This window comes from Streptomyces sp. NBC_01306, assembly GCF_026340465.1.
Classification (GTDB): domain Bacteria; phylum Actinomycetota; class Actinomycetes; order Streptomycetales; family Streptomycetaceae; genus Streptomyces.
On sequence record NZ_JAPEPC010000001.1, the window covers coordinates 2860543 to 2916679 of the forward strand.

Sequence of the window (56137 nt, forward strand, 5' to 3'; positions counted from 1 at the left end):
GGGAGGCGGTGCGCGGGTTCCGGGCGTCGATCTCCCGGTCGATGATGCGGTTGCAGGCCATCGCGAAGGTACGCATGCCGACCATCGCGACGGTCACCAGGAGCAGCCGCCCCCAGTGGATGTTGCCGTCCAGCCGGTACATCGCGGTCAGTGCGGCGATGTACGCGAAGGGCAGCGCGAAGACCGAGTGCTCGATCATCACCAGGCGGAGGAACGCCTTGGTCCTGCCGGGTTGCGGCAGCGCGGCGGCGGATGCGCTCACAGGCCGTACTCCTTCCAGCGCTTCGTCACCCGGTCGGCGACAGCAGGGTCGGACCGCACCATCTCAGGCCAGCCGCCGTCCCGGGTGTAGCCCTCCTCGGGCCACTTCCTGGTCGCGTCGATACCGGCCTTGCCACCCCAGAACTGCTGGTAGGAGGCGTGGTCGAGGTGGTCGACCGGGCCTTCGGCGACGGTCAGGTCACGTGCGTAGTCCGTGTTGCCGAGGGCCCGCCAGGACACCTCGTGCAGATCGTGCACATCGCAGTCCGCGTCCACCACGACGATCAGTTTGGTGAGCGACATCATGTGCGCGCCCCAGACGGCGTGCATCACCTTCTGGGCGTGCTTCGGGTACTTCTTGTCGATCGAGACGATCGCGCAGTTGTGGAAGCCGCCCGACTCGGGCAGGTGGTAGTCCACGATGTCCGGAATGATGATCTTGAGCAGCGGCAGGAAGAAGCGTTCCGTCGCCCTCCCCAGCGGGCCGTCCTCGGTCGGCGGGCGGCCGACGACGATCGACTGGAGCAGCGGACGCCGGCGCATCGTGACGCAGTCGATCGTCAGTGCGGGGAACGGTTCCTGCGGGGTGTAGAAGCCGGTGTGGTCGCCGAAGGGGCCCTCGGGCAGCATCTCGCCGGGCTCCAGCCAGCCCTCCAGGACGACTTCGGCCTGGGCGGGGACCTGGAGCGGGACCGTCCTGCAGTCGACCATCTCGATCCGCTTGCCCTGTACGAAGCCGGCGAAGAGGTACTCGTCGATGTCCTCGGGGAGCGGGGCCGTCGAGGCGTACGTCACGGCGGGCGGCGCGCCGAAGGCGATGGCGACGGGCAGCCGCTCGCCCTTCCTGGCGGCGACCGCGTAGTGGTTGCGGCTGTCCTTGTGGATCTGCCAGTGCATCCCGATGGTGCGCTTGTCGTGACGCTGGAGCCGGTAGAGCCCGAGGTTGCGGATGCCGGTCTCGGGGTGCTTGGTGTGCGTGAGCCCGAGGTTGAAGAAGGAGCCGCCGTCCTCGGGCCAGGTGAAGAGCGCCGGGAGCCGGTCGAGGTCCACGTCGTCGCCGGTGAGGACCACTTCCTGGACGGGGGCTGCCTCCGGCTTCACCTTCTTCGGCGGTACGTGGACCATCGTGCCCAGCTTGCCGAAGGCTTCCCGTACGCCGACGAAGCCCTGCGGCAGCTCGGGCTTGAGCAGGCCGCCGATCCGGTCGCTGATCTCGTCGTACGAGCTGAGGCCGAGGGCCTTGAGCAGCCGCCGGTCGGTGCCGAAGACGTTCATCGCCAGGGGCATCGACGCGCCCTTGACGTTCTCGAAGAGCAGCGCCGGGCCGCCCGCCTTGTTGACGCGGTCGACGATCTCCCCGACCTCCAGATGGGGGTCGACCTCGACCTTGATGCGCTTGAGGTCGCCGTCGCGCTCCAGCGCCCTGAGCAGCGAGCGAAGATCGTCGTAAGCCATGCGGTCCAGTCTGTCATCCCCAGCGGTGAAGCCGGAGCCCGCCATGTGCCGGGCGGGACGGGGGCCGGCCGGTGCGCGGCGGCGAGCCGCGCGGCGGCCGGTGTCCGACCGCTACCCTGTGGCCGTCATCGGGGCGTTGCGGACGTCTCGCAGCAATTCCCGGGGGGAACGTTCGCCCATGCTCAGGTATCTGCCCTTCCTGCTGGTCCTGGCGCTCTGGATCTACGCGTTCATCGACTGCCTGAACACGCCCGAGGAGGAGGTCCGCGGTCTGCCCAAGGTCGTGTGGGTCATCGTCATCCTGCTCTTCGGCGAGGTGCTCGTCGGGCCCGTCGCATGGATCGCGGTGGGCCGGACACGGCGCGGGGCGGGCGGCGGGCGGGCCGTCTGGACGGCGCCGGACGACAATCCGGAGTTCCTCAACAGCCTGCGCGAGGGGAACAAGAAGGACAGCGCGAAGGACGAATCGGTGCTCAAGGACTGGGAGGCGGACCTGCGCCGCCGCGAGAACGAGCTGCGCCGCCGCGAGAGCGGCGAGGACGCGACCTGACAGCAGGGCCGGACGGACGGGGCTGACGGACGGGGCTGACGGAGATGGACAGGCGCATGGACATGGATATGGATACGGGCATCGGTCAGGCTGTTCCGGACCGCGCTCTGGCGCGGCGGTGGCTGGCCACGGCGGTCGCCGAGGCGCGGGCCGGGCTCGCGGAGGGCGGCATCCCGATCGGGGCCGCGCTGTACGGGGCGGACGGCACGCTGCTGGGCCGCGGGCACAACCGGCGGGTCCAGGACGGCGATCCGTCGACGCACGCCGAGACGTCCGCCTTCCGCGCCGCGGGGCGGCAGCGGTCGTACCGGGGCACGACCATGGTCACCACGCTCTCGCCCTGCTGGTACTGCAGCGGCCTGGTCCGGCAGTTCGGGATCTCCCGGCTGGTGGTCGGCGAGGCCGCCACCTTCCACGGCGGCCACGACTGGCTGGCGGAGCACGGGGTACGCGTCGTCGTGCTCGACGACGCCGAATGCACCGCGCTGATGCGGGACTTCATCACACGCAGCCCGGAGCTGTGGAACGAGGACATCGGCGCGGAGTGAGGGGCGCCGTCCGCTTCCCGGCGCCCGAAAGCCTATGCCCCTGCCAACCCACCCTCGGTAAGCTGATGTTGACGCAGTGACATCTGCGCACACCGGCGTGGGAGGTGCTGTGGAAAGGGAGTTGTACGCACGGGGCGGTCTCCTCCACGGTCTCGCACCGCGGCTCATCGGTCTGCCGCCGCACGGTTTCCAGCAGACGCCCGTCGAGGCGTTCGGGGGCCGCCGGGACGACCTGCCGGTGACCGTCCTCACCGGTGGGCGCGGCATGGGCAAGACCGTCGTGCTCAAACAGCTCCGCACCAACTACCGCGGCCGTACCCCCGTCGCACTCATCGACTGCGAGCACCCGGACTTCGCGGCGCTCCCGTCAGGGCACCGGCGCGCGCCCTTCTGGTCACCGGCCACCGAGGCGCTCTCCGTCCTCGGCGAGCAGCTGGGTCCGGCCGTGCGGGGCGCCGGAGCCATAGAGTTCCCCCGGCTGGCCGCCGGTCTGATGGCCATCGCCTCCACCGGGTGGGACCCGAACAACAGCCAGCAGGTGCACGACGAGGCGCTGCGGCTCGGCCTGCTCGTGGAGTCGGGGGCGCGGCTCAAGAGCCTGGGCAAAGGCTGGCTCGTCAAGCTCACGGCGAAGTTCGCCGCACTGTGGACGGGCGCGCCGCCCGGCCTCGACGTCATCGTGGAGACCACCGTCGAGTCCCTGCTCGAAGACCTCTTCGACCGGGGCCAGCGCGCCGCGGCCAACTGGTACGGGGACTACCCGGGCGCCGGCGGCCACGCCAAGCGCGGGCTGAGTCTGCTGGCCCTGCAGTTCCACCGGGAGCGCGACAGCGACGCCCGCGCGCTCGCCGAGCGGCATCTCGTGGGGGCGCTCCGCGCCGATCTGCGGGCCGCCTACCAGGGGATGGGGCGGCTGCGCCGGGTCGGCAGGCCGCTGGTGCTGCTCGACAACGTGCAGGCGCCGCTGGGCCGCAGGCTCCTGGAGCCGGTGCTGCGCGACCGTGCGGCGGGCCGTCTTGACCAGGTCGTCTTCATCGCCACGCTGCGCGGTGACGACCATCCGGCGCTGCACTCGGCCGAGCGGTGCCTGCTGCCCGAGGTCACCCACTCCACGCCCTGGACGCGGGGCACCGAGGTCGCGTCCGGCGCGCTCACCGTGGGGCTGACGGAGCTGGGCCCGGAGCATGTGAGCCAGCTGCTCGACCGCGAGGACCCGGGGATGCGGACCCCGCCGCTGCTGGCCCGCTCCATCCACCGGCTGACCGGCGGGCGCCCGCTCGGAGTGGCGCTGCTGACGAAGGCCGCCGGGCAGGCGGCCGCCCAGCTGACCGGACCCACCGTGCCGGTCGACGGCGGCCCCGAGAACCTCACCCCGGGCGAGCTGCTCTCGCTGCCCGTCGCGCTGCGCGAGGACGAACCGGGCCGCCCGACCGCCACCGAGCTGCTCCAGCAGCTGGTGCCCCCGGCCAGGCTCGACCGGCTCGCCGTGCTGGCCGCAGCGCACAGCACGGCGGACGCCGAAGTGCTCGCCGCCGCCCGGCTCGACCACGACGGCGGCCGGGCCGGCGTCCTGCCGATGCGCGATCTGCTGGCCGACGAGTGCTGGCCGGCCGCGCCCGACCACTTCGTCGGCGACCCGTTCCTGCGCACCCTGCTGCTGCACCGGCTGCGCCACCCCACCGGGGAGGCCGCGTCGGCCTCGGAGCTCTGGCGCGAGGTCCAGGAGACGATGCGCGACCACTGCGCGGAGCTGGCCCCGCGCCGCCTCCACCACGAGCTGGCGCTCGGCACCACCGAGAACGCCGTCGCGCATCTGCGGGACACCTTCCGGGCGGCCGACGCCGCCGCCTGGCTCGACGAGCTGCGCTTCATCGCGTCGGCGCCGCACTTCGCGGAGTACGACGTACGGCGCGCGGTGGCGCTGGGACGGACCGACTCCGCCCAGCAGCCGCCGGCCGGCACCGACCGCGTGTTCCATCTGCGTATCCGCCGACTCCTCTACTGCGTATGGCAGTTGACCGACCTGCTGGCGCTGCCCGACGAAGGGCTCACCGAGAAGATGGGCGACGAGCTGGCCCAGCTGTCGGCGCTGCATCCGACCGGCAACGAAGTGCTCTGGCACGCCTCCAGGACCTGGCCGTCGGCCGTCCGGGAGTGGCGGAGCCCGGACCGTACCGCTAGCGACCCAGGGGGCATCACGCCGTGAGCAACAGGTTCCGCGAGTTCTTCTGGTACACGGGTCTGCGCCGCATCCTCACCTCGGCGGTGGTCCTGGTCCTGCTCGCCGGTGCGGGCATCGCCGCGTACGCCCTCTACACCCCGGACCTGCACTGCGCGAAGGGCGTCGACCGCCCCGAGAAGGGGGCGGAGTGCATAGGGGTCAACGGCGACGGTTACGACTTCGGGCGGCCCGCGCTGCACGAGGTGGCGCAGGCCATCGCCCGCGAGAACCGGACGCTCAAGAAGGGCCAGTACGCGACGGTGGCGCTGCTGCTGCCGCTGACCTCCACGGACAGCGACATGGCGAACAAGGTGCTGCACGAGGCGCAGGGCGCGTTCGTGGAGCAGTACCGCGCCAACCACGACGACAACGACCAGGTGCCGAAGATCCGGCTGGTCCTCGCGAACACCGGTATCGGCAGCGACCAGTGGCCCACGACGGTGCGCAAGCTCAAGGGCATGACGGGCGCCCCGGACAATCTGCGCGCCGTCTCCGGCGTGGCGACCAGCAGCGATGCCACCCGCAACGCGGTCAAGGAGCTGACCACCAGCCACATCCCGGTGATCGGCACCACCATCACGGCCGACGACATCTCCAACGGCCCCAACGGCATTCCCTTCCCGGGGCTCGCCCGGGTCTCGCCGACCAACAAGGACGAGGCCGACGCGCTGAAGAACTTCGCGGACATCGACCCGAAGAAGACACTCCTGGTGCGCGACACGCACCCCGGCGACCACTACACGGAGACGCTGCGGGCCGCCTTCAACGGAATGCTGGCGGGCGCCCCGTACGAGGACCGGGTGTACACCTCGCCGCCCGACCAGTCCGAGGACGGCTCGACCGCCAACACCTTCGCGCAGATCACCGACGCGATCTGCTCGGCCCGCAATGTGAACACGATCCTCTTCGCCGGCCGCCACACCCAGCTGCGGCAGTTCGTGAACGCCCTGGGCAACCGGATATGCGTACGGACGAAGTTCACCATCCTCACCGGCGACGAGGGTTCGTACCTCGGCTACGACACCAAGCTCAACAAGAAGGCGCTGAAGCCCAAGAAGGGCGCGGAGCCGGTCATCGTCCAGTACGCCGCGCTCGCGCACCCCGGCGCCTGGTCGAAGGCCACCGACCCGGGCATGCCGGCGACCGGCGGCAGCCCGGCCGACTACACGGCCTTCACCAACGCGGTGGCGACGGCTTCGGGCAAGGGCGTCGGGCCGATCGGCCCCATCGACAACGCCTCACTGGCCGACGGCCAGGCGATCATCGCGTACGACGGGATGGCGACCGCGGTGACCGGGATCCGCAGGGCCAGGGCGAGCAGCAGCGTCCTGCCGGACATCGAGGACGTCGGCGCGGTCTGGTCGAAGCTGCAAGGGCCGCTGCGGGTGAACGGCGCGAGCGGCTGGATCTGCCTGGACAACTACGGGAACCCGTACGACAAGGCCGTGGCCATAGTGCAGTTGACGCAGACGGGGACCCAGGAGTTCGTGAAGCTCGCCTGGCCCGCGAAGACGAAGAAGCCACCGGCTCAGGAGTGCCTGCCGCCGCGCGGCCGGTAGGCGGCCCGCAGTTCCTCGCGTCGCTCGGCGCTCCCGGCGGGCCCGGCCGGTCCGCCCGGCCCGCCCGGCCGCAGGGGGTGGCCCTCCAGGGCCTCGTGCAGCAGCTCGAAGTGCTCGTGCCAGCAGGCCAGCGCGTCCGGCCGCCGGTCGTCGGGGCCGGTGAACTCGTGGGTGAAGCGCACCACGGTCGCCTCGGCCCCGACGGATTCCAGATGGAAGCGGATACGGCCGTGTCCGGCGAAGGTGTACTCGGCGACCCGCTCGCCGTCCCAGGCGGTGACGGTCCCGGCGGCCACCACCGGCACATCGGATCCGCGCAGCGTGACCCGGCCGCCGAGCCGCGACTCGAAGACATCGGCGGTGGCGAGCCACTGCCGCAGGCCCACCGGGGTGGCCACCGCACCCCACACCCGGGCCACCGCGTACGGCAGGAAGAGGGCGAACCGCAGGATGTGGGTGTCCCCGTGACTGGTGCTGGTGCCCTGTGCGATCGCCTCGGTCATGGTTCAAGCCTCGCCCCAAGAGGCGTGTTCCACACCGGAAGAGGGCCGGTTCACCGACGCGTGTCGGGAACCGGCCCTCTGCCGGCTGTCGGACTGGGTGGCTGTCGGACTGGTGGCTGTCGGACTGGTGGCTGTCAGACTCCGGCGTAGGAGTGCATGCCGTTGATGAAGATGTTCACGCCGTAGTAGTTCCAGATCCAGCAGGCGAAGGCGAAGAGCGCCAGATAGGCGGCCTTGCGGCCCTTCCAGCCTGCGGTGGCGCGGGCGTGCAGGTAGCAGGCGTAGACGACCCAGGTGATGAACGACCAGGTCTCCTTGGGGTCCCAGCCCCAGTAGGTGCCCCAGGCGTCGCCGGCCCAGATGGCGCCCGCGATGATCGTGAACGTCCAGAGCGGGAAGACCGCGGCGTTGATGCGGTACGCGAACTTGTCGAGCGACGCGGCGGACGGCAGCCGCGAGAGCACCGAATCGGCGAAGGCGCCCGGCTGCTCACCCCGCGCGAGCTTGGCCTCGTAGCGGTCCCGGAAGAGGTAGAGCGCGGTGCCGACGAAACCCATGTAGAACATGGCGCCGCAGATGATCGCGGTCGAGACGTGGATCCACAGCCAGTACGAGTGCAGCGCCGGGACGAGCTGGTCGCTCTTGGTGTAGAGCACCGTGGTGGCCACACCGAGGTCGAGCAGGACCGTGGTGACCAGGGCGAGCCCCAGCCAGCGGACGTTCTTCTTGGTGACGAGCAGGATCAGGTACGCCGCGACCGCCACCGAGGAGAAGGTGATCGAGAACTCGTACATGTTGCCCCACGGCGCCCGCTGCACCGACATGGCGCGGGCCACCACACCGCCCGCCTCCACGAGGAACCCGAGGACGGTCAGCGAGATCGCCATCCGCCCGTACAGGTCGCCCTTCTCGGTGCCGCCGGCGGCGCCGGGTCCGTCGGGGACATCGCGGGAGCCGGCCGCGGACCGGGTGACGATCTTCGGCCGGTCCAGTACGGCGGTGCCACCGCCCTGCTTCTTGACCTGCACGGCGGGGGCTGCGGCCGTGGTCGTCGTCAGCGCGGCGGCCGTACGGCCCACCTTGCTGCGGGCGCCGAACGTCCACTCCGCGATGTGCGCGAAGAACGCCAGCGTGTAGACGGCCATCGACGAATAGATGAGCACGTTGCTGATGTTCGCCAGGTGCTCGTTGGTTGCGGCGGCGAGATTCACTTCTCGGCCCCTTCGGGAGTCTCTGCGGATGCAGCGGAATCAGGCGCCGACGGCGCCACTGAATGGAGCGTTGCGGCCAGGTCGGCCAGCTCCTCGGGGAGCTTCGCGGATTCACTCCGGCCGAGCCCGGCCATCTCCACGACGGTCACGCCGTCCTCTCCCCGTACGGCGCGGACCCAGACACGGCGGCGCTGGATGAACAGCGATCCGGCGAGGCCCGCGATGGCCGCCAGTGCGCCGGCGAGCGCGTAGTCGGTGCCGGGCTGCTGCGAGATCTTGAAGCTGGCCCACTGCTTGACACCGAGGAACTGGATCGAGCCCTCGCCGTGCGGCAGCTTCATCGTCTCGCCGGGCAGCAGGAGCTTGGCGAGCTTGTTGCCCTTGCTGTCCTTGTACTGCGTCATGTGCTTCGAGTTGAGCTGGTACACGCTCTGCGGCAGCCCGGAGTCGACCCCGAGGTCACCGTGGAAGCCGGAGACGGCCATCACGGGGAAGTCGAGCCCCGGGAAGGTGGAGAACATCGAGCCCTTGCCCTTGCCGGCGTAGGTCGGCACGAACATCGTCTGGAAGCCGAGCTGCTCCTTCTTGCCCGCCGCGTTGCGGTAGCCGTCCATCACCTTGATGGCGCCGGTCGACGTGGCGTTGGAGTCGAGCGGCAGCAGCGGCACCGCGTCGCGGTAGATCTCCTTGCCCTTGGCGTCCTTGACCGCGACGATCGGCGCGTAGCCGTGCGAGACCAGGTAGACCTTCGAGCCCTCGATCTCCAGGGGCGTGTTGACCTTGATGACGCCCTTCTTGTCCTTGCCGTTCGCGCCGTCGGAGTACGTCACCTGGGCTTCGTACTTGCGGGGCGTGCCGCGGTTGGGCCCGTTCTTCTCGTACGTGCCGACGAACTTGTCCAGCGTGAAGCTGAACGGCTTCAGATTGTCGGGGTCGAAGAGCGTGCCGGCCGTGAAGTCGTCGTACTGGGTGAGGGTGTTGGAGAAGCCGTCGCCGTCGACGACGAGCTTGCCGCCCTGGGACTTCCACAGCTGACCGCTGGCGAAGGAGACCAGGAGCACGATCAGCGCGATGTGGAAGAGCAGGTTCCCGGTCTCGCGCAGGAAGCCCTTCTCGGACGCGACGGCATCACCGGTGATGTGCGCGCGGAACCGGCGCTTCTTCATCATCGCGAGCGCGGCGTCGCGGACGGCCTCGGGCTCGGACTCCGTACGCCAGGTCGTGTACGCGGGCAGCCGGGTCAGCCGCTTGGGCGCGGCCGGCGGGCGGCCGCGCAGCTGTCCGACGAACTGCCAGGTGCGGGGCACGATGCAGCCGATGAGGGAGATGAACAGCAGGATGTAGATCGCCGAGAACCAGACCGAGCTGTAGACGTGGAAGAGTCCCAGCTTGTCGTAGATCGGCGCGAGCACATCGTGCTTGGCCTTGAAGTCGGTGACCTTCAGGGCGTCGATGCTCGTCTGCGGGATCAGTGAGCCGGGGATCGCACCCAGCGACAGCAGAAGCAGCAGGAGCAGCGCGACCCGCATCGAGGTCAGCTGCCGCCAGAACCAGCGGATCCATCCGATGACACCCATGGCGGGGAGGCTGGAGACCGGTTCTTCCCTGGGCGCCGTGGAGAGCTGCGACCCGGCTGCGCCGAGGTCGTTCTCGCTCTCCGCGGTGTCGCTCCCGGCGGAGTCCGCGGCCTCTTCCGGAGGGGCGCCTTCCGGGTTCTCGGCCTCCGGGTTCGTGGCGTCCGTCGTTTCAGTCGTCTTGCTCATGTGGAACTCAGATCCCCACCGTGTAGCCGGATGACCAGACCTGCATCTCCTGGATGATGCGGTCCCAGGCGCCGGTGACGAGCAGCAGTCCGGTCACGATCATCATGATCCCGCCGATGCGCATGACCCAGGCGTAGTGCTTCTTGACCCAGCCGAAGGCGCCGAGCGCCTTGCGGAAGGCCACTGCCGCGAGCACGAACGGCACTCCGAGACCGAGGCAGTAGGCCACGGTCAGTATGGCGCCGCGGCCGGCGGTGCCCTGCTGCGAGGCGAGCAGCTCCACGGAGGACAGCGTCGGTCCGAGGCACGGCGTCCAGCCGATGCCGAAGAGCGCACCGAGCAGCGGGGCCCCGGCCAGACCGGTCACCGGCCGCTTGTGCAGCCGGAATTCACGCTGGGTGAGCCAGGGCATCATGCCCATGAAGAAGATCCCGAGCAGGATCATCAGCCCGCCCAGCACCTTGCTGAGGATGTCCTGGTACGCGAGGAGCTTGCTCCCGAAGAAACCGAAGAGCGCACCGCCCGAGACGAAGACGGCGGTGAAGCCGACCACGAACAGCGCGGCGCCAGCCGCCATCCGGCCGCGTCTGGCCTGCGCGAGATCGGATCCGCTGACCCCGGTGACGTAACTCAGATATCCGGGGACCAGTGGCAGGACGCACGGTGAGAAGAAGGAGATCAGCCCGCCCAGTACGGCGATGGGCAGGGCGACCAGGAGGGCGCCGTTGGTGACGGTCCCGCTGATCCCGGATTCGGCGGCGACGGTGACGAGCGCGCTCACCGGATCACTTCTCCGTGAGCAGCGGGTCGATCATCTTGCGCAGCGTGTCCTCCTCGACCCCGCCCGCCTTCCGGGCCGCGATCTTCCCGTTGCGGTCGACGACGACCGTGGAGGGAATGGACTGCGGGTTCAGGCTGCCGGCCGGGAAGCGGAGCAGCAGCTTGCCGCTCGGGTCGTAGAGGCTCGGGTACGGGACGTCGTAGTTCTTCTCGAACGCCTTGGCCGGACCGGTGGAGGTGTCACGGGTGTTGATCCCGACGAACTCGACGCCCTTGGACTTGAGGTCCCTGGAGACCTTCGCCAGGTTCCCGGCCTCGGCGCGGCACGGCGGGCACCAGGAGCCCCAGACGTTGAACACCACGATCTTGCCCTTGTAGGCGCCGGCCACATCGAGTGTCTTGCCGTCGACGGTCTTGCCGGACAGTTCGGGCGCGGTCTGGCGCCCGCTTTTCGCCGCGGTGACAATGCCACTGCTGCTGGTGACGTAGCGGGAGCCCTGGGAACTGCTCACCTTGGCGCCGGATCCGCACGCCGACAGAGCGAGCGCGGAGACCGCGACCACTGCGCCCAGCTGGGCGGCGCGGCGGACGTCGGTGCGGCGGCGGAGAGGGCGCGTAAGAGCCATGTGAAAAGTTTCGCATGGCCGCTTCCCGGATCTCGGGCACCCCCCTCACTGCCCGGAAAGCCCGATGTCAAGCAGCCTTAAGGAAACTGTTCCAACCGCCCTCGGGCCGCTGTCCGACTTCGAGGGTACGCAGCTTGTCGAGCACAGCGGGGTCCTGTACATCGAGCCAGTCACAGAACTGCCGGAAGGAGACGAGCCGTACGTCGGGACGGCCCGCGATCTTCTTCATTGCTTCCTCGACGGCGTCCATGTAGAGGCCGCCGTTCCACTCCTCGAAGTGGTTGCCGATGTACATGGGCGCGCGGTTCGATTCGTACGCCCGCTTGAATCCGGCGAAATAGGAGTCGGCGGCCTGCTTGCGCCAGTACGGATACTGCGACGTCATGCCCTTTGTCGAATTCTTGGACTGGTTGGCCAGCATGTTGTAGTCCATCGAGAGCACCTCGAAGGTGTGCCCGGGGAACGGGATCTGCTGGAGCGGGAGGTCCCAGAGTCCGCCGCGCTTGACCGGCCATGTCTGCATTCCGCCGGGCGAACTGGCGTCGTAGCGCCAGCCGAGCTTCTTCGCCGTGGGCAGCAGATTGTCCTGGCCGAGCAGGCACGGGGTGCGGCTGCCGACGAGTTCCTTCCGGTAGTCGAAAGGCAGCGGGGGCTCGTCGTGCCAGCCGGTGTTCGTACGCCATTCGGTGACGAACGAGACGGCCTGGTCGATCTCGCTCTGCCACTGCTCGGGCGTCCAGTTCCCGACCGAACCCGAAGTGGTGCCGCAGAAATGCCCGTTGAAGTGCGTCCCGATCTCGTGGCCGTCGAGCCAGGCCTGCCGCGTGTACTTCATGGTCGCCTTGATGTGGTCATCGTTGAGATAACCGATGGCGGAGGCGCCGACCGGGTTGTTCGGCGGGTGGTAGAGCGATTTCTTCGACTCGGGGAGCAGATACAGCCCGGAGAGGAAGAACGTCATCCCGGCCTGGTGTTCTTTCGCGAGTTTCAGGAATCGCGGGAAAAGGCCGTTGCCGACCTCTCCCGCGCCGTCCCAGGAGAAAATCACGAACTGCGGCGGGGTCTGCCCCGGCTCCAGCGGGACCGGCTTGTCCGGCTGATTCGGCTGGAGGCCGGTGTCGGCGGTCGACCCGTCCCCGATCAGCCGGACCGGACTCTTCTGCGGGCCGGATCCCGCACCCTGGCTTCCCTTTTGCGCACTTCCGACTGTGGACTTTCCGCCGGCACCGCAGCCCGCCAGGCCGGCCGCGGCCGCAGCCCCGGCTCCCAGCCCCAGCAGGCCCCTCCTGCTCATGTTGCTCATCGCGTCACCCATCTGTTGCGTCGTCCGGCGGCCCATACAAGCGGGCAACCGGTCAGATGATGGGATTAACGTGATGGTTCCGACCAACCGGTACTATTTTTCACCCTATGCGCCGAACGCTTTTGCCTTTCCTTTGGCGGGCTTTGCACCAGCCAGGAGATGGGACGGCACCAGGTCCCTCGCCGGTTCCGTGTAACCGACGGAGACGATCCGGTCACCCTGGTACGTGAAGGTCGTCAGCGAGGCGAGCGTGCACTGCCGCTTGCGCGGGTCGTGCCACAGGCGCCGCCGCTCGACGAAGCTCCGTACGGTCCAGATCGGCAGCTGGTGGCTGATACAGACCGCCTCGTGCCCGCGCGCGGCGTCCCGCGCCGAGTTCAGGGCGCCCATCATCCGGACGACCTGGTCCACGTACGGCTCGCCCCAAGACGGCCGGAACGGGTTGGTGAGGTACTTCCAGTTCGCGGGCCGGCTCAGTGCGCCGTCCCCGACGCCGAACGTCTTGCCCTCGAAGATGTTCTCGGCCTCGATGAGCCGTGCGTCGGTGGCGAGGTCGAGGCCGTGCGAGGTGGCGACCGGGGCCGCGGTCTCCTGCGCGCGCTCCAGCGGGGAGGCCACGACATGGGTGATGTCGCGGCCCGCGAGGTGCTCGGCGACCCGGTCGGCCATCTCCCGGCCCAGCTCGGAGAGGTGGTAGCCGGGGCGGCGCCCGTACAGCACGCCGTCGGGGTTGTGCACCTCACCGTGGCGCATCAGATGCACGACGGTGATCTCGTTGCTTCTGTCGCTGCTGCTGTCGCTCATGCGGACACCTCTGCGGCGGCTCGGGCGGCGGCGGGCAGTGCGGCGGCGATGCGCTCGACCGCCCGCTCGTCGTGCGTGGTCGAAACGAACCAGGACTCGAAGGCCGACGGCGGGAGATAGACACCCTGCTCCAGCATCGAGTGGAAGAAGGGGGTGAAGCGGAAGGCTTCCTGCGCCTTGGCGTCCTCGTAGTCGCGGACGGGGCTGTCGCTGAAGAAGACGGAGAACATGTTGCTCGCCGTCTGGATCGTGTGCGCGACGCCTTCCTTGCTGAGCGCCGCGGTGACCAGGCCCTGGATCTCCAGGGAGACCGCGTCGACCTTCTCGTACGCGGCGTCGTCGAGCAGTCGCAGCTGGGCGAGCCCGGCGGCGGTGGCGACCGGGTTCCCGGAGAGCGTGCCCGCCTGGTAGACGGGGCCGACGGGCGCCAGATACCCCATGACGTCCGCACGTCCGCCGAACGCGGCGGCCGGGAAGCCACCGCCCATGACCTTGCCGAAGGTCATCAGGTCGGGGCGGACCCCGTCGACGCCGTACCAGCCGGCCTTCGAGGTACGGAAACCGGTCATCACCTCGTCGGAGATGTACAGCGCGCCGTCGGCGGAGCAGAGCTCCTTGAGCCCGGCGTTGAACCCGTCGACGGGCGGCACCACACCCATGTTCCCCGCGGACGCCTCAGTGATCACGCAGGCGATCTCACCGGGGTGGGCGGCGAAGGCCTGGCGTACGGCTTCGAGGTCGTTGTACGGCAGGACGATGGTGTCGCCGGTCTGCGCGCCGGTCACCCCCGGGGTGTCGGGGAGCCCGAGGGTCGCGACACCCGATCCGGCGGCGGCCAGCAGCGCGTCCACATGTCCGTGGTAGCAGCCGGCGAACTTCACCACCTTGGCCCGGCCGGTGAACCCGCGGGCGAGCCGGATGGCCGACATGGTCGCCTCGGTGCCCGATGACACCAGGCGCACCTGCTCGACGGGCTCGATTCGGGCGACGATCTCCTCGGCGAGTGCGACCTCGCCCTCCCCCGGCGTACCGAAGGAGGTGCCGCGCGCGACGGCGGCCTGCACGGCGGCGACGACCTCGGGGTGCGAGTGCCCGAGGATCATCGGACCCCACGAGCACACGAGGTCGACGTACTCACGGCCGTCGGCATCGGTCAGGTAGGGACCGGTACCGGACACCATGAACCGGGGCGTACCGCCCACGGCACGGAAGGCGCGTACCGGGGAGTTCACCCCGCCGGGGGTCACAAGGGACGCACGGTCGAAGAGCGTCTGCGAAACTGGGGCTTCGTATTCGTACGGATAGCTCACACAAGCCATGGTGTCAGAGGCGCAGACGGTATTGCGGACAGGTGTTTCACCGCACATCCGTGGGGGAGGTCTCTGACACGATGATCGGGTTGCGCGGCGGGGGCCGCGAGTGGTCGGGTGGAGATATGCATCGCGGTGGCGGACTGGGTGAGGGGACCGATGACCTCGGTCCCGAGCCTGCCCGAAGGGGAAAGCACCGACGAGAGGCAGAGGCGCGGGCGAAGGCACGGAGTACGGGAAGCAGGAGTGGTGGGCTTGTGGGCGTGACCTACAAGTACTTCGGCGCGCCCGACGGGGCGACGGCGGCCCGGGTGCCGGTCACCATGCGCCCCGAGCAGTTGGGCGGCGACGAGCTCGGCATGGGCGGCATGTTCACGAAGATAAAGCCGGAGACGATGGCCGCCATGGTCCTCACCGGCATCCAGGGCATACCGCTGGGCAAGGTGCCCCCACTGGAACTGGTCGTGCTGCACCCCGACTACGCGGTCGTGAAGCTCCCGATGACGGTCGTGGACCCGCTGCGCGGGGTCGGCGAGGAATCGGTAGGAGCCGCGGCCTTCATCTGGTCGACGGTCCCGGACCGCGGCGGCCCCCGGGACGCGTTCAACGCGTACCAACTGCTGCACGAATGGCAGGACTTCTCCCACCGGCTGCACGACGCGGGGCATCAGGCCTACTGCCTGGTGTGGCCGTGAGCGGGGCCGGTCCCGTACCCGGTCGCCGGTGTGCCGTGCCGGACGGACCTGCCGGACGGACGTGTCAGGTGGAGCGGCGCACGGGGGGATCGGACCAGCCGAGCGGATAGAGCACGGCGTCCTTGCCCTGGACCGCGGGCTCACCGCCCGCGTCGCTGAAGGCCGTCAGGGCCTTCACCAGGGCCGACCTCTCTTCCGGCGCGAGCTTCTCCACCACCGTCGCGATCTCCCGGCGGCGGCGGGCGGTGACCTCCTCGACCAGTCGGCGCCCCTCGGCGGTGAGGCGCAGCAGTGTGGCCCGTCGGTCGTCCGGGTCGGCCTGCCGGTCGGCGAGGCCGGCCGAGATGAGGCGGTCGAGCATGCGCATCGCTGTCGACGGGTTCACATCGAGCAGCTCGGCGAGCACCACGAGTTTCGCCGTGTCGTACGTCGACAGCACGACGAGCAGCCGGAACTGAGGCAGCGTGACCCGGTCCTCCACCTCGGCCAGCGACCTGGCCGACACGGCCACCAGCAGACGGGACGCCGTCAGCACCGCGTGGGTCACCGCGTCGACGTCGTCGGCGCCGGTCCTCGGGGCAGCGCCGGGGCCGGTGCCCGGGTCTGCGTCGGTGCCGGAGTCAGTGGGGTGCGGTTGCTCGCTCATGGTTCTTTGTACCGCGCCCCGGTGCGGGTTCCGGCTGCCGGTGCCCCCGCCCCGGCCGGATTCAGGACGTGGCTGCCCCGGCCACCGGGTGCAGCGCCCGCAGTACGCTCTGGTGGGTGATCCAGCCGACCGGGGCGCCCCGGTCCGCGTCGAGTACGGGCAGTCCGGTGCCCGGTGCCGAGACCAGTGCGTGCAGCGCGGCCGACAGCGGCATGTCGGAGCGGAGCCGCGGCGGCAGTTCGGCGAGGTCCCCGGCCGTCGCCGGTGCTCCGGCCCGGCCGTCCGGGGTCTCGGCCAGGGCCTCCGCCACAGCGCGGGCGGTGACCGTCCCGACATACCGGTCGTCGGCGTCGAGCACCGGGAGGCTGCCGTGCTCGGAGTGGGAGAGCAGCAGCGCGGCTGCCGACAACGTGGTCCCGGCGGGCAGCGGATACGGGAGTTCTTCCATGACCTCGTCGACCCGCCGGCTGCCCAGCGGGGCGCCGGGGGCCGCGGCGTCGAGGTCGATGCCCCGGCGCCGGAGTTTCAGGGTGTAGACGGTGTCCTGGCTGAGCAGTTTGCTGACCAGGGTGGCGGTGACCACAGCCAGCATCAGCGGCAGGATGATCGAGTACTCACCCGTCAGCTCGAAGAGAATCACCACCGCGGTGATCGGCGCCCGCGCCGATCCGGCGAACACCGCGCCCATCCCGACCAGCGCGTACGCCCCGACCGCCCCCGCCGTGCCGGGCAGCAGCTGCTGCATGCCGATCCCGTACGCGGAGCCGAGCATCGCGCCGATGAACAGACTCGGCGCGAACACCCCGCCGGAGCCGCCGATCCCGATGGTCAGACTGGTGGCGATGATCTTGCCGACCAGGAGCAGCAGCAGGAACCCGGCGGCGTACCGGCCCTCGGCGGCGTTCTCCAGAACCGGGTAGCCGACCCCGTACATCTCCGGAAGCGCCAGCAGGACGACGCCCAGCAGGAGTCCGCCGGCCGCGGGCCGCAGCCACTCCGGGCCGCGCCACGCCCAGTCGCAGGCGTCCTCGATCCAGTAGAGGGCGCGGGTGAAGCCGATGCCCGCGCATCCGGCCGCGATGCCGAGCAGAGCGAACAGGCCGTACTGGGCGACGTGTTCGACATGGAACGACGGCAGGTTCAGAAACGCGGCGTTCCCGAACGCGGCCCGGCCGATGACGCTCGCGGCCACGCTGGAGAGGACGACAGCGCCGAACGATTCGATGGCGAAGTCCCGCAGAATGAGCTCCATCGCGAAGAACACCCCGGCCAGCGGGGCATTGAAGGTCGCAGCGATACCGCCGGCCGCACCGCAGGCCACCAGCAGCCGCATCCGGCCCTCGGTGACCTTGGCCAGCCGGCCCAGCGTGGAGCCGAGCGCCGAGCCGATCTGCACGATCGGGCCCTCACGCCCCACCGATCCGCCGGACCCGATGGTCAGCGCCGAGGCGAGCGACTTGACGACCGCCACATTCGCGTTGATACGGCCGCCGCGCCGGGCGACCGCGAGCATCACCTCGGGCACCCCGTGGCCGCGGGCCTCTTTGGCGAACCGGTCCACCAGCGGCCCGTACAGCAGCCCGCCGACGACCGGCGCGAGCAGCACGAAGAACGGCCCGAGCCAGGACACGTGCGGGTTCGCGGCGTGCCCGGCGCCCGCGTAGTCCGCGTGTCCGGAGAAGAGCTGGGTGAACGTCTTGATCAGCCAGCGGAAGACTATGGACCCGAGCCCCGCGCCGATGCCGGTCAGCGCGGCGAGCACGGCGAGCTTCCCGTGCTCCTCGCGCACCCTTGCTGCCTGTGCGACGCCTCTGCTCAACATGTTTGCATTATGCAAAAATATACTGCGAGAAGCTACGCATGTGACTCTTTGCACTGGGCAAATGAATGGGGAGGGGCAGTACGGACGGGGCCACCGGGCCCTACTCCCCTACTTCCCCGCCAGCCGCGCCACATCCGCCTCCGTGTAGAGGCGGAACCCTCCCTGGGAGCGGGCCGACGGCCTGACCGTAGAGTTGCCCTGCCCGCGCGAGACCCGTGTGTCCGTGTGTCCTCAAGGCGCCGGGGTGCCGCCCGGCATCTCGTATCTCCCGCATCTCCCGGATCCCTGACCTGCCCGCCTGCCGCACGCCTCGATCCGGGTGGTGCCCGAGCACGACAGGTTCCCTCCCCCTTGCGCTCATCAGTTCTGCCCGACTCCGTCCGGGGACCGCGCCCGGTCTCCGGCGCCCGCCCTCCCTGGCTGAACCCTCGGGTCTTCCGTACGGAGGTGCTGGCCGGCCTGGTGGTCGGTCTTGCGCTGATCCCCGAGGCGATCTCCTTCTCCGTCATCGCCGGTGTCGACCCCAAGGTGGGCCTCTTCGCCGCGTGCACGATGGCCATGGTGATCGCCTTCGTCGGCGGCCGCCCCGCGATGATCTCCGCATCGACCGGCTCGGTGGCTCTTGTCGTCGCCCCGGTAGCCCGGGAGCACGGACTCGCGTACCTCCTGGCGACGGTGATTCTGGCCGGTGCGTTCCAGATCGTCCTCGGCGCCGTGGGCGTGGCGAAGCTGATGCGGTTCGTGCCGCGTTCGGTGATGGTCGGCTTCGTCAACGCCCTGGGCATCCTGCTGTTCACCGCCCAGATACCGAACCTGACCGGTGTGCCCTGGCCGGTCTATCCGCTGACCTGCGCGGGCCTGCTCCTGATGGTGTTCTTCCCGAGGCTGACGAAGGTGGTCCCGGCGCCGCTGGTCTCCATCGCGATCCTCACCGTCATCACCGTTGCCGCCGGCATCGCGGTCCCCACCGTCGGCGACAAGGGCAGGCTCCCCTCGTCGCTGCCGGTGCCGGGCCTGCCGGACGTACCGTTCGACCTCCACACCCTGACCGTCATCGCTCCGTACGCGCTGGCGATGGCCCTGGTCGGGCTGATGGAGTCCCTGATGACGGCGAAGCTGGTGGACGAGATCACCGACACGCGCTCCGACAAGACCCGGGAATCCATCGGACAGGGCATCGCGAACATCGTCACCGGCTTCTTCGGCGGTATGGGCGGCTGCGCGATGATCGGCCAGACGATGATCAACGTCAAGAACGGGGCCCGGACCCGGCTGTCCACCTTCCTGGCCGGGTTCTTCCTGCTCATTCTGTGCATCGTGCTGGGCCCGGTCGTCTCCAGGATCCCCATGGCGGCGCTGGTCGCCGTCATGGTCCTCGTCTCGGTCGGCACCTTCGACTGGCACTCCATCAGACCGGCCACGCTCAGGCGGATGCCGGCCGGCGAGACCGTCGTCATGGTGATCACCGTGATCATCACCGTGGCGACGAGCAACCTGTCCATCGGGGTGGTCGTCGGAAGCGTCATCGCCATGGTGATCTTCGCCCGCCGCGTCGCCCGACTCGCCGGGGTCACCTCCGTCATGGACCCGGATGCCGGCCGGATCACGTACACGGTGACCGGCGCGCTCTTCTTCGCCTCGTCGAACGAGCTGGCAACCCGGTTCGACTACGCCGCCGACCCGGACAGGATCGTCATCGACCTGACGGCCGCCCATATCTGGGACGCGTCGTCGGTCGCCGCACTCGACGCCGTCACCACGAAATACGAGCAGCGCGGCAAGGCCGTCGAGATCGTCGGCCTCAACCGTCCCAGCGCCGAGATCCACGGGAGACTCACCGGCGAACTCACCGGCGGTCACTGACCACGACACCGGCCGGGCAGTCGGCCGTGCAGTCCGGCCAGTCGGGCAGGCAGTCCAGGCAGCCGGCCGGGCAGTCCGGCGGGACGTCTTCACATGCCGGGCACCGGCAGCGGACCCCCAGGACTGCGCCGTGCGGCTGATGTACGGCCCCCGGTCGACCGCGTACACCCGGCCCCCGCGGAATCCGGCCCGAGGATCGGCGGATGGCCAGGCATCTTCGGACGACGGATCCGGCAAGCGATCCGGCAGTGACAGGTTCAGCGGTGACAGGTTCAGGGGTGACCGATCCGGCGGCAGCGGCTCCGGCGGCCGTACGGGCAGGTGGGCGCCGTGGCCGGGAGCAGTGACGGCGGAGCCGACCGCGACCGCGCCCCGCGGCCGGCCGTACCGGCGACCGGGGCCAGCCCCTGGCAGCAGAAGCCGCGGAAGGAGCCGGGACCTGATGCCCGGCGCACCGGCGGGCTGCTCGGCCGGGTGCGGGTGCTGGCCGGCACGGCGCCGCCCGGACCCTTCCGCCCCGCGTTCTGGCGCAGTCCGCTCCGCGGCCCGTGGCTGACGGCGGTCCTCGGCCTGGTCCTGCTGTTCGGCATCACGGTCGTGTTCGTCACCGGACTGCTGTCGTACGCCGCCTACAACCCGGATCTGGGGGCGCTCAACGACAAGACGCCCGGCAAGGGGCTGCTGGGCTTCTACCTGTTCACCTGGCCCACCCACCCCTACTGGCTCTACCGCCTCACCCAGGGCGTCCACGTCACCCTCGGGATCGTCCTCATCCCGGTGGTACTCGCCAAACTCTGGTCGGTCGTCCCGAAGCTCTTCACCTGGCCGCCCGCGCTCAGCCCCGCCCACGCGCTGGAGCGCCTCTCGCTGATTCTGCTGGTCGGCGGAGTCCTCTTCGAACTCGTCACCGGTGTACTCAACATCCAGCTCGACTACATCTTTCCCGGGTCCTTCTACACCCTGCACTTCTACGGCGCCTGGGTGTTCATGGCCGCTTTCGCCGCCCATGCGGTGCTACGGCTGGGGCGGATGTGGCGGGCGGTGCGCTCCCGTACTCTGCGCTCGGTCCTGGCCACCGACGCGGCGCACACCGAACCGGAGCGGCCCGATCCGTACGGTCTGGTCGCCCCCGCGCCCGCCCGGCCGACCATGAGCAGGCGGGGCGCGCTCGGACTGGTCGGCGCCGGATCGCTGGCCCTGCTCGTGGTGACCGCAGGGCAGAGCATCGGAGGCTCCCTGCGGCGCACCGCACTGCTCGCCCCGCACAACCGCGACCCCCGGCCGGGCCCGAACGGCTTCCAGATCAACAAGAGCGCCGGCGCCGTCGGCATCAGGGCGTCCGACATCGGCCCCGGCTGGCGCCTGGAGATCCGCGGGGCCCGGCAACTCACCTTCACCCGAGCGCAGTTGCTCGCCATGGACCAGCACACGGCCCAGCTGCCGATCGCCTGCGTGGAGGGCTGGTCCACCGACGACCAGAGCTGGTCGGGGCTACGCCTCTCCGACCTCGCCGCACTCGCCGGGGCCCCGCACGCCACCAGCGTCCTCGTCGAATCCGTGCAGCGCCAGGGCGCCTTCCGCAAGGTGCTCCTGGCGGGCAACCAGATCAGCAACCCGCTCTCGCTGCTCGCCCTGCACGTCAACGGAGCCCCGCTCTCCACCGACCACGGCTACCCCGCCCGCATCATCGTTCCCGCCAACCCCGGCGTGAACAACACCAAATGGGTCCGCCGCCTCACCTTCCGGACGTGACCATGAGCCTCTTCTCGCGCCGCTACGGCGCCCACCCCGTCCATCTGCTCGTCATGGCCTGCTGCTTCACCGTCGCCGGGTACGCGGCGGTGCAGCTCCTCATGGGCCGTACCGTCGCCGTCGCCGTCTGGTTCATCGGTGCCGCGCTCCTGCACGACCTGGTCCTGGTGCCCCTCTACAGCGCCGCGGACCTCACCGCCCAGGCCGCGCTCCCGCCGCACAAGGGCCGCCCGGGCCATACGGACAGCAAGGGCCGCCAGGGATGTACGGACAGCGAGGGCCACAGGGGCCGTACGGGCCGTTCGGCGGGGCGCCGTGGGCTCAACCACCTGCGCACCCCGGTGGTCCTGTCGCTGCTCCTGCTGCTGGTCTGGTTCCCGCTGATCCTGCGCAGGTCCGCCCCGTACCACCAGGACACCGGGCTCTCGGACAGCGTCTACCTCGACCGGTGGCTGCTGATCACCGCGGGGCTGTTCGTGGCCTCCGCGCTCACCGCCCTGGTCAACACGGCCCGCCGGCGCCACCGTGCCCGGCTGACGGCTGACGGCTGACGGCTGACGGCTGACGGCTAACGGCTCCAGTGCGGATCGCGGCCGGTGAGAGCGAGCACCTGGTCGAACGCGGAGGCCCCGGCCGCGACCGGCACCGGCTCACCGAAGACGCCCCCGGCGCGGGCCATCGGAGCCATGTCCGCGAGCGCGGGCGAGAGCTCACCGACCACGGCCGGCTCGGGCACGAAGTCCTGACCGGTGGCGCGGGCCAGGTCCCAGGCGTGCACGGTCAGGTCACCGAGCACCATGTGGCCGACCGTCCTGGCCGGCAGATTCATGGCGCCCGCCGTGCCCTCCTCCGCACCGGGCGCGGCCCATGCCGTGACCAGAGCCGCGGTCTCCTCGCCGAACCTGCGCCGCCAGTCGCCCACCACGTACTCCGGCTCGGAACTGAAGTCCACGTCCTTGCGGGCGGCCAGCGCCTGGAAGTTGACCAGGACGTGGATGAGGTGGTTGACCAGCGCGCGTACGTCGTATTCGGCGCACGGCGTACGGTCCGCGAGCTGGGCGTCCCCGATGCCCCGGACCACGGGGAGCGCCTGCGCGGCGGCAGCTGCGAGCAGATCGCTGATCGTCGGCGCCTCCGGAGCCTTCGGAACCCCGGAGGCACGGGTTCCGTCCACCTTCGCGTTCACATTCTCGTTCGCGTTCATGGCTCCGACGTTAGGTGTGGCCGAGTGGAGGCGTCTTGAAGAAACGCGACATACGATCACTCGCATGTCAGGCCCACCGCCCGGACCGGCGCAAGGCCCCCGGCGCGATACCAGGGGCATCGTCGACGCCCCCGAGCTCTTCACCCGTGTCCGGTTCCGCCGCCGCGCACCGGCGCCCGCGCTCCGGCCGTATCTGGAGCATTACTGGCTGATCGACTGGGATCTGGCCGACCCGTATGTCTCCCATGTCGTGCCGCACCCCTCGGTGAACATCGTCTTCCAGCACTTCGGCGACTCGCTCGCGTTCGGCGAGGTCGCGGGTGTCGGGCTCGGTCTGTTCACCCAGGAGCTGGCCGGGGTGGGTGCGGTGTGCGGCATCCAGTTCCGGCCCGGCGGGTTCCGTCCCTTCGTACCGGGCCGTGCGGTGGCGGAGTGGACCGGACGCCGCGTCCCGCTGACCGAGGTACTCCCTGATTCCGGCGGCCGGCCTGCGGACATCCTCACACCGCCCGCCGAGGACGCCCGGGTGGCCGCGCTGGACCGCTTCCTGCTGTCGCTGGCTCCCGTGCCGGACCCGCAGGCGACCCGGGCGATGGCCCTGGTGGACCGGGTGCGTACGGACCGTACGATGCGCCGGGTCGAGCAACTGGCCGCCGGGGAAGGCGTATCGGCGCGGTCCCTGCAACGGCTCTTCGCCTCGTACGTCGGCGTGAGCCCCAAGTGGGTGATCCTGCGCTACCGCATCCACGAGGCCCTGGAGCGCGCGGAGACGGACGCGGCGGTCGACTGGGCGGCGCTCGCCGGCGAACTGGGCTACAGCGACCAGGCGCACCTCACACGCGACTTCACCGCGACGATCGGCGTCCCCCCGGCTGCGTACGGCGCCTCGCCCCGGCCGTAGCCGACGACCGGCCACCGCTGCGGGGAGGCGACCGCCGCTCATGGGACTCAGGCCGGTTGTCAGTGCCGCGACCTACAGTCGGAGACATGCGAGACGGAGTGCGGATCGAGCCGTGGTCGGAGGACGACCTGACGCTGCTGCGGCGGATGAACGCGCCGGAGCTGCTGGACCACCTGGGCGGTCCGGAGACGGAGGACCAAGTGCTCGTGCGGCACGAGCGGTACGTCGGCATGAGCGCGGGGACGGACGGCACGGGCACGATGTTCCGGGTGGTGGCCACGGGTACGGGCGAAGCCGTGGGCACCGTCGGGTACTGGGAGAGCAGCCGGGAGGGGGAGCTGATCTACGAGTCCGGGTGGGGCGTACTGAAAGGACACCAGGGGCGGGGCATAGCCACCGCGGCAGTCCGGGCGGTGCTGGAGCGGGCCGGGCAGGAGCGGAAGCACCGCTTCCTCCATGCGTTCCCGTCCGTCGACAACCCTCCGTCGAACGCGGTGTGCAGGAAGTCGGGCTTCTCGCTGCTGGGCGATTGCGACTTCGAGTACCCACCGGGGCGGTCAATGCGCTGCAACGACTGGCGCGTGGAGCTCACGTTCTGAGGTGACCGGTGACGCGGTGACCGGGGTGGCGGCCGGGGCGGAGCCCCCGGGAGCAGGCGCTCCCGGGAACCGGCCATCGGCGGCCCCGGACCTCAAGGGCGGTACCACCTCACGGGCAGCACCAGGGGGATCGTCCGGGGTAGTGCCCGATCAGCTGCTGAGGAGTTCGTTGCCCGCCTTCAGGGCGTCGCCCCCGGCCTTCGCCGCTCCCTTCACGGCGTGCACCTTCTTGCCGACGTTGTTCCCGACGACACTCTTGGCGATGGGCTTGGCCTGCTCGCCGACAGCGGCCGTGGTCTGGGCAGTATCGCTGAGCGTGCCCCCGAGGCTGCTGGCCTGGGCGGCGGGAGCGAAGGCGGCGAGGAGGGCGGATCCGGCGGCGGCGGTGGTGAGAATTCGACGTACGTTCATGGTCGGGGTAACGCACGGAGGCGCCCGAAGGCACGCCCCCGTCAGCGGATCGACCCCGGCTGGCCGCCGATCCCACTCGCACGGGGAGTTCACAGGGGCTGCCGAATGGTGGGCGCCGGGCGGCAGCCATTCGGCAGCCCCGGCATATTTCCGGCACATTTAACTGCGTGACACAGATTCTGTGGCACGCTTAGCATTACGGACCACACGTACCGGACACGCACACCCGGCATACGCGCCGGACACCCGGGCGGCCCGCCCCCGGACCCACCGAAAGGACCCTCACATGACCGTCCTCGTCACCGGAAGCCGTGGCAAAGTCGGCTCCGCCCTCATCCCGCTGCTGCACGGCAAGGGAGTGGACGTGCGGGCCGCGTCGGCCGCCCCCGGGCGCCTCTCCCTCCCCGACGGCGTGGCAGCCGTGCGGTGCGACCTCCACGACCCCGCCACCTTCCCGGCCGCGCTCGACGGGGCCGACGCGGTCTTCCTGTACGCGGAGCCCTCGCAGATCGGCGCGTTCGTCCAGCAGGCCGAGACCGCGGGCGTCCAGCACATCGTGCTGCTCTCCTCCAGCTCCGTGCTGGGCCCGGAGGCATCCGAAAGCGCGATCGCCGCCACCCATCTCGCCGTCGAACAGGCGCTGGCCGCCTCGCCCATCGAGACGACCTTCCTGCGGCCCGGCGCGTTCGCGGGCAACGCCCTCCAGTGGAAGTGGGCCCTGCGGTCCGCGGGCACCATCGACCTTCCCTGCCCCGGCAGTTACTCCGACCCGATCCACGAACGGGACATCGCCGAGTCCGCGTACGCCGCACTCACCGAACCCGCGCTGCGCGGCCAGGCGTACCACCTGACGGGTCCGCAGTCGCTCACCTTCACCGAGCAGCTCGCGGCCCTCGAAGCCGCGACCGGCCGCGCCATCCCGTTCCGGCGCGTCGCCCCCGATGCGTGGAAGGAGTCGGTCAGCCCCTATCTGCCCGCCGCAGCCGCGGACAGCCTGCTGCACTACTGGGCCACGTCCGACGGCGTCCCCACCACCGTCACCGACCAGGTGGAGATACTCACCGGCCACCCGGCACGCACCTTCGCCACCTGGGCCGCCGAGAACGCGGCAGCGTTCACCGCAGCACCCAGCACAGCCGCCGGACCCACAGCCACCGGACCCGCAACCGCCTGACCCCGCCGGCTCTCCCCCGACACAGCGGAAATCTCTGGCCCGGCCCCCCGGCCCGATGACATCCTGACAGCGTGAACGGACCGGAGATCCACCTCGAAGTCGCCCCTGAACTGCGCCTCTTCCTCCCGTCGGAACGCCGCCAGGGACGTACGGACCTGGTCACCGACGGCTCGTCCACGCTCGGCCACGTCGTCGAGTCGGCCGGCATCCCGCTCACCGAGGCCGGCCGGCTGGCCGTGGACGGCCGGACCGTACCGTCCTCGCACATCCCACGCGCGGGGGAGACCGTCGAGGTGTACGCGGTGGAGCGCCCCCAGCAGGTGCCGGGCGCCCCGCTCCGCTTCCTGCTCGACGTCCATCTCGGCACGCTGGCACGGCGGTTGCGGCTGCTCGGCGTGGACACCGCGTACTTCAGTGAGGACATCGGCGACCCCGCCCTCGCCACATACTCGGCGCAGCACCGGCGCGTCCTGCTGTCCCGGGACCGTGGCCTGCTGCGCCGGCGCGAGCTCTGGGCCGGGGCGTACGTCTACAGCGACCAGCCCGACGAGCAACTCCGCGACGTACTGGGCAGGTTCGCCCCCGACCTCGCACCCTGGACCCGGTGCAGCGCCTGCAACGGCGAGCTGGTCCCCGCCTCCAAGGAGAGCGTGCGCGGACGGATCGAGGGCGGCACCGAGCGCTCCCACGACGTCTTCGCCCAGTGCGTCGCGTGCGGGCGGGTGTACTGGCGCGGGGCGCACCACCACCGCCTGGAGGCGATCGTGGCCGATGCGCTGCGCGAGTTCAGCCCAGCTCCCCGCTCCGCAGACGGCTGATCTGTTGCGCGCTCATCGCCACGGTCCGCCGCATGTGGTCGGTGAGCAGGGCGATCTCCCGGTCGTCATAGGCGTCGAACATCGCGAACCAGGCGCCGTTCAGCTGCGCCCAGACCGCCCCGAACTCCGCCATACGCGCGGGCACCGTCACCACGAGCACCTTCCGCCGGTCGTCGGCATCGCGCTGCCGCCGCACATAGCCCGCGCGCTCAAGGCGGTCGACGAGCCGGGTCGCCGACCCGGTGGTGAGCCCGGTCAGCTCCGCGATCCGCCCCGTCGTGACCGGCCCCGGTTCGAGACTCAGCAGATTGAGGCACTGCACATCGGTGGGGTGCAGCCGCAGATGGTCGGCGAGAGCCTGGTTGAACAGCGCGTACGCAGCCATGTACCGGCGCGAGGTGGCCCCCAGCTCGGCCATGAGCGCGCTGCGCGGCCCGGTCTTCTGCGTCATGCAGAAATCGTAGACCTGCCACGCTGTGCCCATGCTGATCCTCCGCTCGGTTGCCCTCTTCGTCCTCGCCGCACTCTTCGAGATCGGCGGCGCCTGGCTGATCTGGCAGGGCGTACGGGAGAGCAGGGGCTGGATCTGGATCGGCGGCGGCGTCATCGCGCTCGGCATCTACGGCTTCGTCGCGACCCTCCAGCCCGACGGCCAGTTCGGCAGGATCCTCGCCGCGTACGGGGGGATCTTCGTCGCCGGGTCGATCCTCTGGGGCATGGTCGCCGACGGCTACCGCCCGGACCGCTGGGACGTGACGGGCGCACTGGTCTGCCTGGCCGGGATGGCCGTGATCATGTACGCACCACGCGGCCGCTGAGACCGGGCATATCCTGGCAGCCCGTCCCGCACCGACCGCCCTGGCCGCACCCGGCCGCCGTCCCGAGGAGCCTCCCCATGACCGCCGCGCCCGCAGCCACCAACCGCATCGCTGTCGTCACCGGAGCGAGCAGCGGCATCGGCGCAGCCACCGCACGGCAGCTCGCCGCAGCCGGCTACCGGGTCGTGCTCACCGCGCGCCGCAAGGACCGCATCGAGGCCGTGGCGGCGGAGATCAACGCAGCGGGCCACCGGGCCACGGCGTACGCCCTGGACGTCACCGACCGCCCGGCCGTCGAGGAGTTCGCCACCGCGTTCCCCACCATCGGTGTCCTGGTCAACAACGCGGGCGGCGCACTCGGCGCCGACCCGGTGGCCACCGGCGACCCGGCGGACTGGCGCCAGATGTACGAGACCAACGTCATCGGCACACTCAACCTCACCCAGACCCTGCTACCCGCCCTGGTCGCGAGCGGCGACGGCACGGTCGTGATCGTCTCGTCCACGGCGGGCCACGGGGCGTACGAGGGCGGCGGCGGTTACGTGGCCGCCAAGAACGGCGCCCGCGTGCTCGCCGAGACCCTCCGCCTGGAGATCGTGGGCCGGCCGGTACGGGTGATCGAGATCGCCCCCGGCATGGTCAGGACCGAGGAGTTCGCCACGACCCGCTTCGGCGGCGACGAGGAGAAGGCCGCCAAGGTCTACGCGGGCGTGGCAGAGCCGCTGGTGGCGGATGACGTGGCGGAGGCCATCACCTGGTCGGTGACCCGCCCCAGCCACGTCAACATCGACCTCCTGGTGGTCCGCCCGCGCGCCCAGGCGTCCAACACCAAGGTGCACCGGGAACTGTGAAACAGCCCGTCCCGGCTGCGGGTCAGCCCTTCACACACACGACCTGCTTGAGCTTGGCCACGACCTCGACCAGGTCGCGCTGACGGTCGATGACCTGCTCGATCGGCTTGTACGCGCCAGGGATCTCGTCCACGACACCGGAGTCCTTCCGGCACTCCACCCCCTGTGTCTGCTCCTCCAGGTCCCGCGTGGTGAAGCGGCGCTTGGCGGCGTTCCGGCTCATCTTCCGACCGGCGCCGTGCGAGGCGGAGTTGAAGGCCTTCTCATTGCCGAGGCCCCGCACGATGTACGAACCCGTGCCCATCGAGCCGGGGATGATCCCGTAGTCACCGGATCCGGCGCGGATGGCGCCCTTCCTGGTGACCAGCAGGTCCATGCCCTCGTACCGCTCCTCGGACACGTAATTGTGGTGGCAGCTGATGACCGGCTCGAAGGTCACCCGGGCCTTCTTGAACTCCTTCCGGACCACGTCCTGGAAGAGGCTCATCATGATGGCCCGGTTGTACTTCGCGTACTCCTGCGCCCAGAACAGGTCGTTCCGGTACGCCCCCATCTGCGGGGTGTCGGCGATGAACACGGCCAGGTCCCGGTCCACCAGCCCCTGGTTGTGCGGGAGTTTCTGTGCGACGCCGATGTGGTGGTCGGCCAGCTCCTTGCCGATGTTCCGGGAGCCCGAGTGCAGCATCAGCCAGACCGAATCGGACTCATCGAGACAGAACTCAATGAAGTGGTTTCCGCTTCCGAGCGAACCCATCTGCTTCGTGGCCCGATCCTGACGGAATTTGACCGCTTCGGCGACCCCGTCGAACCGCTCCCAGAAGTCGTCCCAGCCCGCCGCCGGGAAGCCGTGCAGCCGGCCCGGTTCCACCGGGTCGTCGTGCATCCCCCGGCCCACCGGAATGGCCTGTTCGATCTTGGAGCGCAGCCGCGACAGATCCCCCGGAAGATCGTTCGCCGTCAGTGACGTCTTCACCGCCGACATTCCGCAGCCGATGTCCACACCGACCGCCGCCGGGCAGACCGCCCCGTGCATCGCGATCACCGAGCCGACCGTCGCGCCCTTGCCGTAGTGCACGTCCGGCATGACGGCGAGGCCCTTGATCCAGGGCAGTGTGGCGACGTTCCGCAGCTGCTGCATCGCGCCGTCCTCGACCGACGCCGGGTCGGCCCACATCCGGATGGGGACTTTCGCGCCCGGAACCTCTACATACGACATAGCTCCTCGATTCCCCCGAACAACATGAAAGAGAAAAATACGCATCAAGATCCGCGAAAACGACAGCGGACCGGCGTGTACACCAGTGCGTGCGATAGACATTGTGTCCGGTCACCGTCATCAGGCGGTATCCGTTTTCCGTTCCGAAGGGAGCCTCGGACAGTGCAGCGAAGGGCTTACGTTCCCGGCTTGGTGCTGCTCGCAGCGCTCGTCACCGGCTGCACGACCGGTTCCGGGACCGATGGTTCCGCCGCCGACGCGAAGCCCGGTGAGACCACTCCCGCCGCGGCGCCCGGCAAGTACTCCACCCTGCCCGAACCCTGCCGCGCCGCCGACCACGGCGTGCTGAAGGACATGTTCCCGGAGTTCGCCGACCTGCCGAAGGACCAGCAGGAGCAGGCGTACGCGGGCACCCCCGATGCCACCTTCGACACCGACCGCCAGGTGGGCTGCCGGTGGAAGGCCGACGCGCCCACCGACGCCCACCGGCTGCGTATCTCGATGGAACGCGTCGTGAGTTACGACACCACCGTCAGCGACGACGACCAGGCCAAGACCCTCTACGAGCAGAAGCTCGCCGCCGCCGGCCTCCCGGCGGACGGCTCCTCACCCGCCGCGACCGCGTCCACCGGCGCGGATGGCGGTACGGACACGGGCGCGGACGGGGCCGCGACCGGCGGCACACCGGCCACCGGGAAGCCCGGGAAGAACGGCGGGCAGAAGGGCGGGCAGGAGGACAGCACGCCGGACGCCACGGCCGGCGGGCAGAGCGACGACGACCAGTCGGCGGACGGCCTCCAGTCGCGTACCCTCAGCGGCCTCGGCAGCTCCGCCTTCCTCGCCGACATCCCGGCCAAGGCAGGCGCGGCATCCCCGCAGCACACCGTCAGGGTGGTCTTCCGCGCGTCGAACGTCCTCGTCACCGTGGAGTACAGCGAGGAGCCCGCCGAGGCGGGCACTCCCCCCGACACCAAGACCTTGCAGGACAGGACGCAGACCATGGCCGGCAAACTCGCCGACCAGATCGGCGAATAGTCCGCCGGCCGGCCCTCGGCGTACCGTGGCGGCCCGGACGTACACACAAACGACATATATGACCCGTACGCCCGGTACGCCCCGTACGACACCTGAGCGAAGGAACCATGCACCGATCAGCCCCGCGACTCACCCGCCTTCTCGCCTGTGCAGCCGTCCCCGTGATGCTCGTCGTCGCCGGCTGCTCATCGGACTCCGGCTCCAGCGGCAAGAAGAACTCCAGCTCCTCCCCCGCGCCCAGCGCGTCGGCGTCCCCGACCGTCGCGAAGGCGGTGTACCCGAAGCTGCCCGACGCCTGTAAGTCGATCCCGGCGAAGACCGTCTCGGACCTGGTCCCCAAGGCGAAGGACAAGTCGGGCACCGCGGATAAGTCGACCGACCTGTCGGCCCGCGCCGGCTGTTCCTGGAACGGCCTGGAGAGCAAGGGCACCAAGGGCTCCCAGTACCGCTGGCTCTCCGTCTCGTATCTGCGCTTCGGCTCGGACTCCGTCCTCGGCAGCGGGCAGAAGCGCGCGCAGGACCAGTACGCCAAGACAGTGGCCGACGTGAAGGCGACGGACGGCGCGAAGAGCGTCAAGACGGTGACCACACCGGGCATCGGCAACGAGGCGACCACCGTCACCTACGAACAGCGCAAGACCGACGCGGACTTCATCTACGCCGTGGTCATCACGCGTTCGGAGAACGTCGTCACCGTCGTCAACCACAACGGCGCCGGTTACGAAGGTCTCAAGTCCCCCTCGGCGGACGACATGTCGAAGGGTGCGCAGACGGCGGCCAAGGCTGCGGTCGCCTCGGTGGCCTCGGCCAACAAGTAGCCCCCGCAAGCCTTTTCGGGAATCCGCCTCCGGAGCCCGGCCCCCTCGGGGACCGGGCTCCGGGCGTACCCGCGCAACGCCGTCCGTACACATGTGCCAGGCTGTGCCCGCCGGATGTCGAATTCAGGAGGGGGCCGCGGGTGGCCGCGATGCAGCTGACACGCACGCACCGGATACTCATCGCGCTCGTCGTCGCGGGCGCGGTGATCATCGCCGGGATCGGTTTCGTGGGTTCCTACGCGGCCGTGCGCGAACTCGCCCAGGAGAAGGGCTTCGGCTCCTTCTCGACGGTCTTCCCCATCGGTATCGACGCGGGGATCTGTGTGCTGCTCGCACTGGATCTGCTGCTGACCTGGATCCGTATCCCGTTCCCGCTGCTGCGCCAGACCGCGTGGCTGCTGACGGCCGCGACGATCGCGTTCAACGGCGCCGCGGCCTGGCCCGACCCGCTGGGGACCGGGATGCACGCGGTGATCCCGGTGCTGTTCGTGGTCTGCGTCGAGGCGGCACGCCACGCGGTGGGCCGGATCGCCGACATCACGGCCGACAAGCACATGGAGGGCGTGCGCCTCACCCGCTGGCTGCTCGCACCGGTCCCCACCTTTCTGCTGTGGCGCCGGATGAAGCTGTGGGAGCTGCGCAGGTACGACGAGGTCATCAAGCTCGAACAGGACCGGCTGATCTACCAGGCCCGGCTCCAGGCCCGGTTCGGGCGCGCGTGGCGGCGCAAGGCGCCGATCGAGTCGCTGATGCCGCTGCGGCTGGCGAGGTACGGGGTTCCGCTCGCGGAGACGGCCTCCTCCGGGCTGGCCGCGGCCGGCATCGAACCGGTGCTGCTGTCCCCGGTGCCCGCCCTGGAGGCGGGGACCACTGCTGCGGGTTCCGCCGCCGTGGCGCCCGCGCCGGCCGCGACGGAGGCAGCGGTCCCGCCGGGCCCCACCGGCCAGGCGCGGGAGCAGGAGCCGCCGGCCACGCACGAGAGCCCGTGGTTCGCCGCGCCGCAGGTCTCGCAGGAGGCGTACACAGGCACCTACGACCCGGCGTACGAGCCCGCGTACGACCAGCAGTACCCGCAGGATTACGACCAGGGTTACGAGCCGGGTTATGAGCAGGAGTACCGGCAGGGTTACGAGCAGGGGTACGACGACCCGTACGCGCAGGGCCACGGCCCGCAGCACGACGATCCCCAGCAACCCCAGCAGTACGACCAGACCCAGCAGCCCCAGCAGTACGACCGGCCGGACGCCGCCGGCTCCCCCGACCCCGCACAGGTCATGGTCCCCACCGGCGCGGGCGGTTCGCGCCCCCTCGGTGGGGTGATCCCCGGGCCGCGCGCCGAGTCGCACCCCGCCGACGGGGTCACCGAGACCACCGGCACCACGGATTCCGCCGAGGCGGACAGCCCGGAGGTGCAGGGGCTGCCGGAGGACGTGTCCCGCGAGGACGCGTACTTCGGGGCCTACCGGAAGTTCATCAGCGAGAACAACGAGGTCCCGACGGTGCGTCAGTTCGGCCGGTACCTCAAGGACCTGTACGGCGTCACGGGCCGCAACAGCGAGACCCTGAGCGACAGTTCGCTCCGCCCGTACCTGGCCCGCTTCCAGCACCGTTACGCGGAGGAGCTGGACGCGGAGCACATCGCGTAACCGGGCTGCGCGGAAGGCACGGAAAGCACCAGGGCCGCCGCCCCGGGAAACGTCCCCGGGGCAGCGGCCCTTCGCCGTTCCGTCAGGCAGCGAGCAGCTTGCGCACCCGGTCGGCGCCGACGGCGAGCAGCAGCGTGGGCAGCCTCGGCCCGGTGTCGCGGCCGACCAGCAGCTGGTAGAGCAGGGCGAAGAAGGTGCGCTGCGCGACCTTCAGCTCCGGGGTGGGCTTGGCGTCCGGCTCGAAGCCGGCCTGGACCTTCGGTACGCCGTAGACGAGCGTCGTCAGACCGTCCAGCGACCAGTGCGTGTCGAGGCCCTCGATGAGCAGCCGCAGCGACTCACGGTCCTGGTCGCCGAGGGCGGCCAGGGTCTCCGTGTCCGGCTCCGCGCGCACCAGGGTGCGCTGCTCGGCCGGGACCTGGGTGGTGATCCAGTTCTCGGCGCGGTCGAGCCGGGGGCGTACGTCGTCGAGCGAGGCGATCGGGTTCGCCGGGTCCAGTTCGCTGAGGATGCGCAGCGTCTGGTCCTCGGCCCCGGCCGTGATGTCCGCGACGGATGCGAGCGTGCGGTACGGCAACGGGCGCGGGGTGCGCGGGAGTTCACGCTCCGCCGTGCGGGCCGCGCGGGTGTGCGCGGCCGCGTCGGCAGGGAGCGCCGAGCCGTCGGCGACCTTGGTCTCCAGCTTGTCCCACTCGTCGTAGAGCCGCTGGATCTCCTGGTCGAAGGCGATCTTGAAGGACTGGTTGGGCCGGCGCCGCGCGTACAGCCAGCGCAGCAGCGGTGCCTCCATGATCTTCAGCGCGTCGGACGGGGTGGGCACGCCGCCCTTGGACGACGACATCTTGGCCATGCCGCTGATGCCGACGAACGCGTACATCGGCCCGATCGGCTGCACGCCGTCGAAGATCTCGCGGACGATCTGTCCGCCGACGACGAACGAGGAGCCGGGCGAGGAGTGGTCGACGCCGCTGGGCTCGAAGACGACGCCCTCGTACGCCCAGCGCATCGGCCAGTCGACCTTCCAGACCAGCTTTCCGCGGTTGAACTCGCAGAGCAGGACGGTCTCGGAGTGCCCGCACGCGGTGCAGGTGTAGGACAGCTCGGTCGTGTCGTCGTCGTACGAGGTGACCGTGGTGAGGTCCTTCTCGCACGCGCCGCAGTAGGGCTTGTAGGGGTAGTAGCCGGTGGCGCCGCTGCTGCCGTCGTCCTCGTCGGCGGCGCCGGACCCCTCGGCGGCCTCGATCTCGGCCTCGTCGAGCGGCTTCTGGCCCTGCTTCTGGCCCTGCTGCTTCTTGTTCTTGCCACCGGCGCCGTCGGCAGCGCCCTGCTTCGCCGGGTCCTTCTTGGTGCGGTACCGGTCCAGGATGGCGTCGATGTCGGCGCGGTGCTTCATGGCGTGCAGGATCTGTTCGCGGTAGGTGCCCGCCAGATACTGCTCGGTCTGGCTGATCGGGTCGTACTCCACACCCAGCTCGGCGAGCGCCTCGACCATGGCGGCCTTGAAGTGCTCGGCCCAGTTCGGGTACGCGGACCCGGCCGGGGCGGGCACCGAGGTGAGGGGCTTGCCGATGTGCTCGGCCCAGGACGCGTCGATACCGGGGACGCCGTTCGGCACCTTGCGGTACCGGTCGTAGTCGTCCCAGGAGATGAGGTGGCGCACCGTGTAACCGCGCCGCCTGATCTCGTCGGCGACCAGGTGCGGGGTCATCACCTCGCGCAGGTTGCCCAGGTGGATCGGGCCGGACGGCGAGAGGCCGGACGCGACGACGACCACTGGTGCGTCGGCGCCAGAGTGTTTCGCGCCCGCGGCACGGCGCTCCGATTCGGCGATGACATCGTCCGCGAAACGGGAGACCCAGTCGGTCTCGGTGCTCTGAGCCACGATCGGCACGTCCTTCTTTCTCGTACGCCTTCAAGCAAGGGCGACTGCCATTCTCCCAGGTCCGTCCTGGAGAGCGAAAACGGCTTTCCAGGCCGTGGTACGGCCATGGGATACTTGGCCTGATCCCCTGTACCTCTATGGAAACGGCAGTCGGCCCCATGCCTGAGCCAGTCTCGGTCAATTCCCTCGCTTCGACGCTCCAGCAGCACCTTGCGGACGCCCTGACGGCAGCTCTGCCGGATGCCGGTGCCGCGGACCCGCTGCTGCGCCGAAGTGACCGGGCCGACTTCCAGGCCAACGGGATCCTGGCCCTGGCGAAGAAGCTGAAGGGCAATCCGCGCGAGCTGGCGGCCACGGTCACGGCGGCGCTCCCGGCGAACGACCTGATCAAGGAGATCGAGGTCTCGGGCCCCGGCTTCCTGAACATCACGCTCACCGACCGGGCGATCACCGAGACCCTCGCGGCGCGCGCCGCCGACGCGCGCCTCGGTGTGCCGTACGCCGCACAGGCGGGCACCACGGTCATCGACTACGCCCAGCCGAACGTGGCGAAGGAGATGCACGTCGGGCATCTGCGGTCGGCCGTGATCGGCGACGCGATGGCGAAGATCATGGAGTTCGGCGGCGAGACGGTGATCCGCCGCCACCACATCGGGGACTGGGGCACCCAGTACGGGATGCTCATCCAGTACTTGATCGAGCACCCGCACGAGCTGGACCACGAGGGGGGCGAGGAGGCCGGCGAGGCCGCCATGTCCTCGCTCGACCGGCTCTACAAGGCGTCGCGTGCGGTCTTCGACTCCGACGAGGAGTTCAAGGCGCGCTCGCGGGACCGGGTGGTGGCCCTCCAGGCCGGGGACCCGGAAACGCTGGCGCACTGGCAGCGGTTCGTGGACGAGTCGAAGATCTACTTCTACTCGGTCTTCAACAAGCTGGACATGGAGATCGACGACGCGGACATCGTCGGCGAGTCCGGCTACAACGACGTGCTGGAGGAGACCTGCCGGCTCCTGGAGGAGTCGGGCGTCGCGGTCAGGTCCGAGGGCGCGCTCTGTGTCTTCTTCGACGATGTGAAGGGCCCGGACGGCAACCAGGTCCCGCTCATCGTGAAGAAGACGAACGGCGGCTACGGCTACGCGGCCACCGACCTCTCGGCGGTCCGCAACCGGGTGCAGGACCTCAAGGCGAACACCCTGCTGTACGTGGTGGACGTACGGCAGTCGCTGCACTTCAAGATGGTCTTCGAGACGGCCCGCCGGGCGGGCTGGCTCGACACGGGCGACGGCGAGGCGAAGCCCGTCCACCTGGGGTTCGGCACGGTCCTCGGCAAGGACGGCAAGCCGTTCAAGACCCGGGCGGGCGAGTCGGTGCGGCTGGTGGACCTCCTGGACGAGGCGATCGAGCGCGCCACGGCCGTCGTACGGGAGAAGAACAACGAGAAGGTCGGGCTGACCGAGGCCGAGATCGTCGAGAACGGCGCGCAGATCGGCATCGGCGCGGTGAAGTACGCGGACCTGTCCACGTCGGCGGCCCGCGACTACAAGTTCGACCTGGACCAGATGGTGTCGCTCAACGGCGACACCAGCGTCTACATCCAGTACGCGTACGCCCGTATCCAGTCGATCCTGCGGCTGTCGGGCGAGGCGAAGCCGGCGGCGCACCCGGAGCTCGAACTGGCACCGGCGGAGCGCGCGCTGGGGCTGCACCTGGACCAGTTCGCTGAGGTACTCGCCGAGGTGGCCGCCGCGTACGAGCCGCACAAGCTGGCCGCGTACCTGTACCAACTGGCCTCGCACTACACGACGTTCTACGCCGAGTGCCCGGTCCTCAAGGCCGGGACCCCGGAGCAGGTGGAGAACCGGCTGTTCCTCTGCGAGCTGACCGCGCGCACCCTGCACCAGGGCCTGGCGCTGCTGGGCATCCGGACGCCCGAGCGGCTGTAGCAGCGCGCGGGCCGCGCATCACTGCAGGGCCGGTTCCCAGGTGTCCCCGCCGAGCGGGTGCACATACCGGGGCCGGCCCTGCACGCTGCTCGCGCGGAACGGCTTGCCGTGGTCGTCCAGACGGATGGTCCCGTGCCGGTCGCCGCTGCTCCACTGGAGATCCAGGTACCAGCTGACGTCGTGGGCCGCCGTACTGGCTTTGATCTCCAGGACCTGCGGATCGCTGGATGACACCCTGTACGGGAAGTCGGTGGCCGGGATCTTGCGGTCGCCCTGCACCCCGGCGGCCGGTTCCGTCAGCGGGGTACCGGCGTCCAGGTTCACGTCGAAACCGGCCGGCTTGAGCCCGCCGCCACAGCCGTCACCCATCGCGTACGAGTTCCAGGCGAGCGGCGCGTGACGGCCCACGATCCGCACATGCAGGGCCTGCAGCACCACCGCGTCCGCCGTCTTGCCCTGCACGGACAGCTCGATCCGGGCACCGCCGCTGGAGACACCGCCCAGCGCGGTGGCCCAGCTCGCGGCATCCTGTTCGGCCGGGGGCGGCGGCATCTTCGCGGCCGGCCGGTCCACCAGATACGACTGGCTGCACTGGTCGTCCCATACGTACGGCCGGACGTTCACCGTGAGCGGTACGGCGGGGGTGCTGCGGCCGTCGGCGCCCAGGTCACCGGCGTCCGGTGCGGGATGGGAGGCCGCAGGGGTGGACGAAGCGGTACGGGACGGAGAGGGTGAGGGGGACACCGAGCCGGACGGCCGCGGCGACGGACTCCCGGGCAGGGACTCGCCCGCCGGGGGCACCGGTTTCCCGCCGGCGACCGAGCTGACATGGGACGCGTCGTCGGAGCGCAGCGTCACGGCGACGGGTACGGCCACGGCGGCGACGGCGACCACGGCGGCCCCGATCAGCCAGCGGCGGCGGTTCCCGCGTGACGGGGCGGGCGCCCGGTCCGGCCCGAGCCTGGCAGGGGGAAGCTCCGGCCCCACGGCATCGGGACCCGCCACTTCCGGATTCCGTACGTCTGGATCCCGTACCCCTGGATCCCGTACCTCCGGAACCCCTACGTCCGGGACCCGTCCTTCCGGAACTCCGGCTTCCGAAGTGCCTGCTCCCGAACCCCTCACGTCCGGAGCCGCCGCCTCCGGCTTCACCGCGACCGGGGCCGTGTCCTTGGGCCGTCGTCTCGCCGCGTCGGCCAGCAGCCACCGCCGGTGCAGCGCCAGCAGTTCCTCCGGAGTCGCCGCACACAGCCGTGCGAACCGCTCGACCGGCGCGTACTCGGTCGGGACGGCGTCACCGTTGCAGTACCGGTGCACCGTGGACGTACTCATGTGGAGCTTCCCCGCGATGACGCCGTAGCTGCGTCCGGAGCGTTCCTTCAGCTCCCGGAGGAGCATGGCGAATTCCTCGGTCTCCGAGCCCACAGCCGCTGTTCCCCCTCGTTCCACGTCCCAGGCAAGCGTTCCAGGGGCGTTCCATCCCTCCAGGTCACAGTACGCGCCGGCGTTCCAGTGTCCCCAATGGCCCGGGAACGATTGTGGCCGGAACAGGCCGCCCGCCAAGCTGAGTTCGTGTTCAACCGCCTCCGGCACGGAACCTGCCGCGGCTTGAGCCCCGGTCTCGTCGACGGGCTGGCTCTCGTCGTACTGGCCGCTTCCATCACCACGGTCGTCACTCTCATCGCATACCTCTGAGGGCGCACACCGGCGCTCACCCACACTCCACCCACGGGGAGAACAGTCACCATGAACATGAGCACCCGCATCACCCGGATCACCGCCGCAGCCGCCACCGGCCTGGTCGCCGCACTCGCTCTCACCGGCGTATCGGCCGCCACCGCCAGCGCGGCACCGGCCAAGGCCGCCAAGACCGTGACCTGCACCCCCGCCAACACCAAGATCTCGGTCTCCACGGTCAGCCGCCCCATCAACCACCTGCTGATCAAGGCCACCAACAAGGGCAAGACCCCCTGCTACTCCTACGGCGCCCCGCTCATCGGCTTCGACCACCCGCAGTCGACCGTCTGGACTCTGGACGAGAGCCGGCCGCAGGCCGTCGTCACGCTGAAGCCCGGCCAGTCGGCGTACGCCAGTGTCCTCACCTCCGGCGGTGACGGCGCCGGAAGCGGCGGCCACTTGTCCAAGGAGATGTCGCTCAACTTCGAGGGCCGCGCCATGGCCGGTTCGGTCGGCCCCACGGCCTTCCCCAAGGTGCCCGCCAAGACCTGGGTCGACGACTCCGCCGCCGTCTCGTACTGGCAGTCCACAGCGGCCGACGCGCTCATCTGGTAACCACCCGGCGGACAGCCGCGCAGCAGGCAGTGGCCACCCTCACGCTCCAGTGACCGACCGCTCGACCGGTCCCCGGCCCACTGCTCCGGCACCATGACGCGCCCTGGCCCCCTCTCCCGGCGGCCAGGGCGTTCCGGCGTCCCGGGTCACCTCAGGACGGCTGCTGCCTGCCCAGCGGGAAGTCGGCCCGGCTGCTCCACACCGTGCCGTCGTAGGCGACCAGTTGGACGGAGCGTACGGCTGCGCCGAACGGCAGCTTGTCGCGCACATCGGCCTCGACCGTGTCCAGTACGGCGGGATCCTGCCCCTGTGTCATCGTCACGTGCGGCGCCGGATCACCGAACCTGCCCCGGTACGGCGGTGCTTCGGGCCAGCGTCCGTGCACCGCCCGGGTCAGCGCCCGGATCGGCCCGTCCGGCTCGGGGGCCAGATAGAGCAGCCCGGGGAATCGCCCGCACTCCCGGAAGCTCACGTCGAATGCGCGATGCCCGCCGAACAGCCCGGCCAGGGCGCCGAGTACGTCCTGATCGATGCGGTCCTGCCTCAGGAACGGATAGAGCACGGTCAGGTGCGCCGGAATGCCGTCCGCCGCCATGGGGTCGAACCGCTCGCGCCAGCCACCGACCACGGGCTCGGCCTCGGGCACCGTGATCACCAGAGCTGTGTCGCCCGCCTGGTACATGTCCACTCCATCCTCAGGGAGGACGCCACACTGCCACAGCAGCGGACAGCGCGACATCGGCTCACCCTCGACCGCATTGGTATACCCAGACGGAAAAGACCCTCCGGATCACCCACTCCTCGCTGGAGTAAATGCCATGAACTCCGCATAGCAGACAGGGCCATTCGCATTTGGTATGCCGACTGCTAATGTCGCCTCGTCTCCGCCGCTGACGGCCGTCCGGCTGGGCCCGCTCCGGACACCGCACCCCGCAGGAGGCTCCATGCGCACCCGCCGCCGCGGCACCCGTTCCCAGGGCGCCGTGCCGCAGCGCAGGGCCGCCTCCGGGAGAATGCGCGCGGCGCACCGTGGCCGCGAGACCTGCGCGGCCGTGGCGCCGCCGACCTGTTCCCGCAGCAGCCACGCCGTTCCAGGAGACGCCTTGCCGAACGAATCACCCGAAACCGGTGCGTCGCACGTCACCCACGCCGAGCGGACCATTCGCGCCCGCATCATCTCCGGCCAGTACCCGCCGGGCGCCCGGCTGCGCGAGCGCGAACTCTCCGACGACCTGGGGGTGTCGCGCATCCCCGTCCGTGAGGCGCTCACCCGGCTCACCGCGGAAGGGCTGGTCGAGATCTCCCCCCGCCGTGGCGCATCCGTACGGAATCTCTCGCTGCGCGATGTGGCCGAACTGTTCGACCTGCGGCTCAGCCTGGAGGTGTTCGCCGCCCGCAGGGCCGCCGAGGTATGCGCGGCCGGACGGGGCGGCGGTCGGCTGAGCGAGCTCATGGAGGTGGCAGAGGACGCCACCCGGCGCGGTGACGTGCACGAGATCACGGCCGCCAACACCGCCCTGCACGCCGAGATCGTCGCGATGACCGGCAACCGCCTGCTCCGGACGGCCCTCCAGCCCTCGCTCGGCCTGGTCCAGTGGCTGTTCACCCTCACCGGCGGTCTCGACCCGCGGGTCCAGTGCTCCGAGCACAAGGACATCTGCGCCGCGATCCACGCCGGCAATCCCGACCTGGCCGACGCCCTCGTCTACGCGCACATCGAGAGGGGCCGCGGCCCCTCGCTGGCAACGCTGGCCGGGGTGCTGCCCGCCGAATGACCGGCCGGCAGCACCCGGTACCGAACAAGGAGAGACACCGGATGCTGATCACGAACGTCCGTCCCTGGGGCGGCGCCCCCTGCGACCTGGAGATCCAGGACGGCGCGATCACCGCGCTGACCCCGCACGACCCGGCCCGCCCCACCACGGGCGACGCGGCGGGCGAGGTGGTCGCGGGCCGGGGCAGGCTCGCCGTGCCGTCCTTCTCGGACGTCCACTGCCATCTGGACGCCACCCGCATCGGACTGCCGTTCCGTCCGCACACCGGCGCCCCCGGCGTCTGGGCCATGACGATGAACGACCGCGCCCACTGGCGCGACGACGAGTGGACCGTGGCCGAGCGCGCCACCCACACCCTCGGCCGCATGATCGAGCGCGGCACCACCCGGGTCCGCAGCTACGCGCAGATCGACGCGGACTCCGGCCTTGAGCGCTTCGAGGGCGTTCTCGCCGCCAAGGAGGCCCATGCCGACCGCTGCGAGGTCGAGATCATGGCGTTCCCGCAGGCCGGTCTGCTCCGGGAGAAGGGCGTACCGGAGCTGATGGACCAGGCGCTGTCCTCCGGCGCGGCCGTGGTCGGCGGGATCGACCCGTGCACGCTGGACCGCGACCCGGTACGCCACCTGGACATCGTCTTCGAACTCGCCGAGCGCCACCAGGCCCCCATCGACATGCACCTCCACGAGCCGGGTCCGCTGGGCGTGTTCAGCGTCGACCTGATCCTGGAGCGGGTGCGCGCGCTGGGCATGGCGGGCCAGGTGACCCTGTCCCACGCGTACGACCTGGGGAGCGTCGACGAGGCGACGACCCGGCGTCTCATCGAGGAGTTCGCGGAGCTGGACATCGCGATGGCGACGATCGCCCCGGCCCAGCACCACGCGCTGCCGCTGGCCGACCTGACGGCAGCCGGGGTCCGGGTCGGTCTTGGCGAGGACGGCCAGCGCGACTACTGGTCGCCGTACGGCAACGCGGACATGCTGGACCGCACCTGGCAGCTCGCCTTCACCAACCGCTACCGGGCCGACGACCTGATCGAGCACTGCATGGCCGTCGCGAGCCTGGGCGGCGCCGCGATCCTCGACGGGAGCCTGCCCCGCCTGACGTCGGTCGCCGACCGCCCCGGTCTCGCCGTGGGCGACCGCGCCGATCTGCTCCTCGTGGACGGCGAGACGGTGACGTCCGCCGTCATGGACCGCGGCTCCGACCGTACGGTCCTGCATGACGGCCGGGTCGTCGCGGACGGCCTGGAGCTGGTGGGCTGACCCGGCGCACCCGCGACCGGATACGGGCAGGGCCCGTCCACCAGGTGGTGGACGGGCCCTGCCCGTACCGGCGTACCGGCTGCACGGCTATGTACGGCTGCCCGGCTGCACCGCTGTACGGCTGCCCGGATGTACGGCTACTCCGGATGAACGGCTACGCGGAAGTCCCCGCGGCGGCAGATGCTTTCGCGGCGTCGGGCACGGTGCCGTCGTCCGCGACCAGATGGCAGGCCACCTCCCGTTCGGCCGCACCGAGGCCGGATCCCGCGGGCAGGGTGCGCAGGGCGGGGGCCTCGGTACGGCACCGGTCGGTGACCAGCGGGCACCGGGTGTGGAAGTGGCAGCCGGACGGCGGGTCCAGCGGACTGGGCAGGTCGCCGCCGAGCACGATACGGCTGCGGCCGCGCTGCTCACCGGGGTCGGGCACCGGCGCGGCCGACAGCAGCGCCTGGGTGTAGGGGTGCTTGGGTGCGGCGAACAGGTCGGCGGCCGTGGCCTGTTCGACGATCCGGCCCAGATACATCACGGCGATGCGGTCCGCCAGATACTCCACGGCCGCCAGGTCGTGGGTGATGAACAGGCAGCCGAAGCCCCGCTCGCGCTGGAGATCGGCCAGCAGGTTCAGTACGGACGCCTGGACGGACACATCGAGCGCCGAGGTCGGCTCATCCGCCACCAGAAGCGCCGGATTCACCGACAGGGCGCGGGCGATGGAGATCCGCTGGCGCTGGCCGCCGGAGAGCTCGTGCGGGTTGCGGTCGGCCAGTTCGGGCCGCAGCCCCACCTGGGCGAGGAGCTCGTCCACCCGTTCCGAGGCTTCCTTCCGGTTCGCCATCCTGTGCAGCCGCAGCGGTTCGGCGATGATCTGCCGGATGGTCATCCGGGGGTTGAGGGAGGACGACGGATCCTGGAAGACCAGGTGGAAGTCCTTGCGGAGTGGCCGCAGCGCACGCGGGGAGAGGGTGGTCACATCCGTCCCGTTGATCAGCACGCTGCCGCCGGTCGGCCGGTCGAGCCGGACCACACAGCGCCCCACGGTGGATTTCCCGCTGCCCGACTCGCCCACCAGGCCGAGGACTTCACCGCTCCTGATGGTGAGCGACACACCGTCCACCGCGCGCACGGTGCCGCCGGCGGCGGTGAAGTGCCGCTTCAGGTCGCGTACTTCGAGCGCCGTCATCGGACGGTCCCTTCTGTTGCTTCAGGTGCTACAGGTGGTTCTGGTGCTTCGGCCGCCAGGGGTGCTTCTGGTGCTTCGGTCGCCGCGGGCGCTTCAGGTGCCGGGTGGTAGCAGGCGATCTCATGCGTCCCGGACGCGGTCCGCAGCACCGGACGGCTCGCCAGGCAGTCCGCGTCGGCCGCCGCACAGCGCGGCGCGAAGCTGCACCCGTCGGGCTGCTCGCGCAGGTCAGGCACGAGTCCGGGGATCTCGTTGAGCCTGGCCCGCCCGCCGGCCGTCCGGCTGCCCGGCCGCAGGACGGCGCCGAGCAGCCCCTGGGTGTACGGATGCCTCGGCGCGGCGAACAGTTCGTCCACCGAGGCCTGTTCGGCGGGGCGTCCCGCGTACATCACCAGGACCCGGTCGGCGGCGTCGGCGACGACACCGAGGTCGTGCGTGATCAGCACGATGGCGGTGCCGAGGCGTTCACGCAGGGAGCGCAGCACATCGAGGATGCCCGCCTGCACGGTGACATCGAGGGCGGTCGTCGGCTCGTCCGCGATCAGCACCGCCGGATCGCAGGCCACGGCGATCGCGATCATCACCCGCTGCAGCATCCCGCCGGACAGCTGGTGCGGGTACTCGTCCACCCGGGTACGCGGGGCCGGGATGCCGACGAGTCCGAGCAGTTCGACGGCGCGCTCGGTGGCCGCGCGGCGCCTCAGCCCCTGGTGCCGGACGAGTACTTCGGTGATCTGCCGGCCGATGGTGAGGACCGGGTTGAGTGAGGTCATCGGCTCCTGGAAGATCATCGAAAGCCGTCGGCCGCGCAGCGACCTGAGCTGTTTCTCGGGGGCGCCGACCAGTTCCCGGCCGTCCAGCGTGATCGATCCGCCGACCCGTGCGGTGGGCGGCAGCAGTCCCATCACCGCCATGGAGGTGACGGACTTGCCGCAGCCGGACTCCCCGACCACGGCGAGCATTTCGCCCGGCGCCAGGTCGTAGGAGACACCGTCCACTGCGTGCACGGTGCGTTCCGCGCCGTGGAAGGAGACCGTCAGGTCACGGACGCGCAGGACGGGTTCGGCGTGGGCGGCGCGCGGAGCGCCACCGGCCGCTGTGGCCGCCATGCCCGCCGTGGGTGTGCCGACTCGGGTCACCGGGTACCTCCGCGGGGGTCGAGGATGTCGCGTATGCCGTCGCCGAGCAGGTTGAACGCCAGCGTGGCGAGCACGATGACCAGGCCGGGGAAGACCGCCATCCAGGGGGCGTCCGCGATGAAGGGCTGGGCGCTGGAGAGCATCACACCGAGCGAGGGTGAGGGCGGCTGCACTCCGAGGCCGAGGAAGCTGAGCACCGCCTCGCCGATGATGGCGGCCGGGATACCGACGGTGGCCTGCACGATCAGGGTGGATGTGGCGTTCGGCAGGATGTGCCGGAAGAGGATCACACCGTCGCCCGCGCCGTTCGCGACGGCCGCGCCCACGTAGTCGAGGTGTTTGAGCCGCAGGGTCTCGGCGCGGGTGACCCGCACGATCCCCGGGATCTGCGAGATGCCGATGGCGATCGTGGCGTTCTGCAGCGACGGGCCGAGCACCGCGGCCAGCCCCACGGCGAGCACCAGGAAGGGGAACGCCAGCATGGTGTCGGTCAGCCGCGACACCACCGTGTCCGCGAACCGGCCGTAGTACCCGGCGAGCAGCCCCAGCGGTACGGCGACCACGAAGGCCAGCAGCACGGCCACCACGCCGACCTGCATGGAGGCGGTGACCCCGACCAGCACCCGGGACAGCTGGTCCCGGCCCAGATCGTCCGTGCCGAGCCAGTGGGACCAGCCGGGCGCGGTGAGCGCGGCGTCGAAGTCCGGGCGCGCCGGGTCGTACGGGGCGAGCAGCGGCGCCGCCACGGCCACCAGCACGAAGACGGCGGTCAGTACGGCGCCGACGAGCGCCAGCCGGTTGCGCCGCAGCCGGCGCAGCGCGACGGCGAACCGGCCCTGGCGGGCGGGGGTCCCGGCCCTGACGCGGGCGGTGGGGACGGCCGGCGCCGGTGAGGGGGCGACGGTCATTGGGAACCTCCGAGCCGGATACGCGGGTCGACGACGGAGTAGAGGAAGTCGACCAGCAGATTGATCAGGATGTAGGCGGCCGAGGTGAACAGCACCACGCCCTGGACCATCGCGTAGTCGCGGGTGAAGACCGCGTCGATGGTGAGCTTGCCGAATCCGGGCAGCACGAAGACCTGTTCGGTGACGACGGCTCCGGAGATCAGCAGGCCGAGTTGCAGGCCCAGTACGGTGACCACGGTGACCAGCGAGTTGCGCAGCGCGTGGCGGCCGATCACGGTGCGCGGGGCGAGCCCCTTGGCGCGCGCGGTGCGGACGTAGTCCGACTGCATCGCGTCGATCATCGCGGCCCTGGTCTGGCGCATCACCACGGCGGCGAGACCGGAGCCGAGCACGATGGCGGGCAGCACCATGCGCCGCAGGTTCTCCACCGGGTCGGTGCCGAAGGGGACGAAACCCGAGGCGGCGAACACCGGCATCGCGATGGCGAAGGCCAGCACCAGCACGATGCCGAGCCAGAAGGCGGGGACCGACATCCCGAGCAGCGCGATGCCGTTGGCGATCCACTCCTCCGGCTTCCCGCGCCGTACGGCCGCGAGCACCCCCGCCCCGACACCGACGACGATCGCCATCAGCAGGGCCAGCGCGGCCAGTTCGAGGGTGATGGGGAGGGCCTGGGTGATGGAGTCGAGCACGGGCAGCCCGGTTCTGGCCGATGTGCCGAAGTCCCCGGTGGCGGCGTTGCTGACGTAACGCCAGTACTGGACGGCGATGTTGTCGTTCAGTCCGTACTCGGAGCGGATCGCGGCCAGCACCGCCGGGGAGGTCTGCTCACCGGCCAGCGCCTGCGCGGTGTCGCCGGGCATCGCCCGGACCCCGAGGAACACGGTGATGCTGACCAGCACCATCGTCACGAGCGACATGCCGATCCGTCGGCTCACATAGGACGTGAGCAGTCTGCGGAGTTTCATCACCGGCTCCCCTTCACGTAACCGGCTTCCTTGACCCGGATCAGGCCGTCGCCGGAGAGCTTGATGCCGCTCACGTCGTCCGATGCGGACACGTAGTTGATCGGGCGGTAGAGGTAGATGACCGCGTGCTGCTTGTTGATCGCGGCAGTGAGGTCGCGGTAGACCGCACGGCGCTTCGCGACATCGGACGTGCTCCGGCCCGCCACGATCAGCCGGTCGATCTCCGGGTCGGAGAGCTTGCCCTGGTTGTTGCTGCCCGCTGTGCCGACCAGGCTGTCGATGTTGCCCGCCGGGTCGGGCTGGCCGCCCCAGCCGCCGGTCCTGGCCTGGAAGTCGCCGGCGAGGGTGCGGGTCAGACCGGTGGCGAACTCGGTGGGCCGCAGCCGGACATCGAATCCGGCGTCGGCGGCCATCGCCTGGATGACCTGCCCGAGACGGCTGTCCTCCGGCGTTGTGTTGATCATCAGCTCCAGCGGCACAGGCGTCTTCACCCCGGCCTGCTTCAGCAGCTTCTTCGCCTTCGCCACGTCCCGCCCGGGGCAGCTGACGGGGCTGCTCAGCGGGATCCCGGGAGGCACCGGGCCGCAGGCGGGTTCGTACATGCCCTGGAAGACCAGCTTGTTGATCAGCTCGCGGTCCAGCGAGAGTTCGAACGCCTGCCGGACGCGCACATCGCGGCCGAAGGGGGTGTCGACGGTGCCGGGCTTCTGGTCGATGCCGTGTACGTTGCCGACGTTCAGCGTGACGCCCATATAGCCGAGCGACGGGGTGTTGAGGAGCTGGATCCCCTTCTCCCCCATGGAGTTGCGCACCTCGACCGGGCCCATCTGGTCACCGATCTGCACGTCCCCTGACCGGATGTTGGCCATCCGGATGTTGCCGTCGGTGATGGTCTTGTAGATCACCCGGTCGAGATGGACCTTGTCCGCGTCGTAGTACAGCGGGTCCTTGGCCAGCTCGATCCGGTCGCCGACGACCCGCTTGACGTACTTGAACGGGCCCACGCAGGACGGATGGGTCGCGAACTTGCTGCCGTACTGACGGAGCGCCTTGGGGGACATGATCAGCCCGGCCGTGTTGGCCAGCCGCCCGAGCAGCGGGACATCGGGGTGCTTGAGGGAGAGCTGAACGGTGTACGGGCCGATCGCCGCGACCTTGTCGACCGAGTCGATCTCCGAGGCGCGCCCGGATCCGCGCAGGTGCAGATGGCGGTCGAGTGACGTCTTGACGGCTGCCGCGTCCAGCCGTGCGCCGTCGCTGAACCTGGCGTCCTTGCGCACGGTGAAGGTGAAGGTCCGGCCGCCGTTCGTGATCTTCGGCAGCGAGGCGGCGAGCTGCGGCACGAAGTGGTTGTGCTGGTCGACGTCGTAGAGCTGTTCGCACATGGACGTGAAGACGGTGCGGGCGACCAGCGTCGACGTCAGGCTCGGGTCCAGCATGTCGGGATCGGACTTGAGCCCGATCGTGACCGTGCCGCCGTCGCGGACGGGGCGCAGGTCGGTGAGCCGCGCTTTCGCGGCCGTTGCTTCGCCGGGTGGCGAGAGAGTGCTGCATGCGGTGGTGGCCGCCAGCAATGCGGCCACCGCGAGAGTGGCCGGTATTCGACGCACGGGACCAAGACTCCTTCAGGACAGCACAGAGCTAGAGCGCGGACCGGTAGGGGCACGCGTTGAGGCGCAACGGTATACCAAATAGTGCAATCCCAGAACGGGCCCGAGAAGCCGTATTCACCTGTTTTACGGGGCACTTGAGAGGTTAAAAGCGGGCAAGACACCGCATCTTCATCACGGCCATTTACCCACCCGGGAGCACACTTGGCATACCGGGAGGGATCCCGAAGGAACGACAGCCCGCACAGAACAGAGCCGCCCGCCGTGCGCCGAGAGCGACACGACGGGCGGCAAACCCTCATAAAACGCGCAGCACTGCCTGGCCAACGAACCGCCCGATGGCCCTGATTCGAGCCATCGGCTACGCGGCCAGGGCAGGGCTCACCCCCCGAACCACCCCGCCACATCCACCCGGAAGCCGCCGCCCGGAACCGCCCCCGGCACCAGGGCCCGCAGGTCGGACTCAAGACCGGCCAGCCGTTCCGTGCCCAGGACCCGCGCCCACTGCGCGTACAGCTCGTCGAAGATCTGACCCGACCGCACCAGCACCTCCATCCCGCGCGGGGTGAGCAGCACCAACTTGCGCCGGCCGTCGGCCGGGTCGGCGGCCCGCTCGGCGTACCCCAGCTCCTCCAGGCGCTCCACGGTCTTGCCCGCCGCCTGCTTGGACACCCCGAGCCGCCGGCCGACCTCGCTCGCCGTCGCGCCCCGCACCCCGATCGCCTGGAGCGCGAAGCCGTACGCGGGGCGCACATCCGGGTGCCCCTCCTCGGCGAGGCGTGCGTGCAACTGGTCGATGGCCGAGCGGAACCCGGCGAAGAGCAGCATCGGCAGCTCGTATCCGCGCCCGGCCTCCGCACTCACCGCCGCGTCGTCAGCAGACCCGCGCCCGGCGCCGCGCCCAGCCGCACCCTCAGCCCCGCGCCCAGCCCCGCGCCCAGCCCATGGCTCAGCCCCGGGCTCAGCCATGGGTCGGCCCGCCGTTGCGCATTTCGACAACCTGGTTTACCTTTTCGTCAATCACGTTGTCGAGTTTACTGCGAGAGCGAAGGCCCAGCCATGACCACCACCGTCACGCCCGACCACACCACCCCCTCCAGCCCCACCGCCTCCTCCGACCACAGCGTCTTCCCCGACCACACGGTCGAGTCCGCCCCCGCCGCGGCCCGCCGCGCCATGCAGGCCACCACCGACCGCCTGGGCTACCTGCCGTCCCCCGTCGCCCGGATGGCCACCTCCCCCCAGACCCTCGACGGCTTCCTGAAGCTCAGCGGGATCTTCGAGTCGACCACCCTCTCCCAGCTGGACCGCGAGGTCCTCATCCTCACGATCGCCACCCTCAACGAGTGCCACGTCTGCGTGGCCATGCACACCGCGAAGCTCACCGCGATGGGCGCGGACGCCTGCCTCATCGAGTCCCTGCGCACCCAGAAGCCGCTCATGGACGGGAAGTTGGAGGCGCTGCGCATCTTCACCCTGGAGGTCCTGGCCACCGCCGGGGCCGTGGGAGACCCCGTCCGCCAGGCGTTCCTGGCCCAGGGCTACACCGTCCAGAACGCCCTGGAGGTGGTCCTCGGCATCGGTACGTACACCCTCTCGACCTTCGCCAACCGGCTGACGGGCGCCCCGATCGACCCCCAGCTCGCGGCGTTCGCCCCGCAGGCCGGCTGAACCCGACCGGGGAGCCGCGAGGACGGCTCCCCGGTCGCGGGCGCGCCCCCGCGCCCTGCCCGACGAGCCACCGGGACAGGACGGTCGGCTGTTACACGCCGTTACAGGCTCCGGACAGTCTCGCGAGAACTTCCCCCGCCGGTCGGCACATCTCACCTTCCGTAAGACGCACTCGCCACGGGGGCGCCGGGCCCAACACCGGCGCTGGAAAAGGGGAATCATGACCGCCAAGCTGAACCGAGTCGCTCGCTGCGCCGCCGCCGTGCTGACCGTCGTCGCTGTCGGCGCCGGCGCCGCCGCGTGCGACTCGTCCTCCGGATCGGGCGCCTCCAAGACCAGTGCACAGTCCGGCGCCGGCCAGGACTCGTCCTCCACGGCGCAGGGCGGCTCGCAGGACAAGCCCCGGAGCGGCACCACCGCCGAGGGCTCCGCCCAGCACAAGGTGAAGTCGATGTCCCAGGAGGGCTCGCGGACCGACGCCGTGAACCCCGTCCCCGCCTCAGCCCCCGCCACCGGGAGCAGCCGCTGCCACACCGGCGAACTGGGCTACACCTGGGGCGGCCCGCACGGTGGCGCCCCGGACATGAACGACTCCACCGACCAGCAGATCGCCTCGATCGCGCTCAAGAACCGCAGCGACCGCACCTGCACCCTGCGCGGCTTCCCGGGCGTCCGCCTCATCAGCAAGACCGGTGAGGCATGGGACCTGCGCCGCTCGTCGGACACCCCGTCCACCATGACCCTGCACCCCGGCGAGAGCACGGCCTCGATCAGCATCATGCTGCTGGCCATCCCCGCCGACACCAAGGACACCAAGCCGTTCGTCCCGAGCAAGGTCCTGATCACCCCGCCCAACGAGACCACGCACGTCACCCTCGACTGGCCGTACGGCGGCGCCATCCTGGACCAGTCCGGCGCCACCCACCCCGGCACCTTCGTCAGCCCGGTCGGCATCTGAGCCCACCTGCTTCACGGCCTGCCCGAGCCGCACCGCACACCACGCGGTGCGGCTCAGTCATGCCGGGGGAGGCCGAGCCTCCGGCCTCCCCCGCCCGCCCGCGATCGAGACACCCGCGCCGCCACGGGACGCGACGGCCTCGCAGACACGAGCGGGCATCTTCCGCTGTCTGGGCTAAGGAGGCCGTACCAGCGCGGCGCCGGGCAGGGGACCGGGGTTCAATGCCCGTGAGTCCACCAGGTCATCGGGCGCGCCGGGCACAGGGGCCGCTGGGGTGCCGCACAGGCAGGAGAGGCGTTGTGGCGACGTACGAGAGGGGCGCTCCGGACTACGAAGCCCTGTTCTCGGCGGTACCGGCCGCCTGCGTGGTGCTCGACCGCGACCTGGTGATCGTCGCCGCCAACAAGGCGTACACCGACGTCACCGGGCGCCCAGCGTCGGACCTGCTGGGGCGCGCCTTCTTCGACGCCTTCCCGCCCGAGCCCGCCGAACCCTCCTCCCACGGCGCGGAGGTGCAGCGTCTTTCCCTGGAGGCGGTCCTGGCGTCCGGGGAGGCCAACATGCTGATGTTGCACCGCTTCGCGATCCCCGGGCCGGGCGGGAGCGGCAGGTTCGAGCCCCGGTGGTGGAACGTGGTGAACCAGCCGCTCACCGGGGCCGACGGCCGCGTGGAGCTCATCATCCACCGTGTCGACGACGTGACGGAATTCATCCGTGCCGAGCAAGGGGACAGTGCGGCAGCGCCGGAGGACGCCGAAGCCCGCGCGCCGCGCGCCGAGCTGTTCACCCGTACACAGGAACTCCAGCGGGCCAACGTCCGGTTGCAGGAGTCGACCGTACGTACCCGTGATGTGGCCCTGACCCTTCAGCGGGCCATGCTCGCCACCCCCGACCTGGCCGGGCATCCGGAGATCGCCGTGCGCTACCGGCCGGCGCTGAGGGGCATGAATGCCTGCGGCGACTGGTACGACGTCATCGACCTGCCGGACGGACGTCTGGCACTGACCGTCGGTGACGTGGTGGGGCACGGCGTTGATGCCGCCAGCGTCATGGGCACCTTGCGGAGCGCGCTCAACGCGGCAGTCCGGGTCGCGGACGGGCCCAGCGGTGCGCTGGAAACGCTGGGCCTGTACGCGAGGGCCCAGGAGCGCGCCACGGCCACCACGACGTTCGCCTGCCAGCTCTTCCCCGTCAGCCGACTGCTCACCTACAGCAGCGCCGGCCACCCGCCTCCCGTGCTCATGCACGCCGACGGCACGTCACTGTGGCTGGACGATGCCACCGATCCGCCCCTGGGAGTACGCATCGAGCACGTACCGCGCCCCCAGGCCACGGTCGACTTCCGCAAGGACGACACGCTGGTGCTGTACACCGACGGCCTGATCGAACGGCGCGGCGAGGACCTGGATGCAGGACTCTCGCGCCTCCTCGACGCGGTGCGGGAGATGCGTGAACTGCCGCCTCCCCAGCTCGCGGACGAGCTGCTGCGGACCATGGCCGACCCCGCCGGCCAGCAGGACGACATCTCCCTCCTGGTCATTCGCCTCTGACAACGAGCACCCAACGGCGCCGGGTTCGACGCACAGCGCATCCACCGGCCCCGGCACCGCTCAGTCGAACTCGCACCCGAGCCTGCTCCGAGCTGCCGGGGTATCGCTCTCCAGATCATGCCGTTCGGCCGACAGACCCACACGGCTCTGGCCGGCCCGTTCGTTCTGCCGATGCTGCGAACGCAGGCCCTCAACACCGGTGCCACGAAAGGCCTGTTGGAACGGCTGGGGCCTCTCCGGCCCCACCCTCACCCGCACCCCGCCGCCTGGTCCGCGTTCGCCAGGCTCGCCACCGGCACCGCAACCGCCTGATCCGGCCCGCGCCAGTGGCAGGATGACGGCAGGCCAACGGGAGAGAGACCTGAAGACATGTCTGTGATCCACCGATCCACGCTGACCCCCACCAAGCTGGAGCTGCTGGCCCTCTGGCTGCCCAAGCAGCCCTGGTACCTCGGCGCGAGCGGCGAGCCCGAGCTGGCCAAGGCGGGCGGTTACCGGCTCGACGACCCGACCGGCGCGGTCGGGATCGAGTTCATGCTGGTCACCGACGCGTCCGGGGACGAGGCCGTCACGTACCAGGTGGCGTTCAGCTACCGGGGAGCACCGCTCGAAGGGGCGGGCGACGACGCGCTCATCGGGACCACGGAACACGGGGTGCTCGGCAAGCGCTGGGTGTACGACGGGACCCACGACCCGGTGCTCGTCGCCCAGTTGGTCGCCCTGATGGCCGGGGCGGCCGTGCCGCAGGAGCAGAGCATCAGCAACACCCCGAACCCGACCGTCGAGGGGCACTTCACCGGCACGGAGCACCCCGTGGCGACCGGGATCGCGGCGGTGACCAGCGACGCGGACGGCACCGACGTACGCGTACGGACAGCCAACACCTCCGGTTCCGTGCTGACCCTCCACCTCACCCGGGTGGTCCACCCCGGCCAGGACGCCGCCGCCCAGGACCTGGGCCACGTGAAGGGGAACATGCTGCTTCCGGACGGCACGAAGGCCCGCACCCTGTTCGCGGCCCTGCGCGAGACGGGCTCGGGCCCGACCGCGTAGCCCCGCCCTGGCCGGTACGGGTGGACTCCACGGCACACCGGAGTGTCGGACCGCCCCACCAACCCCGATTCGTAGCATGATCCGACTCGCACTCAGGAGCCGGGCATCGTGGTGTGAACGGGATGGGTAGGGCACGTGTCATTGACTCGTCGGGCTGTCATTGCCGCACTGGTCGGCGCCGGGCTGGCGGGATGTGACGCCAGGTCCGGTTCCGCGGGCGCCTCGCTCTCGACGTCGACGCCGACCACCCCGTCCGACATCGAACGGCCGAGCCGCACCCCGCACGCCGGCCGCAGGGCCGCACCCGAACCGGCGGCGCCCGCGATGACCCGCACGGCGGCGGTCGCCCGGTACGGCTCGGCCCGCCCGACGACCTGGGGCTTCGACGCACCGGGCGTCCTGACCGCACTTCCTCCGTCCCTGCCCCGGTCCCAACGGGCCATCGCGCTGACCTTCGACGCCTGCGGAGGCCCCGGGGGCAGCGGTTACGACAAGGACCTGATCGGCTTCCTCAGATCGAGGAAGGTACCGGCGACCCTGTTCATCAACTCCCGCTGGATCGACGCCCATCCCACGGTCTTCCGCGAGCTCGCGGACGATCCGCTCTTCGAGATCGCCAACCACGGAACCCGGCACCGCCCGCTGTCGGTATCGGGCCGCTCCGCGTACGGCATCCCCGGGACGCGCGACGCGGGCGAGGTCTACGACGAGGTGGCGGGCAACCACACCGAACTCACCCGGCTGCTCGGCAGGGCGCCCCGCTACTTCCGGTCCGGGACGGCGTACTACGACGATGTCGCGTCCCGCATCGTGGGCGCCCTGGGCGAACGCCCGGTGAGTTTCACGGTCAACGGCGACGGCGGCGCGACCTTCACCCCCGAGCAGGTCCACACCACCGTCGTGGCCGCCCGGCCGGGCTCGATCGTGATCGGCCACATGAACCAGCCCACCGGCGGCACAGCCGAGGGCATCGCCACCGCGGTCCCCCAACTCCTCGCGTCCGGGCACCACTTCATCCGGCTCTCCGACGCACGGTGACCCAGGGGCGCCATCCGTAGGCCGGTTCGCCGGAAGCTGGTTCGGCGGCCCGGTCGGCGGGTCAGTCCTCCAGAGCTGCCGCGATGCGGTCGAGGTCGGCGAGGAGCGCGGCGACGCGCTGTGGCGGGATCGCCCCGACCATGCGCTCTTCGACGGCGTACACGGCGGCCTGGACCGCGGCGAGGCGCGCCCGGCCCGCTTCGGTGAGGCGGGCCGGCCTGGCCCGGCCGTGCTCGGCGGTGTCGGGGCGGGCGATCAGTCCCGCTTCCTGGAGGCCCCGCAGGACGACGTTTCCGGACTGCCGGGTGACGAAGGTCGCGCGGGCGAGGTCGGCGTTCGACATGCCGGGGTGCAGGGCCAGCAGTTCGAGAGTGGAGTACTGCGGCACGGTCAGCCCTTGCTCGCGCAGCACCTTGTCCATGGCTCCGCGCAGGGCCGCCTGGGCGCGCTTGAGCAGATATCCCACGTGCCGGGTGACGTCGTCGCCCTCGGGGCGGAACGCGTCCATCGACAGACTCTCATCCATGTCAGCATTTTGACATAGCAATCCAGGGAACCTAACCTCGCCTATGTCAAAGTCCTGACATAGAAAAGTGAGGGAACCCCATGCCTGTTGCCATCGACGGACCCGACTTCGTCGCCCTGCAGGTCCACGATGTGGAAGCCGCGGCGGCCTTCTGCGAGCAGCACCTGGGCCTGCGCCGGGCCGCGGTCTCGCCTCCGCACGCAGTCGTGTTCGACACCTGGCCGACCCCGTTCGCCGTCCGCGCGCTCCTCCCGGGCGTCAGCCTCGCCGACACCGCACGACCGGGACTCGGCGTGGTGATCTGGTTCCGGACCCCGGACGCCCACGCGCTTCACGAGCAGCTCGACACGGCCGGCGTCAAGATCCTCACGCCGATGGCGGACAGCCCCTTCGGGCCGATGTTCTCCTTCGAGGGCCCCGAGGGATACACGCTCACCGCACACGCCGGCTGACCGAGTTCCCCGGGGGAGGGCGGAGGCACCCCGCTGCGAACGGCGGCGCCCGCCGCGCGCCGCCGCCCGCGCGGCTCAGCTCAGTGCCCGAGCCACTCCGCGACCTCGGTCGCCCAGTACGTGAGGATCATGTTCGCGCCCGCCCGCTTGACGCCGGTCAGGGCCTCCAGGATCGCCGCGTCCCGGTCGATCCAGCCCTTCTCCGCGGCCGCCTCGATCATCGCGTACTCACCACTGATCTGGTACGCGGCCACCGGCACGGACACCGACTCCGCGACCTTCGCCAGGATGTCCAGGTACGGTCCGGCCGGCTTGACCATGACCATGTCGGCGCCCTCGGCGAGGTCGAGCTCCAGCTCGCGCAGCGCCTCCCGGGCGTTCGCCGGGTCCTGCTGGTACGTCTTGCGGTCGCCCCGCAGCGAGGAGCCGACGGCCTCGCGGAAAGGACCGTAGAAGGCGGACGAGTACTTCACCGTGTAGGCGAGGATCGACACGTCCTCCTTGTCGATCGTGTCCAGCGCGTCCCGGATCACGCCGACCTGGCCGTCCATCATGCCGCTGGGGCCCACCACATGGGCGCCCGCGTCGGCCTGGACCTGCGCCATCTCGGCGTACCGCTCAAGCGTCGCGTCGTTGTCGATCCGGCCCGACTCGTCCAGGACCCCGCAGTGACCGTGGTCGGTGAACTCGTCGAGGCACAGGTCGGACATGATCACCAGGTCGTCGCCGACCTCGGCGCGCACATCGCGCAGGGCGACCTGGAGGAT

Annotated in this window: 55 protein-coding genes and 1 pseudogene (2 of these 56 running past the window's edge); 28 read left to right on the forward strand and 28 right to left on the reverse strand. The window is 70.5% G+C overall.

Annotated elements, in window-relative coordinates; translation table 11 throughout:
- Both mqnP and OG385_RS12430 read right to left on the reverse strand, forming a co-directional pair.
- Positions 1–262, reverse strand: the start of a protein-coding gene (gene mqnP / locus OG385_RS12425; protein ID WP_266854518.1) for a menaquinone biosynthesis prenyltransferase MqnP. The gene continues 641 nt to the left of window position 1, outside the view; only the first 262 of its 903 coding nucleotides appear in the window; the start codon lies at positions 260–262; its stop codon lies beyond the left edge, outside the window.
- Positions 259–1716 (reverse strand): menaquinone biosynthesis decarboxylase, encoded by a 1458-nt coding sequence (locus tag OG385_RS12430; RefSeq protein ID WP_266854520.1) that lies wholly within the window; start codon positions 1714–1716, stop codon positions 259–261. The genes mqnP and OG385_RS12430 overlap by 4 nt, the downstream gene beginning before the upstream one ends.
- 178 nt (positions 1717–1894) lie before the next feature.
- Here OG385_RS12430 and OG385_RS12435 point away from each other — a divergent pair, with 178 nt between their 5' ends.
- The 4 genes from OG385_RS12435 to OG385_RS12450 all read left to right on the forward strand — a co-directional run bounded on the left by OG385_RS12435 (position 1895) and on the right by OG385_RS12450 (position 6594).
- On the forward strand, positions 1895–2266 hold the full coding sequence (locus OG385_RS12435) for a PLD nuclease N-terminal domain-containing protein (RefSeq protein ID WP_266854522.1): 372 nt from the start codon (positions 1895–1897) through the stop codon (positions 2264–2266).
- Between the two features lie 56 nt (positions 2267–2322).
- Entirely contained in the window at positions 2323–2814 is a 492-nt protein-coding gene (locus tag OG385_RS12440) for a nucleoside deaminase (RefSeq protein WP_266854524.1), read from the forward strand.
- 109 nt (positions 2815–2923) lie between these two features.
- On the forward strand, positions 2924–5020 hold the full coding sequence (locus OG385_RS12445; RefSeq protein WP_266854526.1) for a hypothetical protein: 2097 nt from the start codon (positions 2924–2926) through the stop codon (positions 5018–5020).
- The gene (locus OG385_RS12450) at positions 5017–6594 is read left to right on the forward strand and encodes a hypothetical protein (protein WP_266854527.1); all 1578 of its coding nucleotides are present in this window, start codon (positions 5017–5019) and stop codon (positions 6592–6594) included. The genes OG385_RS12445 and OG385_RS12450 overlap by 4 nt, the downstream gene beginning before the upstream one ends.
- Here the strand turns inward: OG385_RS12450 and OG385_RS12455 are convergent.
- The 8 genes from OG385_RS12455 to hemL form a co-directional block, all read right to left on the reverse strand.
- On the reverse strand, positions 6564–7097 hold the full coding sequence (locus OG385_RS12455) for an SRPBCC domain-containing protein (protein WP_266854528.1): 534 nt from the start codon (positions 7095–7097) through the stop codon (positions 6564–6566). The genes OG385_RS12450 and OG385_RS12455 overlap by 31 nt on opposite strands.
- A gap of 134 nt (positions 7098–7231) precedes the next feature.
- On the reverse strand, positions 7232–8308 hold the full coding sequence (ccsB, locus tag OG385_RS12460) for a c-type cytochrome biogenesis protein CcsB (RefSeq protein ID WP_266854530.1): 1077 nt from the start codon (positions 8306–8308) through the stop codon (positions 7232–7234).
- Complete coding sequence (locus OG385_RS12465) at positions 8305–10071, reverse strand: cytochrome c biogenesis protein ResB (RefSeq protein WP_266854532.1); 1767 nt, start codon at positions 10069–10071, stop codon at positions 8305–8307. Before OG385_RS12465 ends, ccsB begins: the two co-directional genes overlap by 4 nt.
- Before the next feature lie 7 nt (positions 10072–10078).
- On the reverse strand, positions 10079–10852 hold the full coding sequence (locus OG385_RS12470) for a cytochrome c biogenesis CcdA family protein (protein ID WP_266854534.1): 774 nt from the start codon (positions 10850–10852) through the stop codon (positions 10079–10081).
- A 4-nt stretch (positions 10853–10856) separates the two neighbouring features.
- The gene (locus OG385_RS12475; protein WP_266854535.1) at positions 10857–11477 is read right to left on the reverse strand and encodes a TlpA disulfide reductase family protein; all 621 of its coding nucleotides are present in this window, start codon (positions 11475–11477) and stop codon (positions 10857–10859) included.
- Positions 11478–11544: 67 nt separating this feature from the next.
- Positions 11545–12780 (reverse strand): hypothetical protein, encoded by a 1236-nt coding sequence (locus tag OG385_RS12480; RefSeq protein WP_266854537.1) that lies wholly within the window; start codon positions 12778–12780, stop codon positions 11545–11547.
- Between the two features lie 105 nt (positions 12781–12885).
- Positions 12886–13584 (reverse strand): histidine phosphatase family protein, encoded by a 699-nt coding sequence (locus OG385_RS12485; protein WP_266854539.1) that lies wholly within the window; start codon positions 13582–13584, stop codon positions 12886–12888.
- Positions 13581–14903 carry a glutamate-1-semialdehyde 2,1-aminomutase gene (hemL, locus tag OG385_RS12490; RefSeq protein ID WP_266854540.1) on the reverse strand — a complete coding sequence of 441 codons (1323 nt, stop codon included), beginning with the start codon at positions 14901–14903 and terminating at the stop codon, positions 13581–13583. The genes OG385_RS12485 and hemL overlap by 4 nt, the downstream gene beginning before the upstream one ends.
- A 116-nt stretch (positions 14904–15019) precedes the next feature.
- Between hemL and OG385_RS12495 the strand changes: the two genes are divergently transcribed.
- A complete protein-coding gene (locus tag OG385_RS12495) occupies positions 15020–15589 on the forward strand; it encodes a hypothetical protein (RefSeq protein WP_266854542.1) in 570 nt (189 codons plus the stop codon).
- A gap of 64 nt (positions 15590–15653) precedes the next feature.
- On the opposite strand, the gene OG385_RS12500 is transcribed toward OG385_RS12495, so the two are convergent.
- The 3 genes and pseudogenes from OG385_RS12500 to OG385_RS12510 all read right to left on the reverse strand — a co-directional run.
- Positions 15654–16235 carry a MarR family winged helix-turn-helix transcriptional regulator gene (locus tag OG385_RS12500; protein ID WP_266854543.1) on the reverse strand — a complete coding sequence of 194 codons (582 nt, stop codon included), beginning with the start codon at positions 16233–16235 and terminating at the stop codon, positions 15654–15656.
- A gap of 61 nt (positions 16236–16296) precedes the next feature.
- On the reverse strand, positions 16297–18057 hold the full coding sequence (locus tag OG385_RS12505; RefSeq protein ID WP_266854545.1) for a chloride channel protein: 1761 nt from the start codon (positions 18055–18057) through the stop codon (positions 16297–16299).
- 120 nt (positions 18058–18177) lie between these two features.
- Positions 18178–18243, reverse strand: a pseudogene (locus OG385_RS12510) (MerR family transcriptional regulator); the annotation flags it as partial.
- Positions 18244–18408: 165 nt separating this feature from the next.
- Here OG385_RS12510 and OG385_RS12515 point away from each other — a divergent pair.
- From OG385_RS12515 to OG385_RS12525, 3 genes are all read left to right on the forward strand, one after another.
- A complete protein-coding gene (locus OG385_RS12515) occupies positions 18409–19920 on the forward strand; it encodes a SulP family inorganic anion transporter (RefSeq protein ID WP_266854547.1) in 1512 nt (503 codons plus the stop codon).
- 474 nt (positions 19921–20394) lie between these two features.
- A complete protein-coding gene (locus OG385_RS12520; RefSeq protein ID WP_266860804.1) occupies positions 20395–21672 on the forward strand; it encodes a molybdopterin-dependent oxidoreductase in 1278 nt (425 codons plus the stop codon).
- A gap of 2 nt (positions 21673–21674) precedes the next feature.
- Positions 21675–22223, forward strand: coding sequence for a hypothetical protein (locus tag OG385_RS12525; protein ID WP_266860806.1), 549 nt, complete (start codon positions 21675–21677; stop codon positions 22221–22223).
- Positions 22224–22240: 17 nt separating this feature from the next.
- Here the strand turns inward: OG385_RS12525 and OG385_RS12530 are convergent, their stop codons facing one another.
- On the reverse strand, positions 22241–22876 hold the full coding sequence (locus tag OG385_RS12530; protein WP_266854548.1) for a TIGR03086 family metal-binding protein: 636 nt from the start codon (positions 22874–22876) through the stop codon (positions 22241–22243).
- Positions 22877–22940: 64 nt separating this feature from the next.
- Between OG385_RS12530 and OG385_RS12535 the strand changes: the two genes are divergently transcribed.
- Both OG385_RS12535 and OG385_RS12540 read left to right on the forward strand, forming a co-directional pair.
- The gene (locus OG385_RS12535) at positions 22941–23777 is read left to right on the forward strand and encodes a helix-turn-helix domain-containing protein (protein WP_266854550.1); all 837 of its coding nucleotides are present in this window, start codon (positions 22941–22943) and stop codon (positions 23775–23777) included.
- 86 nt (positions 23778–23863) lie between these two features.
- Positions 23864–24376: a GNAT family N-acetyltransferase gene (locus OG385_RS12540; RefSeq protein ID WP_266854552.1), complete on the forward strand. Its 513-nt coding sequence runs from the start codon at positions 23864–23866 to the stop codon at positions 24374–24376.
- Between the two features lie 150 nt (positions 24377–24526).
- On the opposite strand, the gene OG385_RS12545 is transcribed toward OG385_RS12540, so the two are convergent.
- Complete coding sequence (locus OG385_RS12545) at positions 24527–24787, reverse strand: hypothetical protein (protein WP_266854554.1); 261 nt, start codon at positions 24785–24787, stop codon at positions 24527–24529.
- Positions 24788–25073: 286 nt separating this feature from the next.
- Here OG385_RS12545 and OG385_RS12550 point away from each other — a divergent pair, with 286 nt between their 5' ends.
- Both OG385_RS12550 and OG385_RS12555 read left to right on the forward strand, forming a co-directional pair.
- Positions 25074–25961: an SDR family oxidoreductase gene (locus OG385_RS12550; protein ID WP_266854556.1), complete on the forward strand. Its 888-nt coding sequence runs from the start codon at positions 25074–25076 to the stop codon at positions 25959–25961.
- A 71-nt stretch (positions 25962–26032) separates the two neighbouring features.
- On the forward strand, positions 26033–26779 hold the full coding sequence (locus OG385_RS12555; protein ID WP_266854558.1) for a Mut7-C RNAse domain-containing protein: 747 nt from the start codon (positions 26033–26035) through the stop codon (positions 26777–26779).
- On the opposite strand, the gene OG385_RS12560 is transcribed toward OG385_RS12555, so the two are convergent.
- Entirely contained in the window at positions 26748–27230 is a 483-nt protein-coding gene (locus tag OG385_RS12560; protein ID WP_266854560.1) for a MarR family winged helix-turn-helix transcriptional regulator, read from the reverse strand. The genes OG385_RS12555 and OG385_RS12560 overlap by 32 nt on opposite strands.
- A 31-nt stretch (positions 27231–27261) precedes the next feature.
- Between OG385_RS12560 and OG385_RS12565 the strand changes: the two genes are divergently transcribed.
- Positions 27262–27597, forward strand: coding sequence for a YnfA family protein (locus tag OG385_RS12565; RefSeq protein ID WP_266854562.1), 336 nt, complete (start codon positions 27262–27264; stop codon positions 27595–27597).
- 77 nt (positions 27598–27674) lie between these two features.
- Positions 27675–28448, forward strand: a complete 774-nt coding sequence (locus tag OG385_RS12570; RefSeq protein ID WP_266854563.1) for an SDR family NAD(P)-dependent oxidoreductase — start codon at positions 27675–27677, stop codon at positions 28446–28448.
- 22 nt (positions 28449–28470) lie between these two features.
- On the opposite strand, the gene OG385_RS12575 is transcribed toward OG385_RS12570, so the two are convergent.
- The gene (locus tag OG385_RS12575; RefSeq protein WP_266854565.1) at positions 28471–29664 is read right to left on the reverse strand and encodes an RtcB family protein; all 1194 of its coding nucleotides are present in this window, start codon (positions 29662–29664) and stop codon (positions 28471–28473) included.
- Positions 29665–29856: 192 nt separating this feature from the next.
- Here OG385_RS12575 and OG385_RS12580 point away from each other — a divergent pair, with 192 nt between their 5' ends.
- From OG385_RS12580 to OG385_RS12590, 3 genes are all read left to right on the forward strand, one after another.
- Positions 29857–30699, forward strand: coding sequence for a DUF3558 domain-containing protein (locus OG385_RS12580; RefSeq protein ID WP_266860808.1), 843 nt, complete (start codon positions 29857–29859; stop codon positions 30697–30699).
- 107 nt (positions 30700–30806) lie between these two features.
- Entirely contained in the window at positions 30807–31517 is a 711-nt protein-coding gene (locus OG385_RS12585; protein WP_266854566.1) for a DUF3558 domain-containing protein, read from the forward strand.
- Positions 31518–31657: 140 nt separating this feature from the next.
- Positions 31658–33163, forward strand: coding sequence for a DUF2637 domain-containing protein (locus OG385_RS12590; RefSeq protein WP_266854567.1), 1506 nt, complete (start codon positions 31658–31660; stop codon positions 33161–33163).
- Between the two features lie 82 nt (positions 33164–33245).
- Here OG385_RS12590 and lysS read toward each other — a convergent pair whose 3' ends face one another.
- Positions 33246–35054: a lysine--tRNA ligase gene (gene lysS, locus OG385_RS12595; protein ID WP_266854568.1), complete on the reverse strand. Its 1809-nt coding sequence runs from the start codon at positions 35052–35054 to the stop codon at positions 33246–33248.
- A 149-nt stretch (positions 35055–35203) separates the two neighbouring features.
- Between lysS and argS the strand changes: the two genes are divergently transcribed.
- Positions 35204–36988 (forward strand): arginine--tRNA ligase, encoded by a 1785-nt coding sequence (argS, locus tag OG385_RS12600; RefSeq protein ID WP_266854569.1) that lies wholly within the window; start codon positions 35204–35206, stop codon positions 36986–36988.
- 18 nt (positions 36989–37006) lie between these two features.
- On the opposite strand, the gene OG385_RS12605 is transcribed toward argS, so the two are convergent.
- Positions 37007–38386 carry a helix-turn-helix transcriptional regulator gene (locus OG385_RS12605; protein WP_266854570.1) on the reverse strand — a complete coding sequence of 460 codons (1380 nt, stop codon included), beginning with the start codon at positions 38384–38386 and terminating at the stop codon, positions 37007–37009.
- A 174-nt stretch (positions 38387–38560) separates the two neighbouring features.
- Between OG385_RS12605 and OG385_RS12610 the strand changes: the two genes are divergently transcribed.
- The gene (locus tag OG385_RS12610; RefSeq protein ID WP_266854572.1) at positions 38561–38683 is read left to right on the forward strand and encodes a hypothetical protein; all 123 of its coding nucleotides are present in this window, start codon (positions 38561–38563) and stop codon (positions 38681–38683) included.
- Positions 38684–38740: 57 nt separating this feature from the next.
- Complete coding sequence (locus tag OG385_RS12615; RefSeq protein WP_266854573.1) at positions 38741–39280, forward strand: DUF4232 domain-containing protein; 540 nt, start codon at positions 38741–38743, stop codon at positions 39278–39280.
- 151 nt (positions 39281–39431) lie between these two features.
- On the opposite strand, the gene OG385_RS12620 is transcribed toward OG385_RS12615, so the two are convergent.
- Positions 39432–39962: a 2'-5' RNA ligase family protein gene (locus tag OG385_RS12620; RefSeq protein WP_266854574.1), complete on the reverse strand. Its 531-nt coding sequence runs from the start codon at positions 39960–39962 to the stop codon at positions 39432–39434.
- Between the two features lie 262 nt (positions 39963–40224).
- Here OG385_RS12620 and OG385_RS12625 point away from each other — a divergent pair, with 262 nt between their 5' ends.
- Together OG385_RS12625 and OG385_RS12630 are read left to right on the forward strand one after the other, a co-directional pair.
- Positions 40225–41055 carry a GntR family transcriptional regulator gene (locus OG385_RS12625; protein WP_266854576.1) on the forward strand — a complete coding sequence of 277 codons (831 nt, stop codon included), beginning with the start codon at positions 40225–40227 and terminating at the stop codon, positions 41053–41055.
- A gap of 41 nt (positions 41056–41096) precedes the next feature.
- Entirely contained in the window at positions 41097–42317 is a 1221-nt protein-coding gene (locus tag OG385_RS12630) for an amidohydrolase family protein (RefSeq protein WP_266854577.1), read from the forward strand.
- 154 nt (positions 42318–42471) lie between these two features.
- Here the strand turns inward: OG385_RS12630 and OG385_RS12635 are convergent, their stop codons facing one another.
- From OG385_RS12635 to OG385_RS12660, 6 genes are all read right to left on the reverse strand, one after another.
- The gene (locus tag OG385_RS12635; protein WP_266854578.1) at positions 42472–43497 is read right to left on the reverse strand and encodes an ABC transporter ATP-binding protein; all 1026 of its coding nucleotides are present in this window, start codon (positions 43495–43497) and stop codon (positions 42472–42474) included.
- Positions 43494–44606, reverse strand: a complete 1113-nt coding sequence (locus OG385_RS12640; protein WP_266860810.1) for an ABC transporter ATP-binding protein — start codon at positions 44604–44606, stop codon at positions 43494–43496. Before OG385_RS12640 ends, OG385_RS12635 begins: the two co-directional genes overlap by 4 nt.
- 26 nt (positions 44607–44632) lie before the next feature.
- On the reverse strand, positions 44633–45544 hold the full coding sequence (locus OG385_RS12645; RefSeq protein ID WP_266854579.1) for an ABC transporter permease: 912 nt from the start codon (positions 45542–45544) through the stop codon (positions 44633–44635).
- Positions 45541–46515: an ABC transporter permease gene (locus OG385_RS12650; protein ID WP_323183752.1), complete on the reverse strand. Its 975-nt coding sequence runs from the start codon at positions 46513–46515 to the stop codon at positions 45541–45543. The genes OG385_RS12645 and OG385_RS12650 overlap by 4 nt, the downstream gene beginning before the upstream one ends.
- Entirely contained in the window at positions 46512–48122 is a 1611-nt protein-coding gene (locus OG385_RS12655) for an ABC transporter substrate-binding protein (protein WP_266854582.1), read from the reverse strand. Before OG385_RS12655 ends, OG385_RS12650 begins: the two co-directional genes overlap by 4 nt.
- Before the next feature lie 381 nt (positions 48123–48503).
- The gene (locus OG385_RS12660) at positions 48504–48950 is read right to left on the reverse strand and encodes a MarR family winged helix-turn-helix transcriptional regulator (protein ID WP_266860812.1); all 447 of its coding nucleotides are present in this window, start codon (positions 48948–48950) and stop codon (positions 48504–48506) included.
- A gap of 348 nt (positions 48951–49298) precedes the next feature.
- Here OG385_RS12660 and OG385_RS12665 point away from each other — a divergent pair, with 348 nt between their 5' ends.
- From OG385_RS12665 to OG385_RS12685, 5 genes are all read left to right on the forward strand, one after another.
- Positions 49299–49793 carry a carboxymuconolactone decarboxylase family protein gene (locus OG385_RS12665; protein ID WP_266860813.1) on the forward strand — a complete coding sequence of 165 codons (495 nt, stop codon included), beginning with the start codon at positions 49299–49301 and terminating at the stop codon, positions 49791–49793.
- Positions 49794–50013: 220 nt separating this feature from the next.
- Entirely contained in the window at positions 50014–50751 is a 738-nt protein-coding gene (locus tag OG385_RS12670; RefSeq protein WP_266854584.1) for a DUF4232 domain-containing protein, read from the forward strand.
- Positions 50752–51050: 299 nt separating this feature from the next.
- Positions 51051–52301 (forward strand): PP2C family protein-serine/threonine phosphatase, encoded by a 1251-nt coding sequence (locus tag OG385_RS12675; protein WP_266854585.1) that lies wholly within the window; start codon positions 51051–51053, stop codon positions 52299–52301.
- 369 nt (positions 52302–52670) lie between these two features.
- Positions 52671–53354: a 1,4-alpha-glucan branching protein gene (locus tag OG385_RS12680; RefSeq protein ID WP_266854587.1), complete on the forward strand. Its 684-nt coding sequence runs from the start codon at positions 52671–52673 to the stop codon at positions 53352–53354.
- Positions 53355–53489: 135 nt separating this feature from the next.
- A complete protein-coding gene (locus OG385_RS12685) occupies positions 53490–54392 on the forward strand; it encodes a polysaccharide deacetylase family protein (RefSeq protein ID WP_266854588.1) in 903 nt (300 codons plus the stop codon).
- 61 nt (positions 54393–54453) lie between these two features.
- Here OG385_RS12685 and OG385_RS12690 read toward each other — a convergent pair whose 3' ends face one another.
- On the reverse strand, positions 54454–54918 hold the full coding sequence (locus OG385_RS12690) for a MarR family winged helix-turn-helix transcriptional regulator (protein WP_266854589.1): 465 nt from the start codon (positions 54916–54918) through the stop codon (positions 54454–54456).
- 80 nt (positions 54919–54998) lie between these two features.
- On the opposite strand from OG385_RS12690, the gene OG385_RS12695 reads away from it, so the two are divergent.
- The gene (locus OG385_RS12695) at positions 54999–55370 is read left to right on the forward strand and encodes a VOC family protein (protein WP_266854590.1); all 372 of its coding nucleotides are present in this window, start codon (positions 54999–55001) and stop codon (positions 55368–55370) included.
- An 80-nt stretch (positions 55371–55450) separates the two neighbouring features.
- Here the strand turns inward: OG385_RS12695 and hemB are convergent, their stop codons facing one another.
- On the reverse strand, positions 55451–56137 hold the 3' portion of the coding sequence (hemB, locus tag OG385_RS12700; protein ID WP_266854592.1) for a porphobilinogen synthase. The gene runs 309 nt beyond the window's last position; the window shows 687 of its 996 coding nt (coding positions 310–996); its start codon lies beyond the right edge, outside the window; the stop codon is at positions 55451–55453.

Excerpts from the sequence above, each read along its gene's own strand:
- OG385_RS12430 (WP_266854520.1), bottom strand. The coding sequence starts at position 1,716 with ATGGCTTACGACGATCTTCGCTCGCTGCTCAGGGCGCTGGAGCGCGAC.
- OG385_RS12435 (WP_266854522.1), top strand. The coding sequence starts at position 1,895 with ATGCTCAGGTATCTGCCCTTCCTGCTGGTCCTGGCGCTCTGGATCTAC.
- OG385_RS12440 (WP_266854524.1), top strand. The coding sequence starts at position 2,323 with ATGGACATGGATATGGATACGGGCATCGGTCAGGCTGTTCCGGACCGC.
- OG385_RS12455 (WP_266854528.1), bottom strand. The coding sequence starts at position 7,097 with ATGACCGAGGCGATCGCACAGGGCACCAGCACCAGTCACGGGGACACC.
- OG385_RS12465 (WP_266854532.1), bottom strand. The coding sequence starts at position 10,071 with ATGAGCAAGACGACTGAAACGACGGACGCCACGAACCCGGAGGCCGAG.
- OG385_RS12475 (WP_266854535.1), bottom strand. The coding sequence starts at position 11,477 with ATGGCTCTTACGCGCCCTCTCCGCCGCCGCACCGACGTCCGCCGCGCC.
- OG385_RS12480 (WP_266854537.1), bottom strand. The coding sequence starts at position 12,780 with ATGAGCAACATGAGCAGGAGGGGCCTGCTGGGGCTGGGAGCCGGGGCT.
- OG385_RS12485 (WP_266854539.1), bottom strand. The coding sequence starts at position 13,584 with ATGAGCGACAGCAGCAGCGACAGAAGCAACGAGATCACCGTCGTGCAT.
- hemL (WP_266854540.1), bottom strand. The coding sequence starts at position 14,903 with ATGGCTTGTGTGAGCTATCCGTACGAATACGAAGCCCCAGTTTCGCAG.
- OG385_RS12495 (WP_266854542.1), top strand. The coding sequence starts at position 15,020 with ATGCATCGCGGTGGCGGACTGGGTGAGGGGACCGATGACCTCGGTCCC.
- OG385_RS12500 (WP_266854543.1), bottom strand. The coding sequence starts at position 16,235 with ATGAGCGAGCAACCGCACCCCACTGACTCCGGCACCGACGCAGACCCG.
- OG385_RS12505 (WP_266854545.1), bottom strand. The coding sequence starts at position 18,057 with ATGTTGAGCAGAGGCGTCGCACAGGCAGCAAGGGTGCGCGAGGAGCAC.
- OG385_RS12525 (WP_266860806.1), top strand. The coding sequence starts at position 21,675 with ATGAGCCTCTTCTCGCGCCGCTACGGCGCCCACCCCGTCCATCTGCTC.
- OG385_RS12530 (WP_266854548.1), bottom strand. The coding sequence starts at position 22,876 with ATGAACGCGAACGAGAATGTGAACGCGAAGGTGGACGGAACCCGTGCC.
- OG385_RS12535 (WP_266854550.1), top strand. The coding sequence starts at position 22,941 with ATGTCAGGCCCACCGCCCGGACCGGCGCAAGGCCCCCGGCGCGATACC.
- OG385_RS12540 (WP_266854552.1), top strand. The coding sequence starts at position 23,864 with ATGCGAGACGGAGTGCGGATCGAGCCGTGGTCGGAGGACGACCTGACG.
- OG385_RS12545 (WP_266854554.1), bottom strand. The coding sequence starts at position 24,787 with ATGAACGTACGTCGAATTCTCACCACCGCCGCCGCCGGATCCGCCCTC.
- OG385_RS12550 (WP_266854556.1), top strand. The coding sequence starts at position 25,074 with ATGACCGTCCTCGTCACCGGAAGCCGTGGCAAAGTCGGCTCCGCCCTC.
- OG385_RS12560 (WP_266854560.1), bottom strand. The coding sequence starts at position 27,230 with ATGACGCAGAAGACCGGGCCGCGCAGCGCGCTCATGGCCGAGCTGGGG.
- OG385_RS12565 (WP_266854562.1), top strand. The coding sequence starts at position 27,262 with ATGCTGATCCTCCGCTCGGTTGCCCTCTTCGTCCTCGCCGCACTCTTC.
- OG385_RS12570 (WP_266854563.1), top strand. The coding sequence starts at position 27,675 with ATGACCGCCGCGCCCGCAGCCACCAACCGCATCGCTGTCGTCACCGGA.
- OG385_RS12575 (WP_266854565.1), bottom strand. The coding sequence starts at position 29,664 with ATGTCGTATGTAGAGGTTCCGGGCGCGAAAGTCCCCATCCGGATGTGG.
- OG385_RS12585 (WP_266854566.1), top strand. The coding sequence starts at position 30,807 with ATGCACCGATCAGCCCCGCGACTCACCCGCCTTCTCGCCTGTGCAGCC.
- argS (WP_266854569.1), top strand. The coding sequence starts at position 35,204 with ATGCCTGAGCCAGTCTCGGTCAATTCCCTCGCTTCGACGCTCCAGCAG.
- OG385_RS12605 (WP_266854570.1), bottom strand. The coding sequence starts at position 38,386 with ATGCTCCTCCGGGAGCTGAAGGAACGCTCCGGACGCAGCTACGGCGTC.
- OG385_RS12615 (WP_266854573.1), top strand. The coding sequence starts at position 38,741 with ATGAGCACCCGCATCACCCGGATCACCGCCGCAGCCGCCACCGGCCTG.
- OG385_RS12620 (WP_266854574.1), bottom strand. The coding sequence starts at position 39,962 with ATGTACCAGGCGGGCGACACAGCTCTGGTGATCACGGTGCCCGAGGCC.
- OG385_RS12625 (WP_266854576.1), top strand. The coding sequence starts at position 40,225 with ATGCGCACCCGCCGCCGCGGCACCCGTTCCCAGGGCGCCGTGCCGCAG.
- OG385_RS12630 (WP_266854577.1), top strand. The coding sequence starts at position 41,097 with ATGCTGATCACGAACGTCCGTCCCTGGGGCGGCGCCCCCTGCGACCTG.
- OG385_RS12635 (WP_266854578.1), bottom strand. The coding sequence starts at position 43,497 with ATGACGGCGCTCGAAGTACGCGACCTGAAGCGGCACTTCACCGCCGCC.
- OG385_RS12640 (WP_266860810.1), bottom strand. The coding sequence starts at position 44,606 with ATGGCGGCCACAGCGGCCGGTGGCGCTCCGCGCGCCGCCCACGCCGAA.
- OG385_RS12645 (WP_266854579.1), bottom strand. The coding sequence starts at position 45,544 with ATGACCGTCGCCCCCTCACCGGCGCCGGCCGTCCCCACCGCCCGCGTC.
- OG385_RS12660 (WP_266860812.1), bottom strand. The coding sequence starts at position 48,950 with ATGCTGCTCTTCGCCGGGTTCCGCTCGGCCATCGACCAGTTGCACGCA.
- OG385_RS12665 (WP_266860813.1), top strand. The coding sequence starts at position 49,299 with ATGCAGGCCACCACCGACCGCCTGGGCTACCTGCCGTCCCCCGTCGCC.
- OG385_RS12670 (WP_266854584.1), top strand. The coding sequence starts at position 50,014 with ATGACCGCCAAGCTGAACCGAGTCGCTCGCTGCGCCGCCGCCGTGCTG.
- OG385_RS12680 (WP_266854587.1), top strand. The coding sequence starts at position 52,671 with ATGTCTGTGATCCACCGATCCACGCTGACCCCCACCAAGCTGGAGCTG.
- OG385_RS12690 (WP_266854589.1), bottom strand. The coding sequence starts at position 54,918 with ATGGATGAGAGTCTGTCGATGGACGCGTTCCGCCCCGAGGGCGACGAC.
- OG385_RS12695 (WP_266854590.1), top strand. The coding sequence starts at position 54,999 with ATGCCTGTTGCCATCGACGGACCCGACTTCGTCGCCCTGCAGGTCCAC.